Source organism: Sphingomonas oligoaromativorans, assembly GCF_011762195.1.
In the GTDB taxonomy this organism is placed as follows: domain Bacteria; phylum Pseudomonadota; class Alphaproteobacteria; order Sphingomonadales; family Sphingomonadaceae; genus Solisphingomonas; species Solisphingomonas oligoaromativorans.
Genome location: NZ_JAASQK010000006.1, coordinates 167,731 through 223,604, shown reverse-complemented (window position 1 = coordinate 223,604; position 55,874 = coordinate 167,731). Strand labels below are relative to the sequence as shown.

Genomic DNA, 55,874 nt, shown 5'->3' with positions numbered 1-55,874 from the left:
GGCGCTGTAGCGCTTCCTCGTCGTCTTCATTCCCGTACCAATCCATCAGGTCGGGAGTAGCTTAACACCCTGTCCAGAAAACCGGCACCACCTCAGGGGGCGCACGATGGATCGAGCGAGCTCAGGCGACGGAAGAAGCTTCATCGAGCGCGTCCGGTCGCTCCCAGGGCAACAGGCGGGACACAGGCGGAGGAGTAATCTGCCGAAGCGCTTCGAGATCCGTAGTTCGTCCATTCATCCCGGCGCGCTCGGCTTCGTCGAGATAGTCGGCCCACCACTGCATCATCGGCCGCCGGTGCTGGAGATAGCGCGCGGCGTTATAGGCCGCCCGCACCCCTCGCGGCTGATGGGCGAGCTGGTGCTCGATCCAGTCGCCTTCGAAGCGACCGGTTTCGTTGAGGACCGTGCTGGCGAGACCCCGGAAACCGTGAACCGTCGCTTTTCCCCGAAGACCCATGCGGTACATGATATCGAGCATCCGGTTCTCGCTGATGACGAGCGAGTTCGAGCCCGCGACGGGAAAGAGAAATCGGCCAAACTTCATATTGCCGGCCTTCCGGAAGACGTTGAGGCCGTAAATCTCCTTCAGCAATCCCAGCGCCTGGCGCGGCAGGGGCACGAGATGCTCGGACCGCATCTTCATGCGCTCGGCGGGTATCCGCCACATCGGCTCGGGACCATCGAGATCCTCGAACTCCGACCACTCCGCAAAGCGGGTCTCCTGGGTGCGGACCATGGTGAGCATGGTCCAGCGCAGCGCCAGATGGCTGAGCCTGGCACCGCCATCTGCATTCAGTTTCACGAAAAAGTCCGGCAAGTCGCGGACGCTAACCTTCGCGCGGTGCTGGACGGCACGTGGTTTCGCCATGGCGGGCGCGAGGTCACGACAGGGATCGCTTTCGCATCGCCCATCGGGAATCGCGAAGCGGAAGATCTCGCTGACATGGTTCTTTACGCGATGCGCCATCTCGACAGCCCCTCGCGCCTCGATCTGGCGGACGGCATCCAGGATCATGCGGGGCGTGATCGCGCTGATCTCCATCTCGCCGAGCGCCGGGAAGATGTCGGCCTCCAGCCGCCCCATGACGAGGGCCGCATAGCGAGGAGACCAGCCGAGCTGGCGCGTCTGCGCCCATTCTCGCGCCACATCCTCGAATGAATTGGAAACGGCGGTCCGCAGAAGCTCCTTTTCCGCCTGTCGTTCAGCCGACGGATCGCGTCCGCGAGCCAGCTGCGCCCTGCAGGCATCGCGCCATGCACGCGCGGCCTTGAGACCGACGAGGGGATAGTGCCCGCCTGAGAGAAGCTTCTGTTTTCCGGCAAACCGATAGGCCAGCCGCCAGAACTTCTTCCCGTCGGACTGGACGAGAATGAAGAGGCCTCCGCCATCGGAACGCTTGTAGGATTTTAGTTCGGGCTTGAGCGCCTTCAACGCGATGTCTGTCAGCATAGCATTCGACCTCGAATCCCGTGCCCTCACGGGTTTGTTGGTAGGAGGCGAAATTCTACCAACAAATTGCCACTGCTGGCGTCGAGCTGCAAGAGGTCGGCCCGAGACAACCTGCGCCAGAACAGTCTGCAATCCGGGCGTTTTTGGCTGTTCCGGGGGACGTCGTGGCGCTGTCTGGGTCATGCTGAAACAGCGCGGTGGCTGGGGCGGCAGGATTCGAACCTGCGAATGCCGGTACCAAAAACCGGTGCCTTACCGCTTGGCGACGCCCCAATGTGCGCGCTCCCCTAGCGGAGCTTCGCGCCCGTGAAAAGCCCGGCCGCGCATCCCGTCAGATCCGGTGCGACGATCGCCCGATCAAGGCCCCCACCGCCGCCAGATCGGGCAGCACCGCCGTCGCCAGCGCCTCCGTCTCGGCGGTCGGCGGGATCAGGTCCGGCACGAGCAGCGCCATCATCCCCGCCGCCGCGCCCGCGCGCAGGCCGTTGGGCGAATCCTCCACCGCCACGCAATCGCGCGGATCGAGGCCGAGGCGCGCCGCCGCCAGCAGATAGGGCTCGGCATCCGGCTTGGGCCGCGTCACGTCGCTGCGCGTCACCACCGTCGCGAAGAAATCGAGGATGCCGGAATGCGCCAGCCGCTCCTCGGCGAAGGGGCTCGCGGTCGAGGTCGCGACCGCCAGCGGTAGGCCGGCCGCCTTCAGCGTCTCCAGCAACTCCCGCGCGCCGGGGCGGAAGGGCACGCCCGCGCGCCACATCGCATCGAAGCGCGCGTCGCCGTCGCGATAGAATTCCTCCATCGGGAAATCGGGGCCGAAATGGGCGAGCAGCGTCTGCGTGTTCACGTCGCGATGGACGCCGACCAGCTCGCGGAACAGCGCGTCGCTCAGCGTATGGCCGAGCGCGTCGGCCGCCGCCTGCATCGTGACGCGATGCACCGCCTCGGTGTCGAGCAGCGTGCCGTCCATGTCGAACACCACGGCGGCGACGGCCCGCGGCAGAGGGGCAAGCGGAACGGCGGACGGGGCAAGCGCGGTCAAGATCCGGCTCCTGATGAGGGGGCGCGGCCGGCCGGGCGGCTGGACGCTTGCGCACAGCTAGGGAGCGCGCCTAGGCAGGTCAACATGCCCGTTTCGCCGAGCCCCGCCTCTCCGCTGTTCCTGCGCGAAGCCGAGATCCGTCGCGGCGTCGAGCTGCTGTTCTTCGGCTATGGCCATCTGCTCCAGGCGGTGGACGAGCGGCTGGCGGCCGACGGGCTCGGCCGGGCGCATCATCGCGCGCTCTATTTCATCGCCCGCCAGCCCGGATTGACGGTGAGCACGCTGCTCGGCCTGCTCGGGATCACCAAGCAGTCGCTCGGCCGCGCGCTCAACGAGCTGACCGCGCGCGGGCTGGTCGAGACGCAGGTCGGCCGCGACGACCGGCGGCAGCGGCTCCTCAGGCTGACGCCCGCCGGCACCGCGCTGGAGGCGGAATTGTTCGGGATGCTCCGCTCGCGCCTCTCGGCCGCCTATGCCGAGGCGGGGCCGGCGGCGGTGGCGGGCTTCTGGCAGGTGCTGGAAGGGCTGGTGCCGCCCGCCGATCGGCCGATGCTGATGAAGCTGCGCGGAGGATAAGGTGGGCGGGCGAAGGCGGGTTTCGCCCAGTTGCAGACCTACGTTGCGCGGAGGTCCTGGCTGCATTTCGAACAGGAGCGGCGTGGCCAAGGATGGCTTATACCCACGAAACCCATTCGGGTTGTGAACGGGGAAGTTCGGCAAACGGGGCAACGAAACAGCCATAGCGAAACAGCGCCATGCGCGAGCCAAAACGCCATGCCCGGCAATGCGGCAACCATTCCCCAGCGACTAACAGGCCAGAATAGCCAGAGAGGGGTCGTGACGAACATCAGCAGGGTCCAGCCGGTAAACAACCATGCTTTTCGGTAGAGGGACATCGGCCGAGATTAGGTGAAAAGGTGATGACCGGCAATGTCCGCTTCCCACCAACTCCCGCCATACCAGACTTGCTCTTGACCATCCGCGCAGGCATCGACTGTGCAAACCACTGCCATAGCAACACTCTTGACGTGATAATCCAAATAGGTTATAAAGCACCCGTCTTCCGTACCCTTGGCCATGGTGCGGTGGATGAGGTTCGGTGAGATGTTCGCATCTTTCCGGGCGACCGGCGCGAAGTCATCCGGTTCAGCCGAAGCTTCGCAACTTTCCCTCAACGGCCACCGTGCAGGCTCCGTCCCGCCAACAGGACGTCCCCGGCACGGCCGCCTAACCCCAAGGGCGCACCGACGGGCGTGAACCCACGCCCCTCACGCTGCCCGCCCCCGCCGGGTGCATGGCGAAGGACGCGCCGGTCGCTTCCCCCTCGTGCTGCGAACGACGGGCGAAATGCGCCCGCAAATCCAACAGGCCTTCCCGCAGGACGCCCATTGCAGGGCGTGCCGTCGCCGATCCCGGCAAAACCGCGCGAGGCGCATCCGACCCCGTCCGTCATACACGGGCGAGCCCACCCGCAGGCCCCACGCGCCCTCAGCGCGCCGCGGCGGCCATTTCCTCGTTGCGATCGAAGGAGGCCTTCAGCACCGACGCCATCAGCCGGTCGAGCGCCGCGCCCTCGTCGAGGACGTTGAGGCCGGCGCGGGTCGAGCCGCCGGGGCTGGCCACGCGGTCGGCGAGCCGGGCCGGGTTCTCGTCCGATCCGGCCGCGAGCAAAGCCGCGCCCTCGACCGTCGCCAGCGCGAGCCGCGCGGCCTGCGCCTCGTCGAGGCCGAGCTTCGCGCCCGCCTTCGCCATCGCGTCGATGAAGCGGAACAGGAAGGCCGGGCCGCAGCCGGAAAGCGCGGTCGCCGCCCCGAACAGCGTCTCGTCGGGAATCCATTCGGTGAGGCCGAGCGGGCGGGCCAGCTCCTCCGCCTCGGCGCGGGTCGCCGCGTCGGTGCGGGCGTCGGCATGGAGCAGCGCCACGCCCTTGCCGATCGCGACCGGCGTGTTGGGCATCACGCGCACGATGCCGCGATGCCTGGGGAAGCGCTTCGCCAGCGATGCCACCTCGACGCCCGCCAGCACCGAGACGACCAGCGTCCCCTCGCCGACCATCGGGGCGAGCGCGGGCACGGCCTCGTCGAGCTTCTGCGGCTTCATCGCCAGCACCAGAACAGCGGGCATCTCGCCATCGGGCGGCGGGCTTTTCAGCACCTGCACGCCACCATCCACGGCCGCGCCGGAGGGGCGGATGACGAGCACGCGCGCCGCCTCCACGCCCGCGCCGAGCCAGCCGCGCAGCATCGCCCCGCCCATATTGCCGGCGCCCGCCAGCCAGATCGGGCCATTGCCTGCGATGGTCATGAAGTCTCTCCCGAAGGCGAGGCGCTCAGGCCTCGCCGCGCGTCTCGATCAGGGCGGCGGCGATCGCGTCGGCCGGCGACTTGTTGCCCCACAGCACGAACTGGAACACCGGATAGAAGCGCTCGCACTCGTCGATCGCGGTCTCGATCAGCGTCTCGGCCTGATCGAGCGACAGCACGCTCTCGCCATCGCCCTCGACCAGCGTCGCGTTGCGGTAGAGCGCGAGGCCGGACGCCGCCCACAGCTCGAAATGGCCGAGCCAGAGCTGCTCGTTGATGAGGCCGATCGTCTCATAGACCGCCAGCCTCTTGTCGGCGGGCACGCGGATGTCGGGCATGGCGAGGAACTGGAGGACGCGATCCTCCGGGCGCCACACGCCGCGCAGCTCGTACTGCGTCCAGCTTCCCTGCACGGTGGCGACGATCTCGTCGTCGCCCATGCGCTCGCACGTCCAGCCATGCGCCTGGAAATAGCTTTCCAGCATGTCGATCGGCGCACTCGCGTCGTTGTGCGCGTCCTCGAGATCGTCGAGATTCATCCTGGCCCCGCCCCTACCGCATCCGCCGCGGTACGCCAAGCTGTGACGGCCCGCACGGCTTACGGCAAGGGGCGCTTCCCACGAAAACTGTGGAGAAAAGGATCAGGCGCCCGCCCCGCCGGACAGCTTGGCTTCCAGCGCGTCGAGCCGGGCCTTGAGCTGATCGGCCTCGTCGCGCGCGGCGGCGGCCATCGCCTTCACGGCGTCGAACTCCTCGCGGCTGACGAAGTCCATGCCGCCGAAGAAGCCCTTGGCCTTCTCGCGGAACTGCGCCTCGGCCTCGCGGCCGGCGCCGGCGACGGTGCCCGCGACGCCGTTCATCAGCTTCACGACATCATCGAAGAAACGATTCTCGGACTGCATCTCAAAATCTCCCCGTGGAACGAACCCGCCCCGCATCAGAGCTGCACTTGGGCGCTCGACGCCGTCGGCGCAAGCGTCGCGGCGGCAGGATTGAGGATCTCGATCTCGTGATTGAGCCACGCCGCGAAGCACAGCCACGCCAGATAGGGCAGCATCAGCGCCGCCGCCCGGGGCCGCACGCGCGCGAAGGCCAGCACGGTCGCGACGGTCAGCACGATCATCAGCAGGATGATGGCGAAGGCGATCGTCACCTCGTGCGCGGCGAAGAAGGTGGGCGACCAGGCGAGGTTCAGCGCGAACTGCACGACGAACAGCGTGATCGCCACGCCTCGCCCGCCCGCGCCCCGCGCGGCGAGGACCATGGAGAGCGCCAGCCCGATCAGGATGTAGAGCAGCGTCCACGCCACGGGGAACGCCCAGCCCGGCGGCATCAGCGAGGGCTTGGCCAGCGCCGCGAACCACGGATTGCCGTAACCCGATCCGGCCGCCACGCCCGAAAGGATGCCGAGGAACAGGATCACCGGCACCGTGACGAGCGCCACCCGCACGAACGACATTCGAAGCTGCCCCGGCAGCGCCAGTTCACTCATCTCGTCACCCCTGGCCGCCAAGAGCGGCATATGCCCCGTTTCGGGACCATGGAGGTATCGACTTGGGACGCGCCGTCAACCGTCGCTGTCTCGAACCTGTTTCATTGCGGCAACGAGGAACTCGACATTTCCCTCCGGCCCGGTGATCGGGCTGGTGGTGACGCCCGCCACCGTCCAGCCGATCGAGCCGAGCCACGCGACCGTCTCGTCACACACACGGGCATGGACGGCCGGATCGCGCACGACGCCGCCCTTGCCCACCTCCTCGCGCCCCGCCTCGAACTGCGGCTTGATGAGCGCGGCGAGCCGCGCGCCCGACCTCGCCAGATCGAGCGCGGCGGGCAGCACCTTGGAAAGCGCGATGAAGCTCGCATCGCACACAATGAGATCGATCGGATCGGGGATATGCTCGGCGGTCAGATGGCGGGCATTCGTCCGCTCCAGCACCACCACGCGATCGTCGGAGCGCAGCTTCCACGCGAGCTGGCCATGGCCGACGTCCACCGCATAGACCTTCGCCGCCCCGCGCGTCAGCAGCACGTCGGTGAAGCCCCCGGTCGAGGCGCCGACATCCACCGCGACAAGGCCCGTCGCATCCCAGCCGAAATGGGTGAGCGCATGATCGAGCTTGAGCCCGCCGCGCGACACCCAGGGATGATCCCGCCCCTTCACCTCCAGCGGCGCGTCGGGCGGGAGCGGCTGGCCCGCCTTCTCCACCTTGCGATCGCCCGTATAGACCAGCCCGGCGAGGATCAGCGCCTGCGCGCGGGTCCGGCTTTCGGCGAGGCCGCGGTCGGTGACGAGCTGGTCGGCGCGGACGGTGCGGCTCATGGAACCGGCGGACTCCCTAAAATTGCAGTCCACGCAATCGCGCGGACATTACTCACACTTGTAATAAAGTTTCGTCGCTCATATCTGTCGCTTTGTCGCAGGGCAACGCCGCTCCCCCCTCCCTAGCCGTTGCCCTGCGCGTCCACACAAGGAAACACTCCATGCGTATGTTCGAAGGCGCGGCTCTGCTCGCGGCGATGGTGGGCGCTCAGGCGCTGGCGATCGGGACGATCCTGATCCACTGATCGCACCCATGACAAGGGACGCATAGCAGCTCCCTCCCGGCTCCGGCCGGATGTCCAAGCCGTCGTGGCCTCAGGCCCCGGCGGCTTTTTCATGTCCGCCGCCGCGATGCGGGGAAGTCCCGGCCCGCCATCCCTTGCGCGGGAGGCGGGCCGGGGAATGGTCAGGCGCGGGCCTCGCCGACGACGCCCACCGAATTGTGGCGCAGTGCCTTCAGCACGGTGTCCACCATCGCATCGGCGTCGAGCCGGGCCTCGGCATATTGCTTCTCGGGCTTGTCCTGCGCCTGGAAGATATCCGGCAGGCGCAGCGTGCGAATCTTGAGCCCCGCATCGACCAGCCCTTCGTCGGAGGCCAGCGTCAGCACATGCGCGCCGAGGCCGCCGACCGCGCCTTCCTCCACGGTGAGGACAACCTCATGCGTGGTGCAGAGCTTGCGGATCAGCTTGGCGTCGAGCGGCTTGGCGAAGCGCAGGTCGGCCACCGTGGTGGAGAGGCCCTGCGCGTCGAGGCGATCGGCCGCCTTCAGCGCCTCTTCGAGGCGCGTGCCGAGCGACAGGATCACCACCTTCTTGCCCTCGCGGACGATGCGGCCCTTGCCGATCTCCAGCTTCTGCGGCTTGGCGGGCAGCTCGACGCCGATGCCGTTGCCGCGCGGATAGCGCAGCGCGATGGGGCCGTCGTCATAGAGCGCGGCGGTGTGGACCATATGGACCAGCTCCGCCTCGTCGGCGGCCGCCATCACCACCATGTTGGGCAGCGTCGCGAGATAGGTGATGTCGAACGAGCCGGCATGGGTCGAGCCGTCGGCGCCGACCAGGCCGGCGCGGTCGATCGCGAAGCGGACCGGCAGGTTCTGGATCGCGACGTCATGGACCACCTGGTCATAGGCGCGCTGAAGGAAGGTCGAGTAGATCGCGCAGAACGGGCGCTGCCCCTGCGCGGCGAGGCCGGCCGCGAAGGTGACGGCGTGCTGCTCGGCGATGCCGACGTCGAAGGTCCGCTCCGGGAACTTCTGCTGGAACTTGTCGAGCCCGGTGCCCGACGGCATCGCCGCCGTGATCGCGCAGATCGTGCTGTCGCGCTCCGCCTCGGCAAGCAGGGCCTTGGCGAAGACGGCCGTATAGCTTGGCGGACCGGCCGGCCCCTTCACCTGCTCGCCGGTGATGACGTCGAACTTCTGCACGCCGTGATATTTGTCCGCCGCCTGCTCGGCCGGCGCATAGCCATGGCCCTTCTTGGTGACGACGTGGATCAGGATCGGGCCTTCCGCCGCGTCGCGCACATTCTCGAGCACCGGGATCAGATGGTCGAGATTATGGCCGTCGATCGGGCCGACATAATAGAAGCCCAGCTCCTCGAAGAGCGTGCCGCCGATCGCCATGCCACGGGCGAACTCGTCGGTCTTGCGCGCGGCGTCGGCGAGCGGACGCGGCAGGCGCTTGACCAGCTTCTTGGCGAGATCGCGCAGATTGAGGAACGGCGCCGACGACACGATGCGCGCCAGATAGGCGGACAGGCCGCCCACCGGCGGCGCGATCGACATGTCGTTGTCGTTGAGGATGACGACCAGCCGGTTGCCCGCCTGTTCGGCATTGTTCATCGCCTCATAGGCCATGCCCGCCGACATCGAGCCGTCGCCGATCACGGCGATCGCCTTGCCCGGCTTTCCGGCGAGCTTGTTCGCCACCGCGAAGCCCAGCGCCGCCGAGATCGACGTCGACGAATGCGCCGCGCCGAACGGATCATATTCGCTCTCGGCCCGCTGCGTGAAACCGGAGAGACCCCCGCCCTGCCGGAGAGTACGGATGCGGTCCCGACGGCCGGTCAGGATCTTGTGGGGATAGGCCTGGTGGCCGACATCCCAGATCAGCTTGTCTTCGGGCGTGTTGAATACATAATGCAGCGCGGTGGTCAGCTCCACCACGCCGAGGCCGGAACCGAGATGGCCGCCCGTCACGCCGACGACCGAGATCATCTCGGCGCGCAGCTCGTCCGCGAGCTGCCGGAGCTGCTCGGGCTTCAGGCGGCGCAGGTCGGCCGGGGTATCAACTTTGTCCAGTAAGGGGGTCACGGGGCGATCGGACACGAATAGCTCTCCTTGGACCGCACCGCTTACGCCAAGCGACGCGTCCTGTCGAACGGTGAAGAAACCTTAATATGCGGGTTTTAGGCGAGTGTGGCCGCCGCGCACGCCGCGCAACGCCCGCGAACCTCGATCACGGGACGCTCGGGAACGAAGCCAACCTTTTGAGCCGCCTCGCGAACCGGGCCGGCGGCGGCGTCGTTGTCGACATGGATCGCCTGCCCGCACCGGTCGCACACCAGGAAGATGCAGTCGTGCATACAGCCGGGGTGCGGATTGGCGATATAGGCGTTGGCGCTCTCGATCCGCTGGGCGAGATTGGTCGCCACGAACAGGTCGAGGATGCGATAGACGCTGTTGGCCGCGACCCGGCGCTCCTGCTCGCGCGAGAGCAGCTCGGTGATGTCATAGGCCGAGGCCGGCCGCTCCAGCCGGCTCAGGACGCCGAACACGGCCGAGCGGAGCGCGGTCCATTGCTCGCCCTTCGCTTCCAGCGTCGCCTGCGCGGCGGACGCCAAAGCGGCGCCATGATGATGCGCGTGCTTGTGGACGCGTGGGGATGTGGTGGCATGGGTTCCGGCCATGCCCGCCAAACTAGGCGTGGCGACGCCCCGCGACAAGGCCATGCCGATGCGCGCCGCGCCTGGCGTTGAGGCGATGCGCGAAGGCGAGCAGCACGACACCGGCCATGGTGCTGGCGATCTCCGGCAGCCCCTCGGCGCGGATCAGGCCGACCGCCATCAGCGCCAGCCCCGCCCCGCCGAGCAGCAACGGCCGCCAGTCGCGATGCGCGAGATAGCCCCGCCCCAGCGCCACCCCGCCGATCAGGATGGCGAGCGTGAAGCCCACCTCGTGCCAGCGCGGATTGGCCAGCGCCGCCCCGGCGGACGCCAGCGTCGCCGCCAGCAGCACGGTTGCGATACAATGCACGAGGCACAGGCTGGACAGCCCGATCGCCATGCGGTCGAGCCGGTCGATGCTGCGTTCGCGCTCCATGTCGGAGTCAGGCGGAGAGTCGGAGGGGGAAGTCGCCATGGCCGGCGATATGGCACCAATGTCACGATGATACAATATCTCATTTCGCGATGGATGCGACGGGACGAAGGGCGATAGCGGCATTGTCGACAGGCCCGGCCACGCGGTAAGGCCTTCGCCATGTCCGAAGCCCTGCCCAGTCCGCCGGCCCTGAAGCTGCCCGGCCGCCCCGCCGCCCCCCGCCCCGCCCCCCGCGCCTTCGGGGGCTGGCTGCTCGTCGTGGCGGCACTGGTGCTGGCGATCGTGATCGTCGGCGGCATCACGAGGCTCACCGAGAGCGGCCTGTCGATCGTCGAGTGGGATCCGATCCTCGGCACGATCCCGCCGCTCACCCAGGCGCAATGGCAGGCCGCGTTCGACGGCTACAAGGCCATCCCGCAATATCATGCCTTCAACACCGGCATGACGCTGGAGGGCTTCAAGCACATCTATTTCTGGGAATATCTCCACCGCCTGATCGCGCGTGGCATCGGCACGGTGCTGCTGGCGGTGCTGGCGGTGTTCTGGTGGCGGCGGGCGATTCCGAAGGGCTATGGCTGGCGCGCGGTGCTGATCTTCGCGCTGGGCGGGCTTCAGGGCGTGGTCGGCTGGTGGATGGTGTCCTCCGGCCTCGTCTACCGCACCGAGGTGAGCCATATCCGGCTGGCCATCCATCTGCTGACGGCGCTCCTGATCTACAGCTATCTGATCTGGACGGCGCTCGACCTTCTCGCCCTCGCCCGCGATCCCTCCGCCCGACCCGCGAAGCTGACAGGCCTCGCCGCCGTGGCGATCGCCATCCTCGCGATCCAGATCATGCTCGGGGCCTTCACGGCGGGCCTGCGCGCGGGCTACGCCTTCGCGACATGGCCCAAGATGGGCGAGGATTGGTTCCCCGCCGGCGGCTGGAACGCGGGCCAGAGCACGCTCCATAACCTCGTCTACAATCCGGTCGCGGTGCAGTTCGTCCATCGCTGGTGGGCATGGGTGGCGCTGGTCGCGGTGGTGATGGTCGCGCGTTTCGCCCGTCAGGCCGGCAACCGCCAGGCGGCCGCCGCCATCGTCGTCGCCGTGGTGGTGCAGATCCTGCTCGGCATCGCCACGCTGCTGACCGGCGTGGATATCCCGATCGCGGTGACGCATCAGGCAGTCGCCACCATCCTGCTCGGCACGCTGATCTGGGGCGGCCATGCGCTCGGACGGGAGCCGAAAGCCGCCTGATACGACCCGGTATTAAAATACCACTCGAAAAACCCCCGCGTTGCTTGACTTTTTCAGGGCGATTCGTCATTAGCCCCCTCCGTAGCGCCGCTCAGCGATGGGCGGCGCGCTGCGTTTCTCGCATATTCGGAGTTTGGGGCCATGAAGGCGCTCATGAAGACCACCAAGTCGGCGACGCCGTACACGGTGGAAAAGAAGTGGCATCTGATCGATGCCGACGGCCTGGTGGTCGGGCGCCTGGCCTCGATCGTCGCCAACATCCTGCGCGGCAAGCACAAGCCGAGCTTCACCCCGCACATCGATTGTGGTGACAATGTCATCATCATCAATGCCGACAAGGTGAAGTTCACCGGCAAGAAGCTGACCGACAAGGTTTATTACAAGCACACCGGCTATGCCGGCGGCATCAAGGAAACGACCCCGGCCAAGGTGCTGGAAGGCCGCTTCCCCGAGCGCGTGCTCGAGAAGGCCGTGGAGCGCATGATCCCGCGCGGTCCGCTGGGCCGCCAGCAGATGCGCAACCTGCGTATCTTCGCCGGCACCGAGCATGACCATGCCGCGCAGAACCCGGAAGTCCTCGACGTCGCGGCGATGAACCGCAAGAACAAGGTGGGCGCGTAATGTCCGACAATCGCCAGTCCCTTTCCGACCTCGCGTCGCTGACCGGCGCCGAGGCCCCGGCCGCCGCCGCCGTTTCGACCGGCACCGAGGGTTTCGTTCCCGCCGCCCCGACCGCTCCGCTCCGCGAGAAGCAGGTCGATGCGCTGGGCCGCGCTTATGCGACCGGCCGTCGTAAGGACGCCATCGCCCGCGTGTGGCTAAAGCCGGGCACCGGCAAGATCATCGTCAACGGTCGCGATCAGGAAGTCTATTTCGCCCGTCCGACGCTGCGTCTCGTCATCAACCAGCCGTTCGGCGTCGCCGGCCGTGAGGGCCAGTACGACGTGATCGCCACCGTCAAGGGCGGCGGTCTGTCGGGCCAGGCCGGTGCGGTGAAGCACGGCATCGCCCAGGCGCTGACCCGCTTCGAGCCGATCCTGCGTACCCCGGTCAAGCAGGCCGGCTTCCTCACCCGCGACAGCCGCGCGGTCGAGCGTAAGAAGTACGGCAAGGCGAAGGCCCGCCGCAGCTTCCAGTTCTCGAAGCGCTGATCCGCTTCGTCGAGCTGTTTGCCCGAGACAAGGGGCGGTCCGGCGATGGTCGGGCCGCCCTTTTCTTTTGCCCTTCTTTTCCGATGGAATGCCCATGACGACCGATGCCGTCCTCATCCGCCCCGCCACTCCGGCCGACCTCGGGCCGCTCCATGCGCTGGTGCAGCGTGCCTATCGCGGCGACAGCGCGCGGGCGGGCTGGACGCATGAGGCCGATCTGGTCGAAGGGCAGCGGATCGAGCCGGAGGCGCTGGCCGCGATCCTGAACCAGCCGGGCGAGCATCTGCTGGTGGCGACACGCGACACCGTGCTGATCGGCTGCGTGCAGGTGACCGATCGGGGCGAGGGCATCGGCTATCTCGGCCTGCTCGGCGTCGATCCGGGCTTGCAGGCGGCCGGCCTCGGCAAGCTCCTGATCGCGGCGGCCGAGCGCGAGGCCGTGACCCGCTTCGGCGCGCACATCATGGAGATGTCGGTCATCGAGCAGCGTGCCGAGCTGCTCGCTTATTACGAGCGGCGCGGCTATGCGCGCACCGGCGAGTTCCGCCCCTTCCCCATCCCGATGACGCCGCCGCTCCGCCTGACGGTGCTCGCCAAGCCGCTCGGCTAAACCGATTATTCGGATCGCACCGACGTATAGGGAAGCTGGATGTAGGTGAGCACCGAATGCGCCGCCTTCTCCGGCCAGCTATCGGGATGCTTGAACAGCAGCTCGTTCACATTGAGCCCGAGGCCGATGAACGGATGCCGCCGCGGCTCGTCGCCTCTCGCCCGCTCGCGGGGAGTGAAGCCGCTCGCATAATAGCCCAGCTCCAGATCGACGAAACGCAGCGGCGAGCGCTGGAAGGTCTCGAAACCGCCCAGTTTCAGCGCGAACAGGAATTTCTGCTGCCGGTAATGCTCCTTGCCCTCATAGGAGTAGAAATGGCGGTTGGGGGTGAGCAACAGCCGGAAATCCAGCTTGTCGGCGAGGCCCGGCACCGAGTTGCGCAGCACCGAGAAGCCCGCGCCCGCTATGTCGAACATCACATCCTGCATCGACCAGCCGCTGCTGTCCTCGAAACCGTCGTAGATCTCGCCATAGGCCTCGGCCGCGAGCGACAGCACGCCGGCGGTGAGCGCCGTCTGGAAGCCGGGGCCGGCCTTCCTTCTCAACCGCGAATAGAAGATGTCGGCGTAGAGATAGCTGTTGAAGGCATGGTCGGTCTTGTCGACGCCGACATTGTCGGTGTCGTGACCGAACAGGCCCTCGTCATGGAAGTGGAAGGACGAGCCATGGTGCAGATCCTTGGGCAGGTTCGCCACGGTCAGGAGGGCGATCGCCGTGGCGAACTCCCACTTCACCGCACCGACGCGCTTGCCGAACGTGTTGTAGCGCTCGGGATCGTAGGTCGGCCGCTTGGTCGGGCGGCTGTCCGCAGGGCCGTAGAGAGGGGTGCGATCGGCGGAAGCGATCTCGGTGCCGGCCGAGGCGATGCGTCCAGCCCAGTCGTCGTGGGCGGGAACGATGGTCAGTGGGGCGGGCGGACTATCGTCGGGCGGCATGGCCCGTGCATGAAGTGGGGCGGATACCGCCAGCCCCAGCATGGCGAGGGGGGGATACAGGCTCCGCCCATCGATCCATCCGCGGCGGCGACGACGGCCCAAACGCCATGACCGAACTCTTACCATAAACGCGCCCCGTCGATCCGAACTCCTGTCCCCCCGGTTCATTCGGATCGTCGGGATTCCGTGCCCGGAACGCCACGCGGCTCATCCATTCACCCGAATATCGATGCAATGGTGCAATAGATTCGCGGTTAATTCGAGTGCTTTAATTCCCCCTAATCCCTTGGGATAGAGCAGCTACGCGCTCCGTCCGGGGTCAGCCATGCCCGGCGGACTGTAGGAAGCCGCTCGTCATGAGGCGAGCCACCAGCGCGATGCGGATGTCGTCGGGAAGCCCGCCGGGGATGTCTCCGATGCGGAAGACGGGCGTCGCCGCAATGAACCGCAACGCCGGCTCGACGCCGCGATGGATGTTGATATGGCCGCCGGGCTGACAGAAATCGATCTGCTGGGGCGTCGCCAGCATATGGCATAGCGCCAGCGGATTGTGCCGAACTTCGGATGCCGCCGTCAGCGGCTCGACAGGCGGGGCGCCCTCCAGCCTCGCAAGCTGGCCGATCACGCGGGAGGAGCGCCGCTGCATCGCGCCCTCGAGGAAGCCGGGGGTACGGACATGGCGCGACAGACGCTCGAGCCCATCCCCGACCGCCTGCGACAACGCCGCCATGTCCAGCGGGCGGTCGATGCGGCCCAGCACCGTCTCCCGCAACGGACGGTCGAAATCGGAGAGATGATCGAGCGCCGCGATGATCGCCTCGCGCAGCGTCACCGGCAGGAAGCCGATCGAGAGATGCAGCGATTCCGATTGCGACTGCACCGTATGCGGCGTGCCGCGCGGGACATAGATCAGGTCGCCCGGCCCCATGTCGATGGTGCGGTGCTCGCCAAGCTGCGGCGGCACCTCGGCGATGTCACGCCAGCTATTGTGCAGGCTGGGCGGGGCGGCGGAGACATACCATTGCTTCCGCCCGACGAGCTGGATGACGATGATGTCCTTGTCGTCGTAATGCACCGGCGCGCGGGCCGCCTCCGCGCTCCAGAACAAGGAACACTCGACCGGCTGGTGGAGCATGAACTCCAGCGCGCGGGCGAAGCGTTGCAGGCCGGGCGCGAGCGGGATCACATCCGGCACGCGCACCGTATAGCCGACGTCATGGAAAGCCCCGATCGACGCGCGAAAGGCCTGCGGATCGGCCGCGGGGATGGCGCCGGGCGCCGGCCCGCGAGGTGCCTCGGCATGGCAGCCGAGGCGATCGGCATGGGTGGCGTGCGCCGCCAGCACCGTCTCCGCCGGATGATCGCCGAAAATCGCGCGGCGGGGATGCTGCGCACCACCGGGGACTTCCGCGAAGGAGCGGCCCATGATCTCGTCGAAAAAGCGATCGACCGGCAGCGGCGCCAGCACCTCCGCCAGGATCGATCGGGCTTCCGCGAGCTGCATGTCCCCTCCCCTTCGCGCGCCGTCAGGCCGAAGCGCGCTCGCGCGTCGCCGAGAAGCGGACATTGGGCGAACGCTCCGCCACATAGTTCACTTCCCACGCATCGCGGGCGAGGAAGACGGGCGCGCCGTCACGATCCTCGGCCATCGCTCCGCTGCGGCCCTCCATGAAGGCCTTGAGGTCGGCCGGGTTCTCGGCGGACACCCAGCGCGCCGTCTCGAAGGGGGCGGGCTCGAACTCGGCGGCGACGTTATATTCCGCCTGAAGCCTGGAGATCAGCACCTCGAGCTGGAGCTGACCCACCACGCCGACGATCCACTGCGAGCCGACCAGCGGCTTGAAGAGCTGGGTCACGCCCTCCTCCGCCATATCGACCAGCGCGGTGCGGAGCTGCTTGGTCTTGGTCGGATCGAGCAGGCGGATGCGGCGCAGGATTTCGGGCGCGAAGTTCGGGATGCCGGTGAAGGTGATCGCCTCGCCCTCGGTCAGCGTGTCGCCGACGCGCAGCACGCCGTGGTTGGGGATGCCGATGATGTCGCCGGGCAGCGCCGTCTCGGCCAGTTCGCGATCCTGCGCGAAGAAGAAGATCGGCGAGTTGATCGCGATCGTCTTGCCGGTCTGCACCTGCTTCAGCTTCATGCCGCGCTTGAACTTGCCCGAGCAGACGCGGAGGAAGGCAATGCGATCGCGGTGCTGCGGGTTCATGTTCGCCTGCACCTTGAAGATGAAGCCCGAGACATTGGGCTCGTCCGGCGTCACGGCACGCGGATTGGCCGGCTGCTGGCGCGGCGGAGGCGCGTGCTCGCCGATCGCGCCGATCAGCGCGTCCACGCCATATTCGCGGAGAGCCGAGCCGAAGAAGACCGGCGTCTGATCGCCATGGCGATAGGCCTTGAGGTCGAAATGGCCATAGCCGCCGAGCGCCAGCTCCGCCTCCTCGCGCAGCCGCGCCGCGCCCTCGGGCGAGATCAGCGTATCGAGGCGCGGATCGTCGAGACCGGTGAGTTGCTCGTCGGCCTTGTCGGGGCGCGAGAGGACGTTGGTGCGCAGATCGTACAGACCCTCATAGAGCCCGCCCATGCCGACCGGCCAGTTCATCGGCGTCACGTCGAGGGCCAGCTTGTCGGCCACCTCGTCGAGCAGGACGAAGGGATCGAGGCCTTCGCGGTCGACCTTGTTGACGAAGGTGACGATCGGCACCGAACGCAGGCGGCACACCTCGAACAGCTTGCGCGTCTGCGCCTCGATGCCGCGCGCCGCGTCGATCACCATGACGGCGGAGTCGACGGCGGTCAGCGTGCGATAGGTATCCTCCGAGAAATCCTCGTGGCCCGGCGTGTCGAGCAGGTTGAAGGTCAGGCCATCGCGCTCGAACGTCATCACCGACGACGTGACCGAGATGCCGCGTTGCTGCTCGATCTTCATCCAGTCCGAGCGGGCGCGGCGGTTGGCGCCGCGTGCGCGCACCTCACCGGCGAGATGGATCGCGCCGCCGGCCAGCAGGAGCTTTTCGGTCAGCGTGGTCTTGCCCGCGTCGGGGTGGGAGATGATGGCGAAGGTGCGGCGGCTGGCGGAGGGATTCATGGCCGCGCATGTAGCGTCTCGCGCGCCGAATGCGAAGGGGCGGCCACCAGATGCAGCGCGGCGGCCAGAACCGGGTCTCGACCGGCCTCCATCTCGGCGGGTGTGGTGCGGACCTGATGGACCGGCAGGAAGCCCACGCCCTCGATGCGTTTGCCGCCCGGCGTGCGGACGTCGAAGTCGGCGAGGCTCAACTGGCCGCCGTCGGGCAGATCCTCGATCGAGGCGCCGGTGAGCGCGCCGGAGGTGCGTTCGCCGACGCTCTCCGCCCGCCCCGATTCGGAGAGCAAGGCCGCCAGCGCCTCCGCCGCGCTCGCGCTGCGGGGGCCGACCAGCACCGCCATCGGCCCGGTGAAGCTGCGCCGGCCGGCACCCTCGATCGGCACCTTGTCCTCATGGCGGCGGTCGATGCGGCGGAGCAAAGTGTGCTTCTCGGCGAAGAACAGGCCGGCGACGCGGGCGGCCGTCTCCTCCTCGCCGCCGTCATTGTCGCGCAGGTCGAGGATCACGGCGGCGGGTTCCGGGCCGTCGCGCAGTTCGGCGGCGATGCGGCGGTCCTCGCGCGCATCGAAGCCGTCGAGCGTGATGAGCAGGATATCGCCCGCCAGCCGATGGAAGCGCACCGGCTCGTCCGGGGGCGCGGACGCGGCCACGAGGTCCAGCGCGCGCGGACGGCCGGCCACATCGTCGAAAACCAGCCGCGCCCGCTCGCCCTCGCTCGGATGACGATCGACATCGACCGGCCGCCCATCGATCGAGATCAGCCGCCAGCCGGCCTTCACCCCGGCCCGCGCAGCGGAGCTGCCCGGCGTCACCGCATAGACCAGCCAGCCGCCGTCCTGCTCATAGGAGGCGAAGCCGAAGCTCGCCTGCGCCTCGCCCGCATCGCGCGAGGCCTGATAGCGGACCTCGGCCGGCGGGATCGCGAAGACATGGCTGTCGCGGAGCAGGCCCAGCATCCGGTTGAGCACCGCGTAGAGCGCTCCTCCACCCTCGGCGGCCAGCGCTTGCGGGCGGAAGCGATCCCGCGCGGCGTCCCAGTCGACGCCGTGCAGCGCCGGATCCCAGTATCGGCGCTGGACGTCGGCCCATACCTTGTCGAACACCGCGCCATTGTCCGCCGGCGGCGGCGCGGCCGCGAGCAGCGTCAGTGCGGCGAGCGCGCGCCAACCCTTCATGCCGGCTTGCAGACGAGGCCGATCGCTCCCTCGTCCCGATAGACGCTGATGACCGGGCAGCGCCCGAGCAGGTCGCGCCCGAGGATCAGCGCCGGCCAGCCATGCTGAGGCGGGGCCGGCGCGTGACGGACGAGGATGTCGCCCGTGGCCTTCTCCCGCGGCAGCTTGCCGCTCCCCTCGAAATCGGCGAGCCGCACCGCGACGCGCGCGAGCTTGAGGCCCAGCGGCAGGGCCGGCCGGCTCAGCACCATGTCGCGGACCTGCCGGTTGACCCCGAAGGCGACCACCGCCTGCCGCGCCTGTCCCTCGAAATGGCCGCCATAGACGCCCGCGAGGATCGCCGCCGCCGAGGCGGTCGCCAGCGTCTCCGGCGCATCGGGCGCGAGGACGACATGCACCGTCGACTTGCCCACCCGCCACGGAATGCTGAGCCCGCTCTCGGCATTGTTCTCGGCCGGGAAGCGCCGTTCGCCCTCGCCGTCGCCCTGCCCGAAGCGCACCACCGACCAGGGCAGTTCCGCCGCCCCGATCGCGCCCTCATGCCCCCGGCAGCAGGGGCCGTCATGCACCGACATCGCGCGCGGCGTCACCGTTCCCGCGATCGCCACCTCGCCCGCCGCCTGACGGAAGGGCACGCGGACGCGCCCGACCTCCTCATAGCCGCCCGGCTTCCACGGCAGCGGCACCTTCTCGGCGAAGGGCGGCGCGAGATAGACGCCCTGATCCAGCACCACCGCGAGCTTCGCCGGCACGCCCGCCACGGTCGCGTCGACGACCGGATCGGTGCGGTCCAGCGTCACCGTGCCGAGATCGGGCGGCGGAGGAGGAGGAGGCCGGCGCGCGCCGAGCGGTGCGCCAAGCAGCAAGGCGGCAAGGATCAGCGGACGCGCAGATCGAAACATGGAGCCCCCAACGCACGAAACCCGTTTCGGAGGCATGATGGGTGACGAATGGCAGGGCGGCGCCATCTCCCCCTTCGTTGCCATCCTGACGAACGTCAGGATCCAGAGCCGCAGGCGATATCGCGTGAGGCCCTGGATCCCCGATCAAGTCCGGGATGACGAAAGAAGGGAACGAACGCGGGAGACGAGCCCCCCTCAGGGCCGCGCGGTCATGCGGTTGTTGCTCCGGTCATGATCGGGCAGCTTGTGATCCGGGTCCGCCTCCGCCGCGACGACCTTCTTGCCCGCAGGCACCGGCACAGTGGCCGCCGTCTGACGAATCCACGTCTCGGCGGGCAGGCGGATGTCCTGATGGCCGCCGTCGGCGAAGCTCACGCGCAGCGTCACCGGCATCACCAGCGGATCGCGGTTCTCCACCGTCACCAGCGTGCGGCCATCCCTGGCGGATGCGATCTTCGTCACCGCGACATCATAGGTGGAGTTGGTGGCGTACCAGCCACGCCACCACCAGCTCAGATCCTCGCCCGTCTCGCTCTCCATGAAGCGGAAGAAGTCTGCGGGCTTGGGATGCCGGAACGCCCATGTCGCGATGAAGCGGCGGAAGGCGGGATCGAAGCGCTCCGGCCCGAGGATCTCCTCGCGCAGCAGCACGAGGCCGAGCGCCGATTTGAAGTAGGTGACGGGGTGGCGATATTTCTCGATCACCGTGTCCGCGCGGCTCAAGATCGGCGGAGCCTGCGGGTCGGCGAGGATGGGCAGGATCTCGTCCACCGGATTGCCGCCGCCCGGCGCATATTCGCTGTCCCGCTTGGGGGCGAACTCGCCACGGTTGAAATCCTCGCTCTCGAAGATGTCGATGAAGGTGTTGAAGCCCTCGTCCATCCACGCGTCGCGGCGCTCGTCGAAGCCGACCATCATCGGGAACCAGCTATGCCCGATCTCGTGCGCGGTGATCCAGAAGAGCGGCGCGTCCTTGTCCTCGATGCCGTCGAAGACGATGCCGGGATATTCCATGCCCGATGCCGGCCCCGCGATGTTGATCGCCGCCGGCCACGGATAGGGATGCCAGCGCGCCGACATCTTCTCGACCGTGTCCTTCACATATTGGGTCGAGCGGTCCCACGCGTTGGAGCCGACGCTCTCGGCCGGATAATAGGACATGGCGAGCGAGGTCTTGCCGCCCGGCAGGTTGATCCGCGCCGCGTCCCACGCGAACGCATCCGACGCCGAGAAGGCGACGTCGCGGCTGTTCGGCATCCGGTAGTGCCACGTCTTCGTGCCCGTCTTCGGACGCTCGGAGGCGATCTCGGCAGGGGCGACGATCTTCACGGTCGCATCGCTCGTGGCGGCCTTCGCGAGGCGTTCCCGCTCGCGCGCCGTCAGCACCTCGTCCGCGTTCTGAAGCGCGCCCGAGCCTGCGACGATCATCGTGGACGGCACCGTCACCCAATAATCGAAGTCGCCATATTCGAGGTAGAATTCCTGCGCGAGGTAGGGGAGCGTGTCCCACCCGCGAATGTCGTCATAGACGGCCATGCGCGGATACCATTGGGCGAGATCGTAAATCTCCCCGCCCTTCACCTTGCCCCACGCCATCCGCCCGCCAAAGGCGCCGGGAATATTGAAGCGATAGCGGACGTGGAGGGTGAGCTTCCCGCCATGCCCGGCGAGCGGCGCCGGCAGCGTCACCTGAAGGCGGGTGTCGCTCTCCACCGTCTGGGCGGCGATGCGGCGGCCGCCCTGCTCCACCTCGACGCTCTCGATCGTGTAGCCGTCGGTGAAGCCCTCGCCCCGGCGCGGGGAAGCGCCGTCGGCGGCATGGCTGCGCGAGTTCGGACGGTACATGTTCTGGTCGAGCTGGAGCCAGAGCACGTCCAGCGTGTCGGGGCTGTTGTTGGTGTAGGCGATCGCCTCCTCGCCAGCGAGGCTGTGCGCCTTCGGATCGAGCGTGGCGTGGATCTGATAGTCGGCGCGGTTCTGCCAGTAGGACGGCCCCGGCTGGCCGCTGCCCGAACGATAGGCGTTGACCGGCGTCGGCATCGCGAACGGCGCGAAGGCGGCGTGGGGATCATAGCCGGCGGCCAGCGCCGACGATCCCAGCAACGCAACAGACAGCAACGGCAACGACTTGCGCATGAACCACCCTCCGCAACGAACCGCACGCTCGTGCAACAGGATCGTCATGGATGCGAGGGGAAATTGGGCGGCCCACGACTTTCGAACCCCTCCGTCATCCCGGATCAAGTCCGGGATGACGGAGGGAAGAGATCGGAGAACTGCGGGAGGGGGCGGGATGACGAGGATGACTTAGCCGAGGCAGAAGATACAGGCCTCGATCGCCCGCTTGGTCTCCGCGATCGAGCCCACCGCCACCGTGTCCACTCTGGCCTTGTCGGGCACGGGCCAGTCGTTGCCGCCGGGATAGACCGCGTCGCCCATGAAGACCATCTCCGCCTTGGCGATGCCCGACGCCTCGGCCAGCTTCCCGATGCCATAGGCCTTGTCGACGCCCTTGTGGGTGACGTCGATCGAGGTCGATCCGCCGATGTTGATCGAGAGGTCCGGCAATTCCCTCTGGGCGGCCTTCTGCATCGCCTCGCGCTTGCGGCGGTTCGGATCCCACGCCTTCTTGGCATCGAGCGGCGCCTCCTGCCCCAGGCCCGAGAAGGTGATCTGGCTGCCGCGATCCTCGATCTGCGGCCCCCACGTCTTCTCGCCCTTGAAGCCGGCTTCCTCCACCGCCTTGTCGAGCGCCTTCAGGATGCGATCCCGCTCCGCATCGGAGAAATCCTCGGCATAGACCGCTTTCCACGCGCCCTCGACAAAGCGGTAGAGCTTGGTGCCGGAGGTCGGCATGATCCACAGCCGCTCCAGCCGGGCATCATCGGGGAGCCGGTCCACCACCTGCGTCCTGAACTGCGGCCAGTCGCCGCCCGAGATCACGCAAACCTCCGCCACGCCCGTCAGCCGGGCGAGCAGCCCCGCCATCTCGGCATCCACCGCCTGCTTGCTCTCGGCCAGCGTGCCGTCGAGATCGAATGCGATCAGCTTCTTCGTCATGCGCGGCCTCCTGTTCGGAAGCGACTACTCCCGAAAGGACGGATCGATCCGATCCAGCTTCCGAAGCAGCGCCGGCCACGCCAGCATGTCGGCGCCCATGCGGGTGGTCTGGGGGTTGGTCTGCTGCGCTACCTTCTCGGGCGTGCCCTGCGGCGGGTTGCAGAGCCCATCCCGCCCGGCCGACAGCATATGCACCTGCGCCTCGCACGCGCGCTCGAGGAAATACATGCGCAGGAAGGCGTGCCCGATCGTCTCGCCGACGGTCAGCGTGCCATGGTTGCGCAGGATCATCGCGCATTTGTCGCCAAGGTCCGCGACCAGCCGCTCGCGCTCCTCCAGGTCGGTCGCGATGCCCTCATAGTCGTGATAGGCGAGTTCGTGCGCCGCGATCATCGCGGTCTGGGTGTGGGGCAGCAGCCCCTCCGTCATCGCCGACACCGCCTGCCCGTAAGGCGTGTGAAGATGCAGCACCGCCTTCGCATCGTCCCGCGCCATGTGGATGGCGGAATGGATCACGAAGCCCGCCGCGTTCACCATCGCCGGCCCCATCACCGGCTTGCCCTCCATGTCGATCTTCACCAGCGACGAGGCGGTGATCTCCTCGAACATCAGATTGTAGGGGTTGATGAGGAAATGATGCTCCGGCCCCGGCACGCGGACGGAGAGATGGGTGAAGATCAGATCGTCCCAGCCATAGAGCGCGACCAGTCGGTAGGCCGCCGCCAGATCGACTCGGATCGCCCATTCCTCGGGCGCAACCTGATCGCGAACGTTATGCTGCACGGCCGCCGTTGCCATTTCGCTCTCCTTTTCGGGCCGGTCTCCGCCGATATTGGCCCATCATAGGATGGCGAGGCGGCACATCAAACCATTGATGGGCTTGCCTCAGGCACGCACATATTGTTTGAGCCCCACGTTACAGTTCCGTGTCCTGGAGACAGACGATCCGTCAGGTAGCCGCCCTTCCCTATCGCCCCGAAGCCGACGGCAACATCCGCGTGATGCTCATCACCTCGCGCGAGACGCAGCGCTGGGTGCTGCCCAAGGGCAATCTGATAAAGGGCCTGCGCGCGCACGAGGCGGCCGCGCAGGAAGCGTATGAGGAAGCCGGCGTGGAAGGCATCGCCTGCCCCACGCTGATCGGCAGCTATACCTATGCCAAGCGCCGCAAGACGGGGCTGATGCGCACCGTGGCGGTGGACGTGTTCCCCTTCGCGGTGACGGGCCAGGCCGACGAATGGCCCGAGCAGGACGAGCGGACCACCGCCTGGTTCACGCTCCCCAACGCGGCGGCGGCGGTCGACGAGCCGGAACTGAAGGCCATCATCGCGGGCTTCCGGGATCCTCTCCCCACACCCGGTCTGACCGACCGCGTGCCCGCGATGAGGGAGGAAATCGGAAGGAAAATCCCCGTGCTACGCTGGTTCCAGTCGCTCATGCCCAAGCAGGGCCGCTTCTTCGAACTGTTCGAGGCCCATTCGCAGACGCTGGTCGCCGGCGCCGACGCGCTCGCCCGCCTGATGCAGGGCGGCCCCGACCTCCATGCCCATATCCGCGAGATCGTGATGCAGGAGGATCGCGCCGACACGATCGCGCGCGACGTGCTTCAGGATGTCCGCCGCACCTTCGTCACCCCGTTCGACCGCTCGGCCATCACCGGGCTCATCGGCGTAATGGACGACGCCATCGACCAGATGAACCAGACCGCCAAGGCCGTCGCCCTGTTCGAGGTGCAGGAGTTCGCCCCCCACATGCGCGACATGTCGGGCATCATCGTCGAGGCCGCGCGCGTCACCGCCGAGGCGATCCCGCTGCTGCGCTCGCTCGCCGCCAATGCGGGCCGCCTGCATACGCTGACCGAGCGGCTGATCGAGCTGGAAGGCCACGCCGACGAAATCCACGACGCCGGCCTCAAGGCCCTGTTCAAGGCGTCGCGCGAGCATCCGATGGACTTCGTGGTCGGGCAGGAAATCTATGCCCATCTCGAAAAGAGCGTCGACCGCTTCGAGGATGTCGCGAACGAGATCCAGGGTCTCGTGATCGACCACGCCTGACCGGCCGGCCGCCCCGATGCATATCGCCACCCTGTCCTTTCCGGTGCTGGTCGCGCTGATCGTCGTCGCGCTCGCGTTCGATCTGCTCAACGGCCTGCACGACGCCGCCAACTCGATCGCCACCGTGGTGTCGACGCGCGTGCTGAAGCCGCATTACGCCGTCGCCTGGGCGGCCTTCTTCAACTTCATCGCCTTCCTCTTCTTCGGCACCCATGTCGCGACGACGGTGGGCACCGGCATCGTCGGATCGAGCATCATCGACGCGCAGGTGATCTTCGGCGCGCTGATGGGGGCGATCATCTGGAACATCATCACCTGGGTGATGGGCATCCCCTCCTCGTCGAGCCACGCGCTGGTCGGCGGGCTGATCGGCGCGGGCACGGCCAAGGCGGGCCTTTCCGCCGTGGTGTGGGGCGGCGTCATCAACACCGCGCTCGGCATCGTGCTGTCGCCGGCGCTGGGCCTCGTGCTGGCGCTGGTGCTGGTGCTGATCGTCGCCTGGGCCTCGGTCCGCTCGACCCCGCTCCAGGTCGACCGCCGCTTCCGCAAGCTCCAGCTCGTCTCGGCCTCACTCTATTCGCTCGGCCATGGCGGCAACGACGCGCAGAAGACGATGGGGATCATCGCCGTGCTGCTCTATTCGCAGGGGATGCTCGGCCCGACCTTCCATGTGCCGCTGTGGGTGGTGCTCGCCTGTCAGGCGGCGATGGGCATCGGCACGATGGCGGGCGGCTGGAAGATCGTCCACACCATGGGCTCCAAGATCACCCGCCTCACCCCGCCGCAGGGTTTCTGCGCGGAAACCGGCGGCGCGCTGACGCTGTTCATGGCGACGCATCTCGGCATCCCGGTCTCGACCACACACACCATCACCGGCGCGATCGTCGGCGTCGGCGCGTCGCGGCGGATGTCGGCGGTGCGGTGGAACGTCGCGTCCAGCATCGTCGTGGCGTGGGTGGTGACGATCCCGGCGGCGGCGCTGGTCGGCGCGCTGTTCTACTGGCTGACCCAGCTCTTCTGAGCATGACGCCCGCGCCCTTCTCCACCGATGTGGAGGGCGTCACGCTCGCGGTGCGGCTGACCCCCAAGGCGGCGCGGGATGCCTTCGGCGAGGTTCTGGCGTTGCCCGACGGACGCTCGGCGCTGGCCGTCCGCATCGCCGCGCCGCCGGTCGAAGGCGCCGCCAACGCCGCGCTGATCGCCTTCCTCGCGAAACAGCTCGGCGTCAGGAAGGCCGATGTCGCGATCCGCTCGGGCGAGGCTTCGCGACTCAAGATCATCCGGGTTAGAGGCGACGGCCCCGCGCTCGCCGCGCGGCTCGCATCGCTCTGCCCCGCCTGAAAGGATCGACCATGCCCCGCATCGCCTATGTGAACGGCGCCTATCTGCCGCTCGACGAGGCGCGCGTCCCGGTGCTGGATCGCGGCTTCCTGTTCGCGGACGGCATCTATGAGGTGACGGCGGTGCTGGGCGGCCGGCTGGTCGACAACGCCTCGCACCTCGCGCGGCTGGAGCGTTCCTGCGCGGAGATCGGCCTGACGCTGCCCGTGACGATCGACGAAATCACCGCGATCCAGCACGCGTTGATCGCCCGCAACGGCCTCGCCGAGGGCGTCGTCTATCTTCAGGTGACGCGCGGCGCCGCCGACCGCGATTTCGTCGCGGCCGAGGGCATGACGCCGACGCTGGTGCTGTTCACGCAGGCCAAGCGGATCACGGACTCGCCGGCCGCCGCGAAGGGCGTCGCGGTCTGCACGCTGCCCGATATCCGCTGGGCGCGCCGCGACATCAAGAGCGTCGCGCTCCTCGCACAGGTGCTCGCCAAGCAGGAGGCGCACGCGCGCGGCTGCTTCGAGGCGTGGATGCTGGAGGACGGGCTCGTCACCGAGGGCTCCTCCTCGACCGCGTGGATCCTCACCGCCGACAACCGCCTCGTCACCCGCGCGCGCAGCCACAAGACGCTGCCCGGCTGCACCGCGCTCGCCATCGCGGCGCTCGCCGCCGAGACGGGCCTCGCGATCGAGGAACGCCCCTTCTCGCTCGACGAGGCGCTCGCCGCGCGCGAGGCCTTCCTGAGCAGCGCCTCGACCTTCGTGCTGCCCGTCGTCAGCATCGACGGCGCCCCCGTCGGCGACGGCACGCCCGGCCCGATCGCCACCCGCCTGCGCCAGCTCTACCTTGAATTCGCGCGCCGCACCGCCACCTGAGGGCTTCCGTTCGCGTATCCGGGGAAGCCTCATGACCGACCTCCGTCAGCCCAGCCTCTACATCCCGCACGGCGGCGGCCCCTGCTTCTTCATGGACGATCCGCGCGGCACATGGACGGGGATGGAGACCTTCCTCCGCACCCTCGCCACACACCTGCCCGAACGGCCCAAAGCGATCCTGATCGTCTCCGGCCATTGGGAAACGGACGGCTTCGCCTTCACCGGCGGCGAGCGGCCCGAGCTGATCTACGATTATTACGGCTTCCCGCCGCACACCTATGAGCTGCGCTACGATGTGCCGGGCAGCCCGGCGCTCGCCGCCCACGCCGCCGCTCTGCTGCGCGAGGCGGGGCTGCCCGCCGGCCTCGATTCCGCGCGCGGGCTGGATCATGGCGTGTTCGTGCCGCTCAAGGTCGCCTTCCCGGATGCGGATATTCCCGTCGTCGAGATGTCCGTGGACCGCAATCTCGACCCCGCGCTTCACATCGCCGCCGGTCGGGCGCTCGCCGGCTTGCGCGACGAGGGCGTGCTGATCGTCGGCGCGGGGATGAGCTTCCACAACATGCGCGGCTATGGCGACCCCCGCGCGACCGAGCCGTCACGCCGCTTCGACGCGTGGCTGGCGGAGGCCGCGACCGGCGCCGGCGCGACGCGCGGAGCCGCGCTGATCCGCTGGAAGGACGCCCCGGACGCCGCCTATTCACACCCGCGCGAGGAGCATCTCCTGCCCCTCATGGTCGCCGCCGGGGCGAGCGATGCGGCCGGCGAGCATATTTATTCCGAGGTCGTGATGCAGACGGCAATATCCGGCTTCCGCTTCGCCTGACCGGCTGCTCTAAAGACGGGCATGTCGCTTGCCCGTCTCCCGCGCCTCGCGGCGCTCGCCTCCGCCCTTGCCCTCGTTGCCGCGACGCCGGCGCTGGCGTCGCCCGCCTATGACGCGGTCGATCCGATGATCGGCACGGGCGGCGGCGGGCATACCTTCCCCGGTGCCGTCGCCCCCTTCGGCATGGTGCAGCTCTCGCCCGACACCGACACGACCTGCGAGATCCGTGCCTGCTACAGCCATGCCGCCGGCTACGACTATGCGGACCCGACCATCCAGGGCTTCAGCCACACCCATTTCTCGGGCGCGGGGCATAGCGACCTCGGCGACTTCCTCGTCATGCCGGTGAGCGGCGACACGGTGCCTCTGGAACCCGGCGACGCGACCAAGCCCGGCACCGGCTATCGCTCGCGCTTCGATCATGCGACCGAAGTGGCGCAGCCCGGCTATTACGCCGTGACGCTCGCCGATCCGGGCGTGCGCGCCGAGATGACCGCCGGCACCCGCGTCGGCGTCCACCGCTATGCCTTCCCCAAGGGCAAGGCGGCGCATCTGGTGCTCGACCTGCGCACCTCGCTCTACAATTATCCGGGCAAGGTGTTGTGGTCCTCGATCCGGCTGCGGCCGGACGGCACCATCACCGGCTCCCGCGAGACGCGCGGCTGGGCGCCCGATCGCAAGCTCTACTTCGCGATGCGCTTCTCCGCGCCGCTGAAGGACCATGCCTTCCTCAACACGGAAGAGAATATCCCCTATAAGGGCTTTCAGGGTCCGGGCCGCGGCAGCGACGCGCTCGCCGAGAAGATGGGCAAGGCGCTGGTCGCCCGCCTCGACTTCGGCGCGCTCGACCAGCCGCTCGAAGTGAAGGTCGGCATCTCCTCGGTCGACGAGGCGGGAGCGATCGCCAATCTTGATTCGGAGCCGGGCGACTTCGACGCCATCCGCGCGAAGACCAGGGCGATGTGGGAGCAGGCCCTGGGCGCCATCGATCTCGACGCCCCCGCGCCGATGAAGAAGAGCCTCTACACCGCGCTCTACCATTCGCTGATCGCGCCGTCGGTCGCGGGCGATGCGGACGGGCGCTGGCGCGGGCCGGACAATCAGGTCCATCAGGCGCAGGGCTTCACCTTCCATTCGAGCTTCTCGCTCTGGGATACCTTCCGGGCCGAGCATCCGCTGCTCACCATCATCGAACCCCGGCAGACCAACACCGATTTCATCCGCTCGCTGATCGAAAGCCAGAAGGTCAGCCCCGACGGCATCCTACCCGTCTGGCAGTTCCAGGGCCGCGAGACATGGTGCATGATCGGCTATCATGCCGTGCCCGTAATCGCCGACGCCTATCTGAAGGGCATCGACGGCTTCGACGTGGGCGATGCGCTCAAGGCGATGGTCGCGAGCGCCACCTACGCGCCCTATGGCGGCCTCGGCGACTATATGAAGCTCGGCTACGTCCCGATCGACAAGGAGCCGGAGGCGGCCTCCAAGACGGTGGAATATGCCTTCGACGACTGGACCATCGCGCAGATGGCGAAGAAGGCCGGCCGCGCCGACATCGCCGCCACCTTCTCCAAGCGCGCGCAGAACTGGCGCAACGGCTTCGACGCCAAGACCGGCTGGGTCCGCGCCCGGCTGTCCAACGGCCAGTTCCGCACGCCCTTCGATCCGGTGTCGATCAAGTACGGGTCGGACTACACCGAGGGCAATGCGTGGCAGTATAGCTGGTTCATGCCGCAGGACGAGGGCGGCATGATCCGCTTGCTGGGCGGCGACGCCAAAACCGTCGCCAAGCTCGACGCCATGTTCGCCTATGACAATAGCAAGCTCGATTATTCGGGCTCGGAGGACATTGCCGGGCTCATCGGCCAATATATCCACGGCAACGAGCCCAGCCACCACGTCGCCTATCTCTACAGCTATGCCGGCGCGCCATGGCGGACGCAGGAGCGGCTGAAGCAGATCGTCGACAGCCAGTACAAGCCCACCGAGGACGGCCTCGCCGGCAATGACGATCTCGGCCAGATGTCGGCGTGGCTCGTGTTCACCGGGCTCGGCTTCTATCCGGTGACGCCGGGCAGCCTCGAATATGTGATCGGGCGGCCCTTCGTCGATCATGCCACGCTCAATCTGCCCAATGGCAGGCAGTTCCGCATCGTCACCGAGGGTCTGGGGGACGCCCACCCCTATGTCGGAAAGGTGCTGCTGAACGGCCAGCCGCTGGAGAAGGGCTTCATCACCCACGCCCAGATCGAGGCGGGCGGCGAGCTGCGCTTCGTGATGTCCGCCACGCCCAACAGGACATGGGCGACGAAGAAGGCCGACCGACCTTATTCGATGACGGGTTACTGAGGCGCTCCCTTCTTTCGTCATCCCGGACTTGATCCGGGATCCAGAGCCTCAATCGCGGCGTGCGAGGCCCTGGATCCTGACTTCCGTCAGGATGACGAATGAGGGGAGTGGATGACGGTCCCTTGCCTAACCCGGCAGAACCAGATGTTCCTCGAGGAAATCGAGGAACGCCCGCACCCGGAGCGATAGCCGCTCATGCCCGACATAGAGGGCATGGATGTCCTCCCCGTCGCCGGCGTTGAAGGCGTCGAGCACCGACACCAGCCTCCCGGCGGCAAGATCGGGCGCGGCGTGGAAGCGGCCGATGCGCGCGATCCCACCGCCGGCCAGCGCCATCAGCCGCACCGCCTCGCCCGAATTGCCGAGGAAGGCGCCCTCCACCGGCCGCTGCACCACCTTGCCACCGATGCGGAAGGGCCAGCTATCCAGCGAGCGGCGGAAGCTGAAGGTGAGCAGGCGATGCCGGTCGAGATCATCGGGATGGCGTGGCTCGCCGGCCTTCGCGAGATAGTCCGGGCTCGCCACCAGTACCATGGCGCTGCGCCCCAGCTTCTTCGCCTTGAGCCGCGTGTCGCGCAACGGGCCGATGCGGATGGCGATGTCCGCCCGCTCCTCGACCAGATCGACCAGCGCGTCGTTCAGCGCCAGCTCCAGCGTCACCGCCGGACAGGCCTCCATGAAGCGCGGCAGGATCGGGATCAGATAGAGCGATCCGAACGGCACCGAGGCGTTGACGCGCAACTTGCCGCGTGGCCCTTCCTGCGCATGGCCGATGCTGCGCTCGATCTCGTCGATCTCCGCGACCAGCCCCGCCACGCGGTCGCGATAGGCCTCGCCCTCCGCCGTCAACGCCAGCGCGCGGGTGGTGCGGCGGATCAACACCACGCCCAGCCGCGCCTCCAGCCGCGCGATCGCCCGGCTGACGGCGGACGGGGTCAGCCGCATCTGTTTGGCCGCCGCCGCGAAGCTGCCGCCCCGCGCCACCGCGAGAAAGGTCTCCATCTCGCCGATGCGATTGTCCATGCCCGTCCCGTTCGTGAATCCAGCGCACTTCTATAGTGTGTCTCAGCGCTCTAATCATCAATGCCGAACAGGCCCACTTTCGGCGGCGAACCTATGAAGGAGAAATTCCATGGACCTGCAATTGAAGGGCAAGACCGCACTGGTGACCGGATCGACCGCCGGCATCGGCCTCGCCATTGCCGAGCGCCTCGCCGCCGAAGGCGTGGAGGTCACCATCACCGGCCGCAACCAGGCCAAGCTCGATGAGGCCGCCGCTCAGATCGCCAAGGTCGGCAAGGTGAACCCCGTGCTCGCCGATCCCGCGACTGCCGAGGGCGCCGCGACGCTGATCGCCGCCGTTCCGCAGACGGACATCCTCGTCAACAATCTCGGCATCTACGAGGCCAAGGCCTTCACCGACATCACCGATGCGGACTGGCACCACTTCTTCGAGGTGAACGTCGTCTCGGGCGCCCGCCTCGCCCGCCACTACTTCCCCAGGATGCTGGAGAAGAACTGGGGTCGCGTGATCTTCATCTCGTCGGAAAGCTCGCTGATGATCCCCGCCGAGATGATCCACTACGGCATGACCAAGACCGCCCAGCTCTCGATCGCGCGCGGCCTCGCCGCCCAGACCACGGGCACCGGCGTGACGGTGAACTCGGTGCTGCCGGGGCCGACGCGCTCGGAGGGCATCGTCGACTTCATGCGCTCCACCGTCTCCAACGGCGATGCGCCGCAGGCCGAGGTCGAGCAGCAGTTCTTCGAAGAGCTGCGCCCGCTCTCGCTGATCCGCCGGCTGATCGAGGCGGAGGAGATCGGCAACATGGTCGCCTTCCTCGCGAGCCCGCTCGCCGCCGTCACCAACGGCGCCGCGATCCGCGCCGAAGGCGGCATCGTCCCCACGATCGCCTGATCGCCCCAACGGAAAAGGCCTCGCTCCGGCTTGGAGCGAGGCCTTTTTTTGTGCCGGAATGTCGCGGGCGATCAGTCGCCCATCGGCATCTGCATCGCAGTCGGCATCATGTTGGTGTTCATGTTGTGCATGACCCAGAGCGAGCCACCCAGCACGATCCCCAGCACGAAGATCGTGAAGATCAGCGCCTGAAGCGTCCAGCGGTCGGTCTTGCCGTCGATGTGCAGGAAGTAGCGCAGGTGAACCAGGATCTGGATCACCGCCGCGCCCATGATGAGCGCCACGGCCTGCGAGCCATGGACCATGCCCTTCATCACCGCGCCGAACGGAATGACCGTCAGCACCACCGCCAGCACGAAGCCGACGAGATAGGAGCCGGCGCCCCCATGGCTGCCATGCGAAGCGTGCGTATCGTGCGCGCTCATGCCGAAACTCCCATCAGATAGACGAGGCTGAAGACGCCGATCCAGATGACGTCGAGGAAGTGCCAGAACAGCGACAGGCAGGTCAGGCGGCGGATGTTCGTCTCGGTCAGGCCGCGGCGGGCGACCTGGACGAGCATCACGGTCATCCAGACGAGGCCCGACGTGACGTGCAGCCCGTGCGTGCCGACCAGCGCGAAGAAGGACGACAGCCAGCCCGAGCGATCCGGGCCGGCGCCCTCGTGGATCAGCTTGGCGAACTCGTGGACTTCCATGCCGATGAAGCCCAGGCCGAACAGCGCGGTGATGACCAGCCAGCCCATGGCCGCGCCCTTGTTGCCCTTGTGGGCGCCGATCATGGCGAAGCCATAGGTGATCGACGAGAAGAGCAGCAGCGCCGTCTCGACCGCCACATAGGGCAGGTCGAAGATGGTGTGCGGGGTCGGGCCGCCGGCGAAGGCGGTCGACATCACGGCGTAGGTCGCGAACAGGCCGGAGAAGATCACGCAGTCCGACATCAGGTAGACCCAGAAGCCGAGCTGGACCGTACCGAACTGGTCGTGATGCTCCTCGTGGTGGTCGTGATGACCACCGTGAGCGGTGATGGTGGCGCTGGTCATGTCAGGCAGCCTTGGCGATGGCGGCGCGACCTTCGATCTCCGCCACTTCCTCGGCGGGGACGTAATAGTCGCGATCCTCGTTGAACGAATGGACGATGGCGCAGCCGATCGCACCCAGGAAGCTCACCGCGGCGAGCCACCAGATATGCCAGATCAGCGCGAAGCCCAGCGGGATGGTGATGATGCCGATCACGAAACCCGCCCAGGTGTTGCGCGGCATGTGGATCGGCTGGAACGTCTCCGGCAGCGGCGAGATGCCCTTCTTCTTCATGTCGAGCCAGGCGTCGAGTTCCTCGACCTTCGGCGTCTTCGCGAAGTTGTAGAAGGGCGGCGGCGACGAGGTCGCCCACTCGAGCGTGCGGCCGTTCCACGGATCGCCCGTCAGGTCGCGGTTCTGCTCGCGGTCGCGGATCGAGACGACGAGCTGCGTGATCTGGAAGACGATGCCGAGCAGGATCAGGCCCGCGCCGGCGCAGGCGACGACGAAGTAAGGCTGCCAGGCGAGATCCGCATAATGCTGAAGGCGACGGGTCGCGCCCATGAAGCCCAGCGCATAGAGCGGCATGAACGCGATGTAGAAGCCGACGAACCAGCACCAGAAGGCCGCCTTGCCCAGCTTCTCGTTGAGGTGGAAGCCGAAGGCCTTCGGGAACCAGTAGTTCATCGCCGCGAAGCAGCCGAACGCCACGCCGCCGATGATGACGTTGTGGAAGTGCGCGATCAGGAACAGCGAGTTGTGGAGCACGAAGTCCGCACCCGGAAGCGCCAGCATCACGCCGGTCATGCCGCCGATGACGAAGGTGAGCATGAAGCCCAGCGTCCACATCACGGGCACGGTCATGCGGACGCGGCCCTTGTACATGGTGAACAGCCAGTTGAAGATCTTCACGCCCGTCGGGATCGAGATCAGCATCGTGGTGATGCCGAAGAAGGCGTTGACGTTCGCGCCCGAGCCCATGGTGAAGAAGTGGTGCAGCCACACCAGGAAGCTGGCGCCGGCGATGCCCATGGTCGCGTAGACCATCGACTTGTAGCCGAACAGCGGCTTGCCCGAGAAGGTCGCGACGATCTCCGAGAAGGCGCCGAACACCGGGATGACGAGGATGTAGACCTCGGGGTGACCCCACATCCAGATCAGGTTCACATAGTTCATGGGGTTGCCGCCCATGTCGTTCGTGAAGAAGTGGAAGCCGAGGTAACGGTCGAGCGTCAGCAGCGCGAGCGTGACGGTCAGGATCGGGAAGGCCGCGACGATCAGCATGTTGGTGCAGAGCGTCGTCCAGGTGAACACCGGCATCTTCATCAGATCCATGCCCGGAGCACGCATCTTGAGGATGGTGGCGATGAAGTTCACGCCGGCCAGCGTCGTGCCGATGCCCGAGATCTGGAGCGACCAGATATAATAATCGACACCCACGCCCGGCGAATAGGCCAGCTCCGACAGCGGCGGATAGGCCAGCCAGCCGGTGCGCGCGAACTCACCGATGGCGAGCGAGGCGTTGACCAGCATCGCACCCGACACGGTCAGCCAGAAGCTGAGCGAGTTCAGATACGGGAAGGCCACGTCGCGCGCGCCGATCTGGAGCGGGACGACCACGTTCATCAGGCCGATCACGAAGGGCATCGCCATGAAGAAGATCATGATGACGCCGTGCGCGGTGAACACCTGGTCGAAGTGCGAGGGCGGCAGATAGCCCTGCGCGCCGCCGGCGGCCAGCGCCTGCTGGGTGCGCATCATGATCGCGTCGGAGAAGCCGCGGAGCAGCATCACCAGCGACAGGATGATATACATGATGCCGATCTTCTTGTGGTCGACCGACGTCAGCCAGTCGCGCCACAGCGGCACCCAGAAATTCGTCTTGTGGATGGCATAGACCACCCCGAGACCCACCAGACCCATGAACGCGGTCGCGCCCATGACGATGGGTTCATGGAGCGGAAGCGAGTCCATCGTCAGCTTGCCCACCATCATGGGCATCATCTTGGCCATATCCATCGGGATCAATCCTGCTGCGCCGCGGACGGCATCTGCATGGAGGTCATCTGCGCCCCGGCCTCGCCGGCCTTCTGCGCATTGCCGTGCATGTCCTGCATCACCACGGCGTCGAACAGCTTGGGCGCCACCGTGCCGTAGAGGCGCACGGGGTCACGCTCGCTGGGCTTTTCAAGAGCGGCGTAGCCGGCCGCGTCGAGGCGGGCCGGGCTCGCCTTGGCGCTGTCGATCCACTTCTGGAAACCGGCGGCGTCCATCGCCTTCGCCTGGAAGCGCATGTCGGCGAAACCGTCACCGGAGAAGTTGGCCGAGATGCCCTTATAGGAACCGGCACGGTCGGCGATGAGGTTGAGCTGGGTCTGCATCCCCGCCATCGAGTAGACTTGGCTGCCGAGCTGCGGGATGAAGAAGCTGTTCATCACCGAGGACGACGTGATCTTGAAGTGGACGGGGCGGCCCACCGGCATGGCCATCTCGTTCACCGAGGCGACGCCATATTCCGGGTAGATGAACAGCCACTTCCAATCGAGCGAGACGACCTCCACCTCGACCGGCTTCTGGTTGGAAGCGATCGGGCGATAGGGGTCCAGCGTGTGCGACGTGCGCCAGCAGATCACCGCGAGCGTCGCCACGATCAGCGCCGGGATCGTCCACACCACGACCTCGATCTTGGTGGAATGCGACCACTCGGGCGCATAATCGGCCGCGAGGTTGGTCGAGCGGTAGCGCCACGCGAACGCCACGATCATAATCATCACGGGGACGACCACGATCAGCATGAACATGGTCGCCCATGCCAGCGTGGAAAGATTCTGGATGCCGATGCTTCCGGCGGGATCGAGTACGTCCCAGGAGCATCCGCTCAGCATCGTCATGGGGGCCAGCGACGCCAGCCCTGCAAGCCTGCGCAAAGTGCGTTCGTTCATGTCCACTATCTACAGAAGCGTTGATGGGGAAGGACGAGGCGCTTGCGCGCGCGTCCGGGTGGCGACTCCAAGGTCGTTGCCGCGAACGGGCGCGCAGCTATGGCGCGGCGAGCGTCTTGCCCGCGGCGCAACTCTGACGCACTTGGTCCATGGGCCGCGCCCGTGGCGCTTCTCCGCCCAAATTTCAATTCACCTTTCTGCATTGCAGCGTGCGTAGTTTGCACTTGCCAGTATGGCGCGGTGCATTTGGCCCGATCCGGCCGGCCGGGACGCGGCGGAAAAATTATCCCTCCCGCCGATCGGGAGACAACGGTGACATTTTTGCCTGTGCAAATCGCGTTCGGACTGATTCGCGACGGCGCCGGAACAGCTTTTGGCAGATTCGCGCCATTTGTACCGGAGGTGACAGTCCTCACGAATTAGCGGACACTTGCTTGCGGGTAGACGATCCCGAAAAATCGGTCGCGCCCACAGAGGAGAGGAGAAGAACGTGGGTCGAAGGACTAACACCAACGTTCAACTGTCCGCCGTTCTGCTGGTCGGATTGGGATTCATTGTTGCAGGTGCGTTCGTGCCCGACGAGGAAACCATCGCTTTGGGGGTATTCCTGATGCTGGCGGCCTCGGCCGTGCTGATGGGGCTCAACTGGCCGAAGCCGCGCCCGTCCAATCTGGTTTCGATGGCCGCCTTCCGGCAGGCGCGTCAGCGACAAGGCCCGCCGTCACCGGATCGGCGCACCGCCCTGATCGGGTAAGGCCCGCCGGATCAGCTTGCGCGCCTCGCGGGCCAGCTCGATCGACAGGCCGTGCGCCGAAAGCTCGGTGCGCTTGACGTCGATCAGCGTGACCTCGCCGGCCGCCGCCAGCGTGTGCATCCCCTCCCCATAAGGCGCGAAGCCCGCGGGGATCGGGATCGCCTCGCCGACGCGCGTCTCCACACGCCCGGTATCGAGCCGATCGAAGAAGAGCGGCCGGATCGCGCCGCCATAGGTGCGCGTGCAATCCTGCACCGGCAGCATCGGCACGCCGTCGATGAGCGCGACCGTGCCGCCCGGCCGCGCGCTCGCCCGATCCTGCCGCACCGGGTTGCCGGGATGCATCCGCCACGGGCCGGCCAGCCGCTCGGCGAAGGCGATGTGGAGCCGCCCCACCTTGTCCGCCGCGCTCGTCGCCGGGCAGTAGAACAGCCACCACAGACCGTCGTGGAAGAAGGGCGTGGCGTCGACCGGCACATGATCCAGCGCAATCCGGTGCGCGGGCTCCCAGCGACGGGGGAACTCCGCCGCGCGATAGAGCGTCAGTCCGCCCGATCGATGCGCCTCGGGCAGCATCCATGTCTCGCCGTCCGCCTCCCACACCAGCGGATAGGAGAGGTGCCAGGGCTCGGCCAGCGCGGGCGCGCGATCGATCAGGCGGAGGTCTCGGGAATAAGTGAGCACCTCGATCGCGCCGACGCGGACGCGATAATCATAGGTCTCGGCAAAGACATGCAGCCGATCGTCGCGCCACAGCCCGAACGGATCGGCGAGGAAGCGGAACGCCCCCATCGGCGGCAGCCAGGTGACCGGCAATCCCTCGACCGAACCGCGCCGCACGATCTCCGCGATCGGCGCGCCGACGATCGCCGGCCGCCAGATATCCTTGCGCAAACCCACCGCACATCCTCCTGCCGCCTGCGCCTACACCGGCGGACGGGCTACGGCCATGCCTCGCGAAAGCCGGCGTGTCCGCAAATTCGGCGTTGACGATATCGCTCCGACCGTGGCACTTGGCCGGCGAGCCGAGAGGCTTCCGATGGCGCCGAGACGTCGCCGTCGCGGGTGTAGCTCAATGGTAGAGCAGAAGCTTCCCAAGCTCTGCACCGCGCAGTGATTTCAATAACTTAGGCAGCACAATTTGTTCCAACTTTGCCGCAAAACGGCCCGTTGTTGGAATGGCGTCCAGCCTCATTGAATGATGCGAAGCCCCCTCGGCCGCTTGGGCTCATCGAGCAAAATATGCGCCTCGGCTGCGATCAGATCGGCGAGACCAGCAACCCCTTCGGACTTCATCGACAAGCCGGGGACCTGGCCAGCGAGGAGGTCACGCAGGCCGTCCAGCGCTGCGGTCAGACGATTACAACGGGCCTCGAACTCGGCATCGTCCATTCCAGGGTCCGGCAGCGCTCGGCCTAATCATCGCGGCCGGTCGGCTGCTGGGTGGCCGGACGCGCGAGATTAGCCTTACCGCCACGAGAGCGGCGCCCTTACGAGCTCCCACGCGCCCGACCGTAATGCCGCACAGGCTGGGCCTGACGGTTCGGGTTCTCGTGGGAGGGAGGCTAATCCCTGCCCGGCACTTGCCGGGCGGCCGCGACTTGGCGCATCGACGGCGAAGGATCAAGGGCTAAACGCCCGGCGCCGGGCGGCGGCGGCCGCCAGCGCCAAGGGGCGGAGCACCGGATCCGAAAGCGACCGGCCGAGCAAGATCCAGTCGCAATGGACTCTCCAGCCCAGATGGGAAACAAGCGCGCGTGCGGTTGACGGGGGCGTCGCGATTCACATGAGCAAGGTTTATCGGATCATCGGTCTCACCTTCGGGTGCTTGATTGCACTCGTGCTCGCTACAGCGTTGGCGTGGTGCCTATATCCCGAACAGGTATCCTTTGCAGGTGCCGGCGCAGTAGACCCCGTAGGCGCTCATAAGCGCGAAGCCGAGCGACATTGCAGCCCAGCGCAGATCAAACGCCTTTCCGGGCCAGCAGGACAGGCAGAGCGAGAGCGATGCGAGAGGGCCGCAGACGAATATCAGCAGGATCGAGACACCCACATACAGGCTCGACGCAGTGCGGACGCCGCCGACGCACAAGCCATCTACGCCTTCGATCAGGCACGGATTGCCGCCATTGGGACCGGTCTTGGGCTCATTACGATGCTCGCCGCCATCGGCGCCGCCGTCTATGCTGGACGGGCGGCTTACGAGGCGAAGCGGAGTGCCGATATCTCCCGTGAAGCCTTTCTCGAACAAGATCGCCCTTGGGTCATAGTCGAAACCGTTTCCACCAACGTTGCCCGATGGCGCCATGGCCTGGATAGCTTTCGGTGGACGTTCAAGGTGGGAAACTACGGCGAGAGCCTGGCTATCATTGACCGCATAGAGGCGGGCGTCTGCTTCTCTGACGTCCTGCCGGTCCCCGCGCCGGTCCGAACTGGCGGCCTGATCGAGGGACTCAAAGAGCGACTGGTCAGGCAGGAGCTTTCCCTCAAGGACTGTCATATTGGCCCTACCGTGCTGCGGCTCGGCGACGGAGGGGTCGTCATCGAGGAGCAATCGGGACCGATGATGAAGCGGGACGATGTTCCGGAAGATAAGCGCGCCACCCGCGACATTTTGTTCCGCTGCACCTCTCCCGCCGCTCCAACCGATTTTGGCTTCTGGCTGATCGGCAAGGTGGAATACAGAGATGCCAGAAACCGAAAACTCGAGACTGGCTTTTGCCATCGCCTCCTCTTCCGCGACGGCTATAAAATTACCGAGCAGGGCGGCGAGGCCTATAATTATCGCAAATAGCATGAGCGTGAACATCCTGAGCGAGATAGCAGGCGGAGGCGGCACTCGGCAGCGCGCGCACCCAGCTGATCAGTTCGGGATCGCCCCCTGATCAGCGATCCACTTGACCGCGTCCTCGAGCCTCACGGTATTGGCGGCGCATGTGTCGAGGTCGGACTGGGGGACAGGAACGAGGGCCGTTGCACCGGATCCGTCAGCGACCTGGGCGGCGTCGGCCGCGGCGGACATTCCCGACGTTCCGCTACCACGTTGGTCGATGGGACCTGCAGATGCTGCGCCCCGCATCCGGCGAGCATAATCAGCGACACGAGACCGAGCATCATCGAGCTGCGCCTGGAGACCATTGTCATGCTCCTTCGTGGTGAGATCCTGGACGTTCTTGACTGCCTTGGCATGGGCGGCGTCGTCCGCTTGTGCCCGGGCTGTCTTGAGCCGCACTTGGTCGAGCGCATCGCCGAGCCCCGCGATTGCCGCCGGCACATCGTTCGCGGCGAGCAAATGCGGTCGGCCGGCTTTGTCGACGACATGCAGGGCGGTCGAGGTCGACGAAACGACCGATGCCTGCCAGTCGCGCACACTGGCGAGCGTGTGCGCGGTGATCGCCCAGCCGGCGATCGGGACCGCGAACGCCACGAGGCCGACGGCCGCGGCGATCGCCTTCGCCTGGCTGACGCCGGGGACCAGGTTCGCAATCCCGCTCATGCCGAGATCCCCATCGCCATCGGCACCGCATCGACCATACAGAGATCGCTCTCGCTGATGCGATTGTCGTTGGCGGCCCCGGCGCGCCGGAGGACGAGACCGGCCAGGATCTTACCGACCGCATATTTATAGGCCCACATGGCGCGGCAGGCTTCGACATAGCGGCCACGCTTCCAGAGGAGCGCGGGCGACTTCGCCAGGGAGCCTGCGCCGGCATTGTAGGAGAAGTCGGTGAAGGCCGCGAAGGCGAAGCGATGCTCCTCGATCCCCGGCAGGACCTTCACCACCTGAGGCGCATAGACTGTCGCCAGCTTCTGCCGGAGGAGCTGCGCACATTCGGCGTCGCTGTAGTGGCGCATCGCCACCTGGGTGTCGCCGTAGCAAACGGTCTCCACCTTCGCGCTGTCGAAATAGGGGTCGTTGGCCTTGCCTTCCCATCCTGCCGTATAGGGCACGGCGATGGTCAGCATTGCCGCGATGCCGGCGCCAATCGCGCCTTTGGCCTTATTGCTGGCCATCGGCTTTGTCCTTCCGCTGATCCCAGAAGCGGGCCACGAAGAGCAGGAAGAACACGGTCGGCCCGATCCAGGCCGGCAGTGTGGCGCGAATGCTGTCGGGCAGCATGTGCAGCGCGTCGTTGAGAGCGGACGGCACCGCGGTCAGATAGGCGATCACGGCGGCCGCGGCCGTCGCCAACCACATCGAGACATGCTTGTACCATTGATGCCAATGGGGCAGCAGCTGCCCGTCCAGCCAAGCCTTGATGCGTGCGATCATGGATGCCCCTTTCCCTGGAGAATGGCCCAGCCGGCCGCGGCCGCCGCGACGATCCAGCCGATGACGGGTGAGTTGATCAGCCAACCAGCGAGGCCGCGCGCGCCCTCCTGCCGGTCACGCCACGACCTCAGCTTCTCGATGTCACCTTCCGCGACGTCCATGCGAGCTTGAATCTTGCCCAGCTCGCCGACGGTGTGAGCATGCTCGCTGCCCATTACGGCGAGCGTCTTCTCGATGCTGGAGACAACCGTGGACAGGCGATCATTGCCCTCCCGGGTGCGCCGCAGTTCTTCAAGCAACATCTGCTCCACGGCCCCTGCTGGAGTGACTGGCATCAGGATCTCGGACCGGTCAGCCATGCGACGGCGCCGTCAAAGCGACGGAAATGCGGGCGCGGATCATACGATGTAGGTCCCGGAGATGACGAACATCACGCCGTTTTTGCTGGGCAAAATGTTCGTGTTGCCCATGTTGCCGACCGGCGCATTGGAGGTGAACAACCGGATCGGTATGGTGCCGTCTCCCTGGATTTCGCCGGAGAACGGGCTGCCGAATGTGACGTTGGACATCTGCTGGATGGTGACGGCCGTGGTCGCCTTCGGCAGATACGGAATGTTCGGCTTGATCAGGAACGGCCCGCTCGCCGTGGTGAAGGCGTTGGTGTTGAACACCACCGTCGTCGTGAAGGAGATCGTGTTGCCGCTGATGCGGAAGCCCGTGCTCTGCGCCGTGTAGACCGGTGCGAAATCCCCATTGTTCGTGAAGGCAACGGTCGCAACCGCAGGGATCGTCCTGTCGATATCATACTGCCCCTGGGCAATCGTAGGCGGCAGGGCGAACCCCCAGCCCAACAGGGCGTTCTCTTGAATGTCGTGGTTGTCGTCGGTCGCGATCGAGAACGCAAACCCTGTGCCCGTACCGGCATCGGAGAAACGCGCGCTGCGGAGCGTGATCCGGCCACCAGTCTGCTCGAACACCGCGCGCGTGCGTGTTTGGTTGGTGAGACCGAGTATCTGGCCTCCAATCCAGACGACATCGCCGCCACTCTGCGCCAGTAGCGGCTGCGCCACACCAAGCGCCTCGAAGAAGCCGCCGCTCTGCGCTGATAGATACCCGCCCGAGATCTGGATGAGAGGCGCAGTGCCGTTGCCGCCGGGCCCAAGGAACATCGCGCAGGGGCCAAGGGCCAATCGCCCACCCGTCAGCAAGATCTTGAAATCCGTGTTGGAACCTGTGGAGGCGTACCAACTGCCGACCGACAAATAGGCACTGTCCTGCTCTATCCGTCCGAACGTGCCATCAAGGTGCAGCTCGCCGATTGTCCCGAATTCGTGACCGCCGGCGTCGGACTGATAAAATTTGATCCGCTGTTGAAAGGTCGCAAGCAGGCCAATCGACGTACCGTCGATCCGCCCGATCTGAGAATATGCCACGCCATCCTGGTAAACCTGCCACAGCAAGGGGGTGGTCGACCCCACATTGCCTGACCCGTAGGGCCAGAACTTCAGCGTCCTGATCGTCGTCGTGTCGTAGGCATGGTCCATCAGGAACGGGGTGTTGAAACAGCCGAGTTCGATGACGCCGGCCTCGAGACCGCCACAGCCGTCAGCGTAAATGCCGTTCCATCCATTGGAGATGCGGACATCACCGAACTTTGGCCGATCCACCCCGGCCATGTAGATCGCATAGGGGTAGCGCAGGACATTCGCGCGAACGTTCGTGTTCGGCTGATAGAATTCGAACCCGATGCCGTCATGGCCATAGGCCGTGTCATCGAACGTGCTGGGCGTGATATCGACGCCTTGCGCCGCCATGTCCTGGAACGGCGTTGCTGCGGAACCGATGACAAACACGCTACGGGTGACACCGCAACCAATGATCTGCTGACCCTGCGTCGTCGCACTCTTCAGGCGAAGAAACCGCCCCTCCGGTACGAATACATTACGGCCGGTGTTCAGTGCGCGCTGATAAGCGGGCGTCCAATCAACGCCATCCTCCGCCCGATAGAAGAATGTGAAGTCAACAGGCCCGGAGGCAAGAACCGAAACGAGACTTTGCTTGACGATATTGGGGAAGGGCAGCGCCACAGCGACGAGCCCGCCGCCGCCCGAGCCAGCCAGATCATTCCGCAGTCCTGCGTCCGCGCCGGTCCCCAGTGATGCGACAGGGTTGCCCGACGCATCGAACGCAAGGAATTTCCCGGTGCGCGCAGCGCTGTTCGGGATGATCGGCGCGACTTCGCCGGTCGGCACCTGAAGCGCCCGGGAAGCAAGATCGACATGCAGGCGATCCTGCTCTTGTGCGATCATGATGGCCTTGTCGGCGACGAACTCGTGCGACTTCGCCGGAAAGCCGTCGTTCGGCGTGTAGACCTGCTCCTGCGTTCGAGCCGTTTTTCGGCGGCGCCAAAGGTTTCGCCCCGCCGGATAGGCTATCAGGGTGATGATGGACGCCACGCCGGCCTGGAGGTTTCCGGACACGACATAGTCAACGCCTTCGCTGAGCACCTGCTCATTGGCGTAGGTGATCGGATCCACAAGACTGACCTGCAGATCCGCGTTCGTTGAAACCTGAAACGGCACGCTGAACGTCGTGGTCACGCCGTTGCAGACGCTGGTCGCTTCGATGGTTTGGGTCGAAACGGTCATTCTGCCCCCTGAGCAACCAACCGCCAACAGGACGGCCAGGCATCAGGCAGGGGGCGACCCGCCGAGCGCGCACACTCGCACGCGCGCGCGCGCGCGTCAACGCTGGTCAAAATGTAACAGATTGGTTCCTAAGCCGATTGCCGGCCGGTTTGTCGGGCCGCTACAGCGCCCGCCCCTAACAGGAGGACCACATGAACCTTAACGCCTTCAACATCGACGCCATCAACAAGATGGTGTCCATCAACGGCCACGATCATACGAATGGCATATCGCTCGGCATCAGCGGCATTCGCCTTCACGGTCACGAAGGCAAGTCGATCCAGGAGATCGAAAAGCACGCGCGCGAACAGGCCAAGGTGGCGCTGCTCGCACTGGCGGCCTCGCTCTGATCGGTCAGCGGTGCCGGCCCGCCGGCACCGCCCCATTCACCGCGTTGGCTAGGTTCGGCGCCCGGTCCGGCTGGAGCTCTCCGGGCTGCCACCAGAGATCCTGGCCGTTGCGGTGCGCATATTGCCGCATGCGCTGGAAGGACTGGCCATATTGCGGGTCGATCTGCTCCTGCAGCCAGAATTGCAGCGCCCGCTGGTAGGCGAGCCGCGTGTACCACAGCGACCCGATGACTGGCGTTTCCTGTTGGAGAAGCTTCACAGCCTCGCGGCCGCGGTTGGTCTTCTCGCCTCGCAACGATGCAGCCTGATCGCCGATCGCCACGCGGCCGACTTGGTTCAACGTCGCCCAAGCAGGCCCCGCAAGAGTATCCGCCGCGCCCCCGCCAAATCGGTTCTGCGCGGCATTGATGAAGTCGCCGATGATGCCGAACGCGCCGCCCTGGAAGAAACCTTGCGACCAAAGCTGCCAATCATCGAGCGGCCGCGGATCATTGCCCTTAATGATTTCTCGCGCCTGAAAGACATACGTTCCAGCCAGAGTGAGTAGGGCAGTGTAACCGATCGCATAAGCGAGCCTCCCTTGAAGCGTGCTATTGCTCATCATGCGTTGCCAGTTCGCCGCCAGCATCGAAACGCCAAAACCCTTGAACTGGAATGCTGAGCGGGCGATTTCACCAAACGCATTGCCCCTCGGGAAAACGCCATTAACTGCGGCACGTGTCCGCAACCCGGGGGTCGGCACAGCCATGTCGGTTTCTGACAGGATCATTTCGATCACGCGATCGCGGAGATCGGCTCGCTCGATGTTGTCGGGCTTTAGCCAAGGCGCCCCACGATCTTCGATCAGGGGCGTCGAGCGGATCGCCTGCCATTCGGCGTCGCCGATGCCATAACGTTCCAGCATGCCGGCAAAGCGGCCATCCAGCTGGCCGAACGACTTGACGCTTTCTGTCGTCAATGTGGACAGCGCATCCATCCCGAAAGAGTAGCGACCGGCGCGCGTGACCGCGTCGAGGCCGGAAATCTTAAGGGTCGTCTCGGCCAGCCTCTTCACGAACTCGCTGCCCTGTTGCGCCATCGTGAAGCGGGTGTCGTCGCCGATCGCACGGGCGATATCCTCCGCACCTAGCATCGACCGGATTGCCATCGCTCTATCAGTCGAACTCGCGGGATTGAGCTGACGCAGATAGCCGAACAGCATGTTGGTGACGGGTAGACCATTGTAGAGACGTGTGACCGTTTGATTGGCAAAATCGCCGGCAGCGGCGATCGCCGCTGATCCCAGCTTTGTAGTTGTCTGCCAACTTCGGACCGTCGCCCCTCTCATCGCGATCGCGCGATTTTCCGGCGCGAGGTTGGCGCCGGTCAGCTCGCGATAGATCCGATCGATCTGCGCCTTGGGACTGGCAACTGCCTCGCGCACAGCCTGCACGGGCGAAAGGCTCGCCCGCTTGTCGAGTGCATCCTTCAGCCAGCGGACCGTCGCTTCCGGGTTGGGGCCAAGCCGCTCCATCATCGCGATCTCGCGGCTCATATTGTCGATGTGCCGCATCATTACATCGAACGGCGTGCCGGCACCGCCGAACCGCTGCTGGTATTGGAGCCAGCTGTCGGCATCCTTGAAGATCAGGAAACGATGGTCGGCTCGCCGGTTGCCGAGCTTGCCGACGCCCGCCTGCCCGCCAGGGTTGCGCTTGTTCCAGCCATTGGTGGAAATCGTGTCGAACACGTCGCGCAGCGCCTGGCTGAAATGGGCATCACTGAACGGAAGGCCGGTGTCGCCGTCGAGCATCCGGCCGCGATCGAGCATGGGACCGATGAAGTCACGCCACGCTGCGAACGCCTCGTCGGCCGTTGCGCCGGTGCCGGCCGCCTGCCGCACGCTCAGGCTGTCGTGGCTCTGCGGCATCCCCCAGTCGGCAAGCTTGCCGGTATCGCCGCCGGCCGCGTTGCGACGCTGGCGCAGCCACTCGGCTGACTTCAGCCACCCCTTGGCGAACTCAGCCGCCGACGCATTGCCCGACTGTTCGCCAAACGCCTCGCGCACAAGATCGAGCAGGCCCGCCTTGTCGCGAAGCTCGCCGACGACATTGCGGCTGTGGCGGAGCAGGAACTGATCGAGCCCCGCGAGCGCCTGCGCCCGGATCGCCTGATGCCGATATTCGATGTTGGCGTAGGGCGCACGCTCATCGCGCGCGAAGAGCGCGACGGCCGCAGCCCCTGGATCCTTTCCCTTGAACTTCGCCATGTCGGCGATCGCGGTCTGCTGGACCTTCACCTGGAGCAGCTTCTGGCGTTTCGATTGCACGGCCTTGTGCTCGAGCGCCGCGACCGTTCGCTCGCTCGCCAGCGCCTCGGCCGCGGCGTCCCCCATGCTGGCGCGGAACCGCTCGCGGAGTGGGCCATAGACGGCCATCGCGTCGTCGGCCTGCTCCTGCGTCAGCTTGCCCTGGGCGACGAGACCCGGGATGCAACGTTCAAGGCTCATGCGTTTCCTTTCGGCGGGACGAGGCAGCCACGCAGCGTCGCGGCTGCCTGCTCCTCGCGGTCGACGTCGTCGAGGATCTGGCGGATCGATTGCGCGCCGCCTTCCGGATCGAGGCGGAACTCCGGCTGATCGGCTTGATCGAAAAGGCCAAGGCCTAACGTGCCGTCCTGCTCTGCCGCCGCCCGCATCGGCGCCGCCGCGCCCAGCTCGGCCTGCTGACGCTGGCGATCGGCGATCGCGGGATTGGTCTCAGCGCCGCGATCGAGAGATGGAGCGCGATCGACTGCCATAATCTCTTCATCGCCTGTCCCATGCGAGACGATCTCGATCGCGGTGGGATCGACGACCGCCCAGCGAGCATCCTGAGGGAAATGGACGGCGTCGTACCCTTCTGCCTTCACCCATCGGAAAAAGGATGCGTTCAGATCGGAGATGCGCATCCGGCCCGCATCGCGGTTAGCAATCAGCTCCGGATCCTGCGCCCACGGCATATCGCGGTGGTACTGCTTCGACTTCACCCAGTCGGTGATCTGATCGGTCGCCTCGAGCGTCTTGCGGGATCGGAGTTCGGCCCGGATCGTCCTGCCGCCCTCCGCATAGCTTTTCACATGCTCCGCATCCGGGCCAAACCAGATCGCGCCCTCTCTGGTCTTCGCTGGATCGAACGCATCGAATTGCGGAGCCTTCGTGCCATGGAAGAGCTCGACGCGCAGATCATGCTCGAGACTTTCCGCCTGAGCGCGTGCGCCGGCACCGGCCGGCTCATCGAAATGCAACGCGCCCTGCGCGTGCTGGCCGGGACCGTCGAATTCGGGAACGACATGCGGTTCCTCGCCGTAGCGGGCGAGCATCTCCGCTTCCCGCGCCGCAACGACGTCTTCGGGACGATGCACCGGTTTGGTGTTGGATGCCGCCAACAGATCGAGCACATCCGCCGTCGTCGGCCGATCGCCCGTGAAGAAGCCCGCCTCGTGCAGCAGCTCGCCCGCCTCGTCGATCGACAGACCGCCCTTGCGGAACAGATGCCCACCCATCGGTGCGAACTGGGGCAGGCCGATGCCGGCGCTGCCGCCACGCCGCCGGCGGCCGCTGATGATGCCGGAGATCAACCGGCCGCGACCCTGCAGGTCATGGCCCTCGTCATCGCGCAAGCCACCACGGTCGGCGAGGAACGACAACGCATCGACGGGTTCGGCCGATCGCGGCGCCGATCGCGGGCCACGTGGCCGACGGGGACGCGGCGCTGGAGCCGGACGCTCGGCCGCCGCCGGCTGGCTTTGTGCCCCGTTTTCGGCTACAGTGGCGTCCGCCCCGAGGCCGGGGGAGACGTCCTGGCCGCCAGCACCGGCACGTTCATCGACCGTCGATGCCGGGGCTTTTCTCTCATAGCTGGTGAGCAGCCACGGCTTGGTCGGATCGCCCTGCCAGTTGAGGCTCACCGCCGCCTGTCCGTCGGCGCTCGCCAACCGGATCCGGTTCGGGGTTTGCGAGACGACGTCCATCGCGGCGACGCGGGCGGGCAGGTCGTGGAGAACCTCGGGATGGAAGCGCTCGAGCTTGGCGAGGCCGAAGCCGTCGCTCTCGCCGGTGCCGGGTTTGCCCCACGGCACATCGATGTCTCCGATCTCCGGATGCCACAGCGCGCCGGCCGCGCCGCCGCTTTCCGTCACCTGCATGCGTGCAAGCGCATCCTCCCAGCTCTCGCCGGCGATCGGCGCGAACCCTTCGAGTTCGGGCATCGAGAGCGGCCCGCCCTCGGCGAACAGTTCGGGCCGGAGCAGCGGCGTGCGGGGCGGGGCCTTGGCCATCCGCCGGAACACTTCATGGACATAGTCCCGCGTTTCCTTGATCGGGATCCGCTCGGCGAATTCGGCATACCCGATCTCGCCCTTGCGCGGATCGCCGATCGTCTGGAGCCAGCCGGCATGGTGGCGGCCGGCCTTGTCGGTCCATCCTTCGAGGCGCCCGGGGCCGGCATTATAGGCGGCGGTTGCGAGCAGTTCGTTCCCGAAGTGTCGATTATAGGCATCGAGCAGGTCCGATCCGACGCGGTCGCGCTCCTTGAGGCTGCTGTCCTTCGCCGGCGCGACGCCATAGCCCGGATCAGCCATTGTGCTGTCGAGCACCTGCATGGCGCCCTTCGCGCCCTTGGCGCTGACCGCGAACGCGTTGCCGCCGCTTTCCTGCTGGCGGATGGCCCAGTGCCAATTGTCGCGACCGATGTCCGGCATCTGCCAGTCACGCACCGCAGCGCGGGGATCCAGCTCCGGTGCCGGCGTGCCCTCGTCGAGCGATCGGATCGCCTTCGCCAGCGCCTCGCCGTGTGCGGTCGCTGTGTCAGGTGTCGCGACATGCGGGTTCGACGCCTCGGTCTGGGCATCCGCCTCGATGACGTGCGAGGCTGCGATCTCGTCGGGCGTTTGCCGATCGCCAAGCGCGGCCTGGAGAGCGCGCGACCGGATCAGCGCCGCGCGCGTCTCCGGCGAGATGTTCGGATCGAGCGCCATCGCAGCGGCCGCCTGAATATGCGCGTCGGCGTCGGGGATCTCGCTGAGCGCGCGCCTGTGGGTCGCCTCAGCCGCCATCCGCTCGAGGGTCGCGCTCGGACCGCGCGTGATCGATCCCACCAGCGGGGCGATCCCCTTGCCGATCGCATCGCCCAAACTGGTATTGTGATCGAGCGCCGCTCCGAAGCCCGCTTGCAAGGCGACATTGAGGGGATCGACGTGGCCGGTACGCGCATATTCGGTGCCCGCCTCGAGCCCGCCGCCAAGCGTTGCGCCCAGCGCGCGCGGCAAGAGAGCGAGCTTGTTGCTGGGTCGCATGAAGAGGAGCTGAGGGACAGCACCACCGATCAGGCTCGCTGTAGGGTGCTCGGTCGCATCCTGAATTGCGGAACGGCTATAGTCACCATCCGTCACCGCATCGGCCACTCTGGCCTGTGCCCGTTCGGTCGCATAGGAACCGCCGAACGCCCCGGCGAGGCCGAGCCCTCCTCCCAACACGACAGACGCGCCGCCGAAGGTGAAGGGGTCGAGCGGCGCGCCCAGCGCCGCACCGGTCGCGGCGCCCGCCGAGAAGCCCGCAAAGCCCCCGGCGCTGGGTAACACGCCCCGCAACCCGCCCCTCAACAGCGCCGGGACATAACTATGTCCAGGCGGGGCTGGCGCCTGCAGGGGGACACCGGAGATCGCGGACAGGTCGGCGTCGCCGTAGAAGCTATCGAGATCGCTCATCCCGCGGGGATCTGCGACATGTCGAGCACGTAGAACTGGCCCGGCTGGACCTTCCCGTGCTCTCCACGTTTCGCCATCACATAGGCGTTTCCGGTACGGAAAATGTAACGGCCGCTCCCGACAGCAACCGGCGTCAGCGCCTTGAGCTCGCCGGCGGTGAGTGACTGCCCATTGCCATAGGCCGGCCCGACATGCCCCCCGGCGCGGAACAGGTCGTCGGGCGTCGCACGCGCGAGCCGACGGTCGAAATCCTGCTGAGACATGTTCGAGGGCAACAGGATCGTCTGGCCGTTATGGGTGCCGAAGCCGCCGACCCACTGGCCGTTGCCGACTTCACGCCCGCCCGCTGCGCGCTGGATCGAGCGTTGAAATTCGCCCGGGTGAAAGATGTCCCAACCGTTCTTTTGCGCGGTCGAGGCGTAGATCGCTTTGGCGTTCTCGAGCACGCCGGCGGCAAAGGACGCCCCGCGTGCCGACAGAGCGGAGCGGGCGCCCAATCCAAACAGGGTGTCGGGGGTCAGCTTCGTGCCGTCGGACAAGATCTGCTGGCTATTCAGAGGATCAATGTGGAAGGCCTTGCCCTCGCCGCCCAGCGCTTTCAGCGCGTCAGGACCAGCGAGCGCATCGCGCATGCTGGCCGTGCTGACGCTCCCGAGCTTCACCGCTTGGGAGAAGGCGCTGTCCTGATTGGGATCGATCTGGCGCAGGACGTTCGGCGCCTCACCGCCCCACTGGTTGATCCACTGCGCTGTCGCGAGCCGATCGGCCGGCGCCCCATGCTGCACCTTCTCGATCCAGGGCGCGGCCTCCTCCTTGGACAGCGTCGGCGTCCAGGCGCCGGTGCTCCGCTGGACGGACGCCCGCCACTGGGCGCGCTCGGCAAATCCATGCCCGCTGTCGGCATCGATGGTGGGCGGCGGTGCGCCGTTCGCCGCCGCATAGGCCCCCGGATTATCGTGAAATTGCGTGGTGCGCTGGCCGACAATCTTGCGCAGCTGGTCGAGGCGGACCTGCTCCGGCTCACTCGCTTTCGGCCCCAGCGCCGCGATCCGGTTGATCTCGTCCTGATATTGCTGGGGCGTCCAGCTCTCGCTCTCGATGTTGATGTTCTGGCGCTGACGCGCAACCTCGAGATTATAGGCCTTGTCCTCGAGCCCAAACGTGTGAGCGAGCGTTGCGGCCTGAGCAAGATCGGCTTCCGGAACGCGCACACCGTCGCCTAAACGGCTGTTCACCAGCGCGATCGACTGCTCGGCCTGCGACTTTCCCAAGGCTATCGCGGCGCGCTGCTGGGCCTCAAGGCGGCGCTGCTCGGCATCGATCCGCGCATTGAATTCGTTCAGCTTCTGGGGCGTTACCGTCGCGTTCACCCCTCCGCCGTCGACGATCTCGCGGGCGGTCGACAAGGCACCCCGGTCGATCAGGCCGTGGACAAGCTGATCGCTGGCTTCTTGGCTGCCCTGCCGCCGCAAATGAATAGCCGCTTCCGGGTGCAAACCAGCGGTGCCAGCCACCATCGTATCGATCTTCTGCAGCGTGGCATGGAAAGCAGCGAGAGCACCGACAGTATCAGTCGGTGCGGTCTGGCCAAGATCATTGGCATACAGGTTGATTGCCTGGCCCGCATTGTCCGCCATCGCGGTCGCCCGGGCATTCATCTCCCAGCCCTGCGCTTGCTCCATCCAGCGGGCACGGTCCTGCGTAAGCTGGACCTGGGCGCGCTGGCGGAGTTCAGGATCGCGGGGCAGGTCTACGCCGCCGTAGATCTTGTCGAACTGCTCGCCGATCGCGTCGGCGAACCCGGCGCCGCTCGGATCTTTCTGGGTCTGGTCCGCTTGCTGCTGGCGGAACACCGCGCCCATCTGCTGTTGCCGGGCGGCATCGCCCAGCGCGTAGCGGGTGGAATCTGCCGCGGTCGCGACGTGCTGAATAGCCCCGCCGATCGCCGATACGCCTTCGCCGATGCCGGCGCCGAAGGCGGACGGATCGCGCTCGGGCATGGGGATCGACGGCGCCGGCCGATCACGATCGAGAATAGGCGGCACAGCCATGTCAGCTCACCCCGTAGATGCCGATCGACGACCCGCCGGCATCGGTGCCCATCGAGGAGGGGAGCGGCATCGCCGATCCGCCCGGTGTGGTTGCAGATCCGCCGCCGCCCCCGAAGCCGCTCAGCGCCTTGGCGCCGGCGGTCAGGAAGCCCGTGACGAGCGCACTGCGGGCGGCCGATTTCTTCGCGGCCGCATCGGCATAATAGGCATTGGCCCGGCCGACGGCCTGGGCGCGCGCACTGAGGGCATTGAACTGCGCATTGATCGCCGTCTGACGCAGCGCATCGAGGGCTGAGCCGGTGCCGACCTCGACGCCATTGGCGGCCGAGGCCGCCAGCGCATCGCCCGAAATGGCGCGCGCGCGGGCCATAATGTCGTTCTGCTGAGCAGCCCCGTCGTGCAGCGATTGCTGCGCATTCGTTCGATCGACCGAGGCGTTATAGTTGTACGCATCGGCCTGCGACTTGGCGCCCATTAGAGAGCCAGCCACCTGCAGGCCGATCGCGATCGGGGCAGCAGCAGCCATCAACGATCCTCCCGGACGAGCGCATAAATATCGAAATCACCGCCGTCGGGTGCGGCCCGGCGGAGCGTGCCTTCACGCACGAAACCCAACATGCGCGCCCATTCGTGCGCCGCCGCGAAGCCGCTGCGCACCGACATGTCGATGCGCACGTACCGGGTTTCGGCAATGACGCGCCGGGTCGCCCGGTGCAGGGCCACCTTCGCGCTCGACCAGTCGGCCGACAGCAGTGCCCAGGCGCTGGCGTAACGGCCATGGTTCTCGACGAAGCCCGAGCATTGCAGGATATGACCTTCTGCGTTGCGGGCCGTGAACGCCGGCCCGCTCGAAGCCCAGAATTCGGGCGTACCCGGGGTATGAGCGAGCAGATCAGCATGCTGCCACGGCTGCACGGCGAACTCGGCCAGATCGCCGGGGTAGAACGGCGCGACGGTGATCATCGCTCGCTCGTCGTCACGGTGGGCATCACCGCCAGCAGTGTCGCCGGCGTCGGCTGGAAGCGCTCGATCGTCACCATCCCGTAGCGGTCAAAGCTGCCTACCGTCTCGATGGCGACGTCGCCGGAGAAGAGGGGCACCGCCTCGTCCATCGGATCGTCGGGTACACGGTGTTCGTCGGCGATCGCCTGACCGCCCTGGACCGAGATCCGGATCCCCTGGGCCTCGAGCAGTCGAAGTGTCACCCGGCTGATCCGCTTGATCCGCCCTTGGGCAGTACCGACATCGCCACCCGCCTCGATCGGCAGCGTCTGCAATAAGGCGGGGAAAGGAAAGCCAAGCGACACAACAGAAGCTGGGAAATTGATGGTCCACTGGCCGCCGGCGCCAATGGTGATGTCCGGGTGCGGCAGGCCGTCGGCCAGAACCGAAACGGTTTCGCCCGCCAGATGAGCAGCCCCGCTGCCCGAAGCGACCGGCGGGCCGTCGTAGGTCAAGCCAGCGTCCACCATTAGAACGCGACTGGCATCGTCACCCGACTGCCAGATGCTCTCCTGCCGCAGCACCCACCACGTCCCGCCGCGCTCTGCGCCAATCCAGAGCTGATCGCGCTCTCCGGCCGGATCGGTGATGACGCTCGCCGTGCGGGCGAGCATTCCGCCGCCCAGCGTGCGGCGCGCCCAACCTATGACCTGCTGCCCCGGCGAATAGGTCATCGCCGCGAGCGATCCGTCGCGGCGCACCGCCCAGATCAGGCCTTCCGGCTCCTGTTGCCAGGCAAGCTCGACGAAGCCCGACATGCCGATATGCTCTGCCAGACGTGTCAGATCGGAAGCCTCGTAGCGATCCTGTGCAACCGAATAGCCGAGCTCGAGCAGCTTGCGTCCTGCCCTTTGCACGGCCAGCACCCGTCCGGCCGCCAGCAGCGCCTTGGTGGGTGCGGACCCATAGGTCGACTGGGTCTCCACCTGGATGGTCGGCGGGCCGGCCGTGTCCGAATTGGTCAGCAGCTGTTCGGCGACATGCTCCGCGCGGGCGGTGCCGATCAGCAATTTTCGATCGGCGGCCAGCCATCTGATGACGTTGGGATTGGGGAGCGTGATGGTGAAACCGAGATCGCGCTGCGCGTTCCCCGAGCTGTCATAGCGGGCGAAATCATTATAGCCGCCGACGACGCTGCCATACGCCTTCGCGCCTTTGGCCAGGACCAGGCGCTGGTTCCACAACACGACGGCGTTGGGATACCCCCGCCGGGGAGAGAAAGCGCCGAAGGCCCAGCGCGAACTTCCGACCGTGATGAGGCTGTCGGCCAGCCGGGTCACGACCGCGATCTTCACGACGGTGGGGCTGACATAGGCGGTAATCGTGCCCTGGCCGAAGGGGCCGTACAGATACAGCCACTGCTTGCCGTACGGTCCCTTGCCGTTGATGTCGGTGCCGGAGTTCGAGCCGTCCCAGGCTGTGCCTTCGCTGTGCGCGGGAGGGATCGTCCCGGTGCGATCGGTTCCGCCGACGCATTCGTACACCTTGCCGTTGGACCGCATTCGCGATCCCGTCGGGATACCCGCCATGCCGGCTTCCCACGCGGACACGTTGGAGAAATCTCGGGCCTGGATCCGGAAGAAGCCCCCGACGTCGCCCGGTTGGAAAATCGGCTTTGTCGCCGTGACGGTTGCTGTTCCGGTGGTTTGATCGATCGTCACCAATATGGTGTCGTCGCTATTATCGTCCTCGTACGGCCCGTTCTTGAACGCGAAGGGCGCGATGGAAAATGTCGTCGCCCCTGTGCGATCCAGTTCCTGCATCGGCACCTCGCCATGCGCCAGATACAGGACATCGGCCGATTGCTCGTAATCGAGCTGAAGAACCTGCGCGTAGGTCCAGGGCGTAGCGATCTCGATCGGCGTGCCCGTCCCATCCTCGAGGCGGACGTTATTGGTGTAGAAGCGGAAGGCGTGGTCGCTCGCCTCGATCTGATAGCCCTGGGTGATATTGTATTCGAACGGCAACAGGCGAAACGGCCCCTTCGCCCGCGCCACGTAGCGCGTGCCGGGAGCCGCAACCGCTGGCCCCTGCAAAGTGGGGAGCCAGCCATTCAGCTGTCGGCAGCCGGATCCATAGACCGACTGGTCCGGCCGGCCCGCCATGCGAGGGGACAGTTCGCCGCCGTTGAAACTGGTCTGGATGATCGACGTGCGGGACATCAGTCTTCCCAGCCGCCGCGGGCCGCCAACCAGTTCGATCGGAACTCCTGGCGACCAGAGCGATCGCCGGTCGCCAGCGCATCCTGCCGCTTGGCACGATCGAGCTCGATCTCGTAGCGCTGTTGCATACGCTGGGCGAGGCCCTCGATGCCGCCGCTCGCGGCATCGACCATGTCCCAGGCCAGCCGGTGCCCCATCACGACGATGAAACCGATCGACCAGATCGACAGATCTTCGACCCGGCGGATGTAGCGGATGTTGAGCGGCGCATCGGCCGAGCTCAGGAGGAGGTTCCCCTCCTGCTCGGCCTTGAAATAACCCCGATCGCCCGGAGCTGGCGGAAGCCAGCGGAGATGATCGGCCGGCAATGCATAGGCGAAGTCATAGCCGAACGTCGGTGCGTCGGCGCTGGCGGCGAGCTGAGCCCGCCCGATCGCGAAATTCCAGGGATGTTCGGCAAGACATCCATCGCGTGCGTCGTCCCACACAGCCAAAGCGGCTTTCGCCAGCGGAGTGTTATCGGTGATGCTGGCGATACGCTGCGCCGTGCCGAGCAGGGAGAGCGCCCGGTTCACGATCCGCGTCTGGGAAGGCGCTGCCGCCATCGCAACATCCTGCTAGAAGAGTGACGCGCGGCGCCGGCTCAGCCGGCTCGCCCTCCGAAGGGCCAGCGCCGCGCGACCCCGGCTGCGCGTCAGCGCGCCAGGGTATCGAGGTCGACGATGACGAAGCCTGCACCCGGGGGCGCCGCGGCGCCCCAGGTGAGGATCACCTCTTCTTCGTCGACGAGGGGGTCTTCGGCGCGCGCCGCGGCAGTGCCGAAGGTGATCGGGCTGTTCGGCGTCGTGATCGTCGTCGCCGCCAGATATTTCGTCGGGTTCCCGACGGTGCCCAGCGACACGGTCGTGGCGCCGAGCGTGACCGACACCGTGATGCTGCCGCCCTTGAATGCGCCGCC

Annotated in this window: 53 protein-coding genes and 1 tRNA gene (1 of these 54 running past the window's edge); 15 read left to right on the top strand and 39 right to left on the bottom strand. The window is 66.7% G+C overall.

Annotated features, from left to right (window positions below):
• Window positions 1–121 precede the first annotated feature (121 nt).
• From FHS98_RS13790 to FHS98_RS13780, 3 genes are all read right to left on the bottom strand, one after another.
• Window positions 122–1,450, bottom strand: a complete 1,329-nt coding sequence (locus FHS98_RS13790; RefSeq protein WP_167106082.1) for a tyrosine-type recombinase/integrase — start codon at window positions 1,448–1,450, stop codon at window positions 122–124.
• 198 nt (window positions 1,451–1,648) lie between these two features.
• Window positions 1,649–1,723: transfer RNA gene (locus FHS98_RS13785), tRNA-Gln, on the bottom strand.
• A gap of 58 nt (window positions 1,724–1,781) precedes the next feature.
• Window positions 1,782–2,489 carry an HAD family hydrolase gene (locus FHS98_RS13780; RefSeq protein WP_167106079.1) on the bottom strand — a complete coding sequence of 236 codons (708 nt, stop codon included), beginning with the start codon at window positions 2,487–2,489 and terminating at the stop codon, window positions 1,782–1,784.
• 84 nt (window positions 2,490–2,573) lie between these two features.
• Between FHS98_RS13780 and FHS98_RS13775 the strand changes: the two genes are divergently transcribed.
• On the top strand, window positions 2,574–3,065 hold the full coding sequence (locus FHS98_RS13775; protein WP_167106077.1) for a MarR family transcriptional regulator: 492 nt from the start codon (window positions 2,574–2,576) through the stop codon (window positions 3,063–3,065).
• A 912-nt stretch (window positions 3,066–3,977) separates the two neighbouring features.
• Here the strand turns inward: FHS98_RS13775 and proC are convergent.
• The 8 genes from proC to FHS98_RS13735 form a co-directional block, all read right to left on the bottom strand.
• The gene (gene proC, locus FHS98_RS13770; RefSeq protein WP_167106074.1) at window positions 3,978–4,793 is read right to left on the bottom strand and encodes a pyrroline-5-carboxylate reductase; all 816 of its coding nucleotides are present in this window, start codon (window positions 4,791–4,793) and stop codon (window positions 3,978–3,980) included.
• A gap of 25 nt (window positions 4,794–4,818) precedes the next feature.
• Entirely contained in the window at window positions 4,819–5,331 is a 513-nt protein-coding gene (locus FHS98_RS13765) for a type III secretion system chaperone family protein (protein WP_019834331.1), read from the bottom strand.
• 102 nt (window positions 5,332–5,433) lie between these two features.
• Window positions 5,434–5,694 (bottom strand): accessory factor UbiK family protein, encoded by a 261-nt coding sequence (locus FHS98_RS13760; RefSeq protein ID WP_167106071.1) that lies wholly within the window; start codon window positions 5,692–5,694, stop codon window positions 5,434–5,436.
• 35 nt (window positions 5,695–5,729) lie between these two features.
• Window positions 5,730–6,284 (bottom strand): TspO/MBR family protein, encoded by a 555-nt coding sequence (locus tag FHS98_RS13755; protein ID WP_167106068.1) that lies wholly within the window; start codon window positions 6,282–6,284, stop codon window positions 5,730–5,732.
• A 75-nt stretch (window positions 6,285–6,359) separates the two neighbouring features.
• Window positions 6,360–7,115 (bottom strand): TlyA family RNA methyltransferase, encoded by a 756-nt coding sequence (locus FHS98_RS13750; RefSeq protein ID WP_167106065.1) that lies wholly within the window; start codon window positions 7,113–7,115, stop codon window positions 6,360–6,362.
• A gap of 406 nt (window positions 7,116–7,521) precedes the next feature.
• Complete coding sequence (gene dxs, locus FHS98_RS13745; RefSeq protein ID WP_167106062.1) at window positions 7,522–9,447, bottom strand: 1-deoxy-D-xylulose-5-phosphate synthase; 1,926 nt, start codon at window positions 9,445–9,447, stop codon at window positions 7,522–7,524.
• A gap of 80 nt (window positions 9,448–9,527) precedes the next feature.
• Entirely contained in the window at window positions 9,528–10,028 is a 501-nt protein-coding gene (locus tag FHS98_RS13740) for a Fur family transcriptional regulator (RefSeq protein ID WP_167106059.1), read from the bottom strand.
• Between the two features lie 10 nt (window positions 10,029–10,038).
• On the bottom strand, window positions 10,039–10,479 hold the full coding sequence (locus FHS98_RS13735; RefSeq protein WP_243848028.1) for a MerC domain-containing protein: 441 nt from the start codon (window positions 10,477–10,479) through the stop codon (window positions 10,039–10,041).
• A gap of 120 nt (window positions 10,480–10,599) precedes the next feature.
• Between FHS98_RS13735 and FHS98_RS13730 the strand changes: the two genes are divergently transcribed.
• From FHS98_RS13730 to FHS98_RS13715, 4 genes are all read left to right on the top strand, one after another.
• Window positions 10,600–11,679: a COX15/CtaA family protein gene (locus FHS98_RS13730; RefSeq protein WP_167106056.1), complete on the top strand. Its 1,080-nt coding sequence runs from the start codon at window positions 10,600–10,602 to the stop codon at window positions 11,677–11,679.
• 141 nt (window positions 11,680–11,820) lie between these two features.
• Complete coding sequence (rplM, locus tag FHS98_RS13725; RefSeq protein WP_167106053.1) at window positions 11,821–12,300, top strand: 50S ribosomal protein L13; 480 nt, start codon at window positions 11,821–11,823, stop codon at window positions 12,298–12,300.
• Entirely contained in the window at window positions 12,300–12,830 is a 531-nt protein-coding gene (rpsI, locus tag FHS98_RS13720) for a 30S ribosomal protein S9 (RefSeq protein ID WP_167106049.1), read from the top strand. Before rplM ends, rpsI begins: the two co-directional genes overlap by 1 nt.
• 94 nt (window positions 12,831–12,924) lie before the next feature.
• The gene (locus FHS98_RS13715) at window positions 12,925–13,440 is read left to right on the top strand and encodes a GNAT family N-acetyltransferase (protein ID WP_167106046.1); all 516 of its coding nucleotides are present in this window, start codon (window positions 12,925–12,927) and stop codon (window positions 13,438–13,440) included.
• Window positions 13,441–13,445: 5 nt separating this feature from the next.
• Here FHS98_RS13715 and FHS98_RS13710 read toward each other — a convergent pair whose 3' ends face one another.
• From FHS98_RS13710 to FHS98_RS13675, 8 genes are all read right to left on the bottom strand, one after another.
• Window positions 13,446–14,375 carry a DUF2279 domain-containing protein gene (locus tag FHS98_RS13710; RefSeq protein ID WP_243848027.1) on the bottom strand — a complete coding sequence of 310 codons (930 nt, stop codon included), beginning with the start codon at window positions 14,373–14,375 and terminating at the stop codon, window positions 13,446–13,448.
• Window positions 14,376–14,694: 319 nt separating this feature from the next.
• Window positions 14,695–15,879 (bottom strand): JmjC domain-containing protein, encoded by a 1,185-nt coding sequence (locus tag FHS98_RS13705; protein WP_167106040.1) that lies wholly within the window; start codon window positions 15,877–15,879, stop codon window positions 14,695–14,697.
• A 22-nt stretch (window positions 15,880–15,901) separates the two neighbouring features.
• Window positions 15,902–17,461 carry a peptide chain release factor 3 gene (locus FHS98_RS13700; protein WP_167106037.1) on the bottom strand — a complete coding sequence of 520 codons (1,560 nt, stop codon included), beginning with the start codon at window positions 17,459–17,461 and terminating at the stop codon, window positions 15,902–15,904.
• Window positions 17,458–18,636 carry a S41 family peptidase gene (locus FHS98_RS13695; RefSeq protein ID WP_167106034.1) on the bottom strand — a complete coding sequence of 393 codons (1,179 nt, stop codon included), beginning with the start codon at window positions 18,634–18,636 and terminating at the stop codon, window positions 17,458–17,460. The genes FHS98_RS13700 and FHS98_RS13695 overlap by 4 nt, the downstream gene beginning before the upstream one ends.
• Window positions 18,633–19,538: a hypothetical protein gene (locus FHS98_RS13690; protein WP_167106031.1), complete on the bottom strand. Its 906-nt coding sequence runs from the start codon at window positions 19,536–19,538 to the stop codon at window positions 18,633–18,635. The genes FHS98_RS13695 and FHS98_RS13690 overlap by 4 nt, the downstream gene beginning before the upstream one ends.
• Before the next feature lie 195 nt (window positions 19,539–19,733).
• The gene (locus tag FHS98_RS13685; RefSeq protein WP_167106028.1) at window positions 19,734–21,674 is read right to left on the bottom strand and encodes a M1 family metallopeptidase; all 1,941 of its coding nucleotides are present in this window, start codon (window positions 21,672–21,674) and stop codon (window positions 19,734–19,736) included.
• 171 nt (window positions 21,675–21,845) lie between these two features.
• Complete coding sequence (locus tag FHS98_RS13680) at window positions 21,846–22,598, bottom strand: HAD-IIB family hydrolase (RefSeq protein ID WP_167106025.1); 753 nt, start codon at window positions 22,596–22,598, stop codon at window positions 21,846–21,848.
• Between the two features lie 24 nt (window positions 22,599–22,622).
• Entirely contained in the window at window positions 22,623–23,396 is a 774-nt protein-coding gene (locus FHS98_RS13675) for a class II aldolase/adducin family protein (protein WP_167106022.1), read from the bottom strand.
• Window positions 23,397–23,542: 146 nt separating this feature from the next.
• On the opposite strand from FHS98_RS13675, the gene FHS98_RS13670 reads away from it, so the two are divergent.
• The 6 genes from FHS98_RS13670 to FHS98_RS13645 are packed head-to-tail and all read left to right on the top strand — an operon-like array spanning window position 23,543 to window position 30,034.
• Window positions 23,543–24,652, top strand: a complete 1,110-nt coding sequence (locus FHS98_RS13670; RefSeq protein ID WP_167106120.1) for a DUF47 family protein — start codon at window positions 23,543–23,545, stop codon at window positions 24,650–24,652.
• A 16-nt stretch (window positions 24,653–24,668) separates the two neighbouring features.
• Entirely contained in the window at window positions 24,669–25,673 is a 1,005-nt protein-coding gene (locus FHS98_RS13665; RefSeq protein ID WP_167106019.1) for an inorganic phosphate transporter, read from the top strand.
• A 2-nt stretch (window positions 25,674–25,675) separates the two neighbouring features.
• Window positions 25,676–25,993 carry a DUF167 domain-containing protein gene (locus tag FHS98_RS13660; protein ID WP_167106016.1) on the top strand — a complete coding sequence of 106 codons (318 nt, stop codon included), beginning with the start codon at window positions 25,676–25,678 and terminating at the stop codon, window positions 25,991–25,993.
• An 11-nt stretch (window positions 25,994–26,004) separates the two neighbouring features.
• The gene (locus tag FHS98_RS13655) at window positions 26,005–26,859 is read left to right on the top strand and encodes a D-amino-acid transaminase (RefSeq protein WP_167106013.1); all 855 of its coding nucleotides are present in this window, start codon (window positions 26,005–26,007) and stop codon (window positions 26,857–26,859) included.
• A gap of 31 nt (window positions 26,860–26,890) precedes the next feature.
• Window positions 26,891–27,685: a DODA-type extradiol aromatic ring-opening family dioxygenase gene (locus FHS98_RS13650; protein ID WP_167106010.1), complete on the top strand. Its 795-nt coding sequence runs from the start codon at window positions 26,891–26,893 to the stop codon at window positions 27,683–27,685.
• 21 nt (window positions 27,686–27,706) lie between these two features.
• Window positions 27,707–30,034: a GH92 family glycosyl hydrolase gene (locus FHS98_RS13645; RefSeq protein WP_167106007.1), complete on the top strand. Its 2,328-nt coding sequence runs from the start codon at window positions 27,707–27,709 to the stop codon at window positions 30,032–30,034.
• A gap of 126 nt (window positions 30,035–30,160) precedes the next feature.
• Here the strand turns inward: FHS98_RS13645 and FHS98_RS13640 are convergent, their stop codons facing one another.
• On the bottom strand, window positions 30,161–31,057 hold the full coding sequence (locus FHS98_RS13640) for a LysR family transcriptional regulator (protein ID WP_167106004.1): 897 nt from the start codon (window positions 31,055–31,057) through the stop codon (window positions 30,161–30,163).
• Between the two features lie 109 nt (window positions 31,058–31,166).
• Here FHS98_RS13640 and FHS98_RS13635 point away from each other — a divergent pair, with 109 nt between their 5' ends.
• Window positions 31,167–31,952 carry an SDR family NAD(P)-dependent oxidoreductase gene (locus tag FHS98_RS13635; protein WP_167106002.1) on the top strand — a complete coding sequence of 262 codons (786 nt, stop codon included), beginning with the start codon at window positions 31,167–31,169 and terminating at the stop codon, window positions 31,950–31,952.
• 71 nt (window positions 31,953–32,023) lie between these two features.
• Here the strand turns inward: FHS98_RS13635 and cyoD are convergent, their stop codons facing one another.
• From cyoD to cyoA, 4 genes are read right to left on the bottom strand one after another with little or no spacing between them, the layout of a single operon-like run.
• Window positions 32,024–32,377 carry a cytochrome o ubiquinol oxidase subunit IV gene (cyoD, locus tag FHS98_RS13630; RefSeq protein WP_167105999.1) on the bottom strand — a complete coding sequence of 118 codons (354 nt, stop codon included), beginning with the start codon at window positions 32,375–32,377 and terminating at the stop codon, window positions 32,024–32,026.
• On the bottom strand, window positions 32,374–32,994 hold the full coding sequence (gene cyoC, locus FHS98_RS13625) for a cytochrome o ubiquinol oxidase subunit III (RefSeq protein WP_167105996.1): 621 nt from the start codon (window positions 32,992–32,994) through the stop codon (window positions 32,374–32,376). The genes cyoD and cyoC overlap by 4 nt, the downstream gene beginning before the upstream one ends.
• Before the next feature lies 1 nt (window position 32,995).
• On the bottom strand, window positions 32,996–34,984 hold the full coding sequence (gene cyoB / locus FHS98_RS13620) for a cytochrome o ubiquinol oxidase subunit I (protein ID WP_425057344.1): 1,989 nt from the start codon (window positions 34,982–34,984) through the stop codon (window positions 32,996–32,998).
• Window positions 34,985–34,995: 11 nt separating this feature from the next.
• Window positions 34,996–35,913 (bottom strand): ubiquinol oxidase subunit II, encoded by a 918-nt coding sequence (gene cyoA / locus FHS98_RS13615; RefSeq protein ID WP_243848025.1) that lies wholly within the window; start codon window positions 35,911–35,913, stop codon window positions 34,996–34,998.
• A gap of 490 nt (window positions 35,914–36,403) precedes the next feature.
• Here cyoA and FHS98_RS13610 point away from each other — a divergent pair, with 490 nt between their 5' ends.
• A complete protein-coding gene (locus FHS98_RS13610; RefSeq protein ID WP_167105993.1) occupies window positions 36,404–36,667 on the top strand; it encodes a hypothetical protein in 264 nt (87 codons plus the stop codon).
• Here the strand turns inward: FHS98_RS13610 and FHS98_RS13605 are convergent.
• Both FHS98_RS13605 and FHS98_RS13600 read right to left on the bottom strand, forming a co-directional pair.
• Window positions 36,635–37,567 (bottom strand): glucosamine inositolphosphorylceramide transferase family protein, encoded by a 933-nt coding sequence (locus tag FHS98_RS13605; RefSeq protein ID WP_167105990.1) that lies wholly within the window; start codon window positions 37,565–37,567, stop codon window positions 36,635–36,637. The genes FHS98_RS13610 and FHS98_RS13605 overlap by 33 nt on opposite strands.
• A gap of 291 nt (window positions 37,568–37,858) precedes the next feature.
• On the bottom strand, window positions 37,859–38,059 hold the full coding sequence (locus FHS98_RS13600) for a hypothetical protein (RefSeq protein ID WP_167105987.1): 201 nt from the start codon (window positions 38,057–38,059) through the stop codon (window positions 37,859–37,861).
• Window positions 38,060–38,453: 394 nt separating this feature from the next.
• On the opposite strand from FHS98_RS13600, the gene FHS98_RS13595 reads away from it, so the two are divergent.
• Window positions 38,454–39,461 (top strand): hypothetical protein, encoded by a 1,008-nt coding sequence (locus tag FHS98_RS13595; protein WP_167105984.1) that lies wholly within the window; start codon window positions 38,454–38,456, stop codon window positions 39,459–39,461.
• Between the two features lie 69 nt (window positions 39,462–39,530).
• On the opposite strand, the gene FHS98_RS13590 is transcribed toward FHS98_RS13595, so the two are convergent.
• From FHS98_RS13590 to FHS98_RS13570, 5 genes are read right to left on the bottom strand one after another with little or no spacing between them, the layout of a single operon-like run.
• Window positions 39,531–40,163 carry a hypothetical protein gene (locus FHS98_RS13590; RefSeq protein WP_167105981.1) on the bottom strand — a complete coding sequence of 211 codons (633 nt, stop codon included), beginning with the start codon at window positions 40,161–40,163 and terminating at the stop codon, window positions 39,531–39,533.
• Window positions 40,160–40,681, bottom strand: a complete 522-nt coding sequence (locus FHS98_RS13585) for a glycoside hydrolase family protein (protein ID WP_167105978.1) — start codon at window positions 40,679–40,681, stop codon at window positions 40,160–40,162. The genes FHS98_RS13590 and FHS98_RS13585 overlap by 4 nt, the downstream gene beginning before the upstream one ends.
• Entirely contained in the window at window positions 40,668–40,940 is a 273-nt protein-coding gene (locus FHS98_RS13580) for a DUF7940 domain-containing protein (protein WP_167105975.1), read from the bottom strand. Before FHS98_RS13580 ends, FHS98_RS13585 begins: the two co-directional genes overlap by 14 nt.
• A complete protein-coding gene (locus tag FHS98_RS13575; protein ID WP_167105972.1) occupies window positions 40,937–41,299 on the bottom strand; it encodes a hypothetical protein in 363 nt (120 codons plus the stop codon). Before FHS98_RS13575 ends, FHS98_RS13580 begins: the two co-directional genes overlap by 4 nt.
• A gap of 39 nt (window positions 41,300–41,338) precedes the next feature.
• Window positions 41,339–43,588, bottom strand: coding sequence for a hypothetical protein (locus tag FHS98_RS13570; protein ID WP_167105969.1), 2,250 nt, complete (start codon window positions 43,586–43,588; stop codon window positions 41,339–41,341).
• A gap of 191 nt (window positions 43,589–43,779) precedes the next feature.
• Between FHS98_RS13570 and FHS98_RS13565 the strand changes: the two genes are divergently transcribed.
• Window positions 43,780–43,977, top strand: coding sequence for a hypothetical protein (locus FHS98_RS13565; RefSeq protein ID WP_167105966.1), 198 nt, complete (start codon window positions 43,780–43,782; stop codon window positions 43,975–43,977).
• Between the two features lie 4 nt (window positions 43,978–43,981).
• On the opposite strand, the gene FHS98_RS13560 is transcribed toward FHS98_RS13565, so the two are convergent.
• From FHS98_RS13560 to FHS98_RS13525, 8 genes are all read right to left on the bottom strand, one after another.
• Entirely contained in the window at window positions 43,982–46,465 is a 2,484-nt protein-coding gene (locus tag FHS98_RS13560; protein ID WP_167105963.1) for a hypothetical protein, read from the bottom strand.
• On the bottom strand, window positions 46,462–49,701 hold the full coding sequence (locus tag FHS98_RS18995; RefSeq protein ID WP_167105960.1) for a transglycosylase SLT domain-containing protein: 3,240 nt from the start codon (window positions 49,699–49,701) through the stop codon (window positions 46,462–46,464). Before FHS98_RS18995 ends, FHS98_RS13560 begins: the two co-directional genes overlap by 4 nt.
• The gene (locus tag FHS98_RS13550; protein WP_167105957.1) at window positions 49,698–51,701 is read right to left on the bottom strand and encodes a hypothetical protein; all 2,004 of its coding nucleotides are present in this window, start codon (window positions 51,699–51,701) and stop codon (window positions 49,698–49,700) included. The genes FHS98_RS18995 and FHS98_RS13550 overlap by 4 nt, the downstream gene beginning before the upstream one ends.
• Window positions 51,702–51,753: 52 nt before the next feature.
• Window positions 51,754–52,278 carry a hypothetical protein gene (locus FHS98_RS13545; protein ID WP_167105954.1) on the bottom strand — a complete coding sequence of 175 codons (525 nt, stop codon included), beginning with the start codon at window positions 52,276–52,278 and terminating at the stop codon, window positions 51,754–51,756.
• Complete coding sequence (locus tag FHS98_RS13540; protein WP_167105951.1) at window positions 52,278–52,715, bottom strand: hypothetical protein; 438 nt, start codon at window positions 52,713–52,715, stop codon at window positions 52,278–52,280. Before FHS98_RS13540 ends, FHS98_RS13545 begins: the two co-directional genes overlap by 1 nt.
• On the bottom strand, window positions 52,712–54,916 hold the full coding sequence (locus FHS98_RS13535) for a phage tail protein (RefSeq protein WP_167105949.1): 2,205 nt from the start codon (window positions 54,914–54,916) through the stop codon (window positions 52,712–52,714). The genes FHS98_RS13540 and FHS98_RS13535 overlap by 4 nt, the downstream gene beginning before the upstream one ends.
• Window positions 54,916–55,521, bottom strand: a complete 606-nt coding sequence (locus tag FHS98_RS13530) for a phage connector family protein (RefSeq protein ID WP_167105946.1) — start codon at window positions 55,519–55,521, stop codon at window positions 54,916–54,918. Before FHS98_RS13530 ends, FHS98_RS13535 begins: the two co-directional genes overlap by 1 nt.
• Before the next feature lie 89 nt (window positions 55,522–55,610).
• Window positions 55,611–55,874, bottom strand: partial view of a hypothetical protein gene (locus tag FHS98_RS13525; protein WP_167105944.1) — the 3' portion only. Its footprint extends 183 nt past the window's final position; the window shows 264 of its 447 coding nt (coding positions 184–447); the start codon falls outside the window, past its right edge; it ends in the stop codon at window positions 55,611–55,613.

Bases quoted from the DNA above. Each gene is read 5' to 3' on its own strand.
- FHS98_RS13595 (WP_167105984.1), top strand. From the start codon at position 38,454: ATGAGCAAGGTTTATCGGATCATCGGTCTCACCTTCGGGTGCTTGATT.
- FHS98_RS13575 (WP_167105972.1), bottom strand. From the start codon at position 41,299: ATGGCTGACCGGTCCGAGATCCTGATGCCAGTCACTCCAGCAGGGGCC.
- FHS98_RS13690 (WP_167106031.1), bottom strand. From the start codon at position 19,538: ATGTTTCGATCTGCGCGTCCGCTGATCCTTGCCGCCTTGCTGCTTGGC.
- FHS98_RS13600 (WP_167105987.1), bottom strand. From the start codon at position 38,059: ATGGACGATGCCGAGTTCGAGGCCCGTTGTAATCGTCTGACCGCAGCG.
- FHS98_RS13560 (WP_167105963.1), bottom strand. From the start codon at position 46,465: ATGAGCCTTGAACGTTGCATCCCGGGTCTCGTCGCCCAGGGCAAGCTG.
- FHS98_RS13695 (WP_167106034.1), bottom strand. From the start codon at position 18,636: ATGAAGGGTTGGCGCGCGCTCGCCGCACTGACGCTGCTCGCGGCCGCG.
- FHS98_RS13585 (WP_167105978.1), bottom strand. From the start codon at position 40,681: ATGGCCAGCAATAAGGCCAAAGGCGCGATTGGCGCCGGCATCGCGGCA.
- FHS98_RS13685 (WP_167106028.1), bottom strand. From the start codon at position 21,674: ATGCGCAAGTCGTTGCCGTTGCTGTCTGTTGCGTTGCTGGGATCGTCG.
- FHS98_RS13730 (WP_167106056.1), top strand. From the start codon at position 10,600: ATGTCCGAAGCCCTGCCCAGTCCGCCGGCCCTGAAGCTGCCCGGCCGC.
- FHS98_RS13675 (WP_167106022.1), bottom strand. From the start codon at position 23,396: ATGGCAACGGCGGCCGTGCAGCATAACGTTCGCGATCAGGTTGCGCCC.
- FHS98_RS13775 (WP_167106077.1), top strand. From the start codon at position 2,574: ATGCCCGTTTCGCCGAGCCCCGCCTCTCCGCTGTTCCTGCGCGAAGCC.
- FHS98_RS13710 (WP_243848027.1), bottom strand. From the start codon at position 14,375: ATGCCGCCCGACGATAGTCCGCCCGCCCCACTGACCATCGTTCCCGCC.
- FHS98_RS13755 (WP_167106068.1), bottom strand. From the start codon at position 6,284: ATGAGTGAACTGGCGCTGCCGGGGCAGCTTCGAATGTCGTTCGTGCGG.
- FHS98_RS13590 (WP_167105981.1), bottom strand. From the start codon at position 40,163: ATGAGCGGGATTGCGAACCTGGTCCCCGGCGTCAGCCAGGCGAAGGCG.
- FHS98_RS13680 (WP_167106025.1), bottom strand. From the start codon at position 22,598: ATGACGAAGAAGCTGATCGCATTCGATCTCGACGGCACGCTGGCCGAG.
- cyoA (WP_243848025.1), bottom strand. From the start codon at position 35,913: ATGAACGAACGCACTTTGCGCAGGCTTGCAGGGCTGGCGTCGCTGGCC.
- cyoC (WP_167105996.1), bottom strand. From the start codon at position 32,994: ATGACCAGCGCCACCATCACCGCTCACGGTGGTCATCACGACCACCAC.
- FHS98_RS13545 (WP_167105954.1), bottom strand. From the start codon at position 52,278: ATGGCTGCTGCTGCCCCGATCGCGATCGGCCTGCAGGTGGCTGGCTCT.
- FHS98_RS13530 (WP_167105946.1), bottom strand. From the start codon at position 55,521: ATGGCGGCAGCGCCTTCCCAGACGCGGATCGTGAACCGGGCGCTCTCC.
- FHS98_RS13655 (WP_167106013.1), top strand. From the start codon at position 26,005: ATGCCCCGCATCGCCTATGTGAACGGCGCCTATCTGCCGCTCGACGAG.
- FHS98_RS13580 (WP_167105975.1), bottom strand. From the start codon at position 40,940: ATGATCGCACGCATCAAGGCTTGGCTGGACGGGCAGCTGCTGCCCCAT.
- FHS98_RS13535 (WP_167105949.1), bottom strand. From the start codon at position 54,916: ATGTCCCGCACGTCGATCATCCAGACCAGTTTCAACGGCGGCGAACTG.
- FHS98_RS13565 (WP_167105966.1), top strand. From the start codon at position 43,780: ATGAACCTTAACGCCTTCAACATCGACGCCATCAACAAGATGGTGTCC.
- cyoB (WP_425057344.1), bottom strand. From the start codon at position 34,984: ATGGCCAAGATGATGCCCATGATGGTGGGCAAGCTGACGATGGACTCG.
- FHS98_RS13700 (WP_167106037.1), bottom strand. From the start codon at position 17,461: ATGAATCCCTCCGCCAGCCGCCGCACCTTCGCCATCATCTCCCACCCC.
- FHS98_RS13765 (WP_019834331.1), bottom strand. From the start codon at position 5,331: ATGAATCTCGACGATCTCGAGGACGCGCACAACGACGCGAGTGCGCCG.
- cyoD (WP_167105999.1), bottom strand. From the start codon at position 32,377: ATGAGCGCGCACGATACGCACGCTTCGCATGGCAGCCATGGGGGCGCC.
- FHS98_RS13790 (WP_167106082.1), bottom strand. From the start codon at position 1,450: ATGCTGACAGACATCGCGTTGAAGGCGCTCAAGCCCGAACTAAAATCC.
- FHS98_RS13750 (WP_167106065.1), bottom strand. From the start codon at position 7,115: ATGAGCCGCACCGTCCGCGCCGACCAGCTCGTCACCGACCGCGGCCTC.
- FHS98_RS13640 (WP_167106004.1), bottom strand. From the start codon at position 31,057: ATGGACAATCGCATCGGCGAGATGGAGACCTTTCTCGCGGTGGCGCGG.
- FHS98_RS13650 (WP_167106010.1), top strand. From the start codon at position 26,891: ATGACCGACCTCCGTCAGCCCAGCCTCTACATCCCGCACGGCGGCGGC.
- FHS98_RS13705 (WP_167106040.1), bottom strand. From the start codon at position 15,879: ATGCAGCTCGCGGAAGCCCGATCGATCCTGGCGGAGGTGCTGGCGCCG.
- FHS98_RS13740 (WP_167106059.1), bottom strand. From the start codon at position 10,028: ATGGCCGGAACCCATGCCACCACATCCCCACGCGTCCACAAGCACGCG.
- FHS98_RS13715 (WP_167106046.1), top strand. From the start codon at position 12,925: ATGACGACCGATGCCGTCCTCATCCGCCCCGCCACTCCGGCCGACCTC.
- FHS98_RS13735 (WP_243848028.1), bottom strand. From the start codon at position 10,479: ATGGCGACTTCCCCCTCCGACTCTCCGCCTGACTCCGACATGGAGCGC.
- FHS98_RS13760 (WP_167106071.1), bottom strand. From the start codon at position 5,694: ATGCAGTCCGAGAATCGTTTCTTCGATGATGTCGTGAAGCTGATGAAC.
- rpsI (WP_167106049.1), top strand. From the start codon at position 12,300: ATGTCCGACAATCGCCAGTCCCTTTCCGACCTCGCGTCGCTGACCGGC.
- proC (WP_167106074.1), bottom strand. From the start codon at position 4,793: ATGACCATCGCAGGCAATGGCCCGATCTGGCTGGCGGGCGCCGGCAAT.
- FHS98_RS13540 (WP_167105951.1), bottom strand. From the start codon at position 52,715: ATGATCACCGTCGCGCCGTTCTACCCCGGCGATCTGGCCGAGTTCGCC.
- FHS98_RS13645 (WP_167106007.1), top strand. From the start codon at position 27,707: ATGTCGCTTGCCCGTCTCCCGCGCCTCGCGGCGCTCGCCTCCGCCCTT.
- FHS98_RS13665 (WP_167106019.1), top strand. From the start codon at position 24,669: ATGCATATCGCCACCCTGTCCTTTCCGGTGCTGGTCGCGCTGATCGTC.
- FHS98_RS13550 (WP_167105957.1), bottom strand. From the start codon at position 51,701: ATGCCCGAGCGCGATCCGTCCGCCTTCGGCGCCGGCATCGGCGAAGGC.
- FHS98_RS18995 (WP_167105960.1), bottom strand. From the start codon at position 49,701: ATGAGCGATCTCGATAGCTTCTACGGCGACGCCGACCTGTCCGCGATC.
- FHS98_RS13570 (WP_167105969.1), bottom strand. From the start codon at position 43,588: ATGACCGTTTCGACCCAAACCATCGAAGCGACCAGCGTCTGCAACGGC.
- rplM (WP_167106053.1), top strand. From the start codon at position 11,821: ATGAAGGCGCTCATGAAGACCACCAAGTCGGCGACGCCGTACACGGTG.
- FHS98_RS13635 (WP_167106002.1), top strand. From the start codon at position 31,167: ATGGACCTGCAATTGAAGGGCAAGACCGCACTGGTGACCGGATCGACC.
- FHS98_RS13660 (WP_167106016.1), top strand. From the start codon at position 25,676: ATGACGCCCGCGCCCTTCTCCACCGATGTGGAGGGCGTCACGCTCGCG.